The 55,310-nt window shown below is 68.8% G+C and carries 56 protein-coding genes and 1 tRNA gene (1 of these 57 running past the window's edge); 25 read left to right on the top strand and 32 right to left on the bottom strand.

What is annotated here, in order from left to right:
* The 5 genes from E3O50_RS17830 to E3O50_RS17810 form a co-directional block, all read right to left on the bottom strand.
* Window positions 1–919, bottom strand: the start of a protein-coding gene (locus tag E3O50_RS17830; protein ID WP_134558659.1) for an HlyD family efflux transporter periplasmic adaptor subunit. It extends 1,187 nt beyond the left edge of the window; 919 of the gene's 2,106 nt are visible here — the first part of the coding sequence; the start codon lies at window positions 917–919; its stop codon lies off the left edge, out of view.
* Complete coding sequence (locus E3O50_RS17825; protein WP_134448797.1) at window positions 912–1,793, bottom strand: hypothetical protein; 882 nt, start codon at window positions 1,791–1,793, stop codon at window positions 912–914. Before E3O50_RS17825 ends, E3O50_RS17830 begins: the two co-directional genes overlap by 8 nt.
* 103 nt (window positions 1,794–1,896) lie before the next feature.
* Window positions 1,897–3,129 (bottom strand): ABC transporter permease, encoded by a 1,233-nt coding sequence (locus tag E3O50_RS17820; protein WP_134448796.1) that lies wholly within the window; start codon window positions 3,127–3,129, stop codon window positions 1,897–1,899.
* A complete protein-coding gene (locus tag E3O50_RS17815) occupies window positions 3,126–3,920 on the bottom strand; it encodes an ABC transporter ATP-binding protein (protein WP_347233261.1) in 795 nt (264 codons plus the stop codon). The genes E3O50_RS17820 and E3O50_RS17815 overlap by 4 nt, the downstream gene beginning before the upstream one ends.
* Entirely contained in the window at window positions 3,913–5,127 is a 1,215-nt protein-coding gene (locus E3O50_RS17810) for a biotin/lipoyl-binding protein (RefSeq protein WP_134558658.1), read from the bottom strand. Before E3O50_RS17810 ends, E3O50_RS17815 begins: the two co-directional genes overlap by 8 nt.
* Window positions 5,128–5,298: 171 nt before the next feature.
* On the opposite strand from E3O50_RS17810, the gene E3O50_RS17805 reads away from it, so the two are divergent.
* Complete coding sequence (locus tag E3O50_RS17805; protein ID WP_134448794.1) at window positions 5,299–5,787, top strand: YajQ family cyclic di-GMP-binding protein; 489 nt, start codon at window positions 5,299–5,301, stop codon at window positions 5,785–5,787.
* A 123-nt stretch (window positions 5,788–5,910) separates the two neighbouring features.
* Here E3O50_RS17805 and E3O50_RS17800 read toward each other — a convergent pair whose 3' ends face one another.
* The 3 genes from E3O50_RS17800 to ubiE are packed head-to-tail and all read right to left on the bottom strand — an operon-like array spanning window position 5,911 to window position 9,208.
* Entirely contained in the window at window positions 5,911–7,371 is a 1,461-nt protein-coding gene (locus tag E3O50_RS17800; protein WP_134558657.1) for an FAD-dependent oxidoreductase, read from the bottom strand.
* 10 nt (window positions 7,372–7,381) lie between these two features.
* A complete protein-coding gene (locus E3O50_RS17795; RefSeq protein WP_134558656.1) occupies window positions 7,382–8,452 on the bottom strand; it encodes a polyprenyl synthetase family protein in 1,071 nt (356 codons plus the stop codon).
* A 30-nt stretch (window positions 8,453–8,482) separates the two neighbouring features.
* Window positions 8,483–9,208 carry a bifunctional demethylmenaquinone methyltransferase/2-methoxy-6-polyprenyl-1,4-benzoquinol methylase UbiE gene (ubiE, locus tag E3O50_RS17790; RefSeq protein ID WP_166787350.1) on the bottom strand — a complete coding sequence of 242 codons (726 nt, stop codon included), beginning with the start codon at window positions 9,206–9,208 and terminating at the stop codon, window positions 8,483–8,485.
* Between the two features lie 107 nt (window positions 9,209–9,315).
* On the opposite strand from ubiE, the gene E3O50_RS17785 reads away from it, so the two are divergent.
* Window positions 9,316–10,548, top strand: a complete 1,233-nt coding sequence (locus E3O50_RS17785; RefSeq protein ID WP_241975297.1) for an isochorismate synthase — start codon at window positions 9,316–9,318, stop codon at window positions 10,546–10,548.
* Window positions 10,549–10,686: 138 nt separating this feature from the next.
* Here E3O50_RS17785 and E3O50_RS17780 read toward each other — a convergent pair whose 3' ends face one another.
* The 3 genes from E3O50_RS17780 to E3O50_RS17770 all read right to left on the bottom strand — a co-directional run bounded on the left by E3O50_RS17780 (window position 10,687) and on the right by E3O50_RS17770 (window position 14,046).
* Entirely contained in the window at window positions 10,687–11,562 is an 876-nt protein-coding gene (locus E3O50_RS17780; RefSeq protein ID WP_134448791.1) for a polyphosphate kinase 2 family protein, read from the bottom strand.
* A 77-nt stretch (window positions 11,563–11,639) separates the two neighbouring features.
* A complete protein-coding gene (locus E3O50_RS17775; RefSeq protein WP_134558655.1) occupies window positions 11,640–13,535 on the bottom strand; it encodes a thiamine pyrophosphate-binding protein in 1,896 nt (631 codons plus the stop codon).
* Window positions 13,528–14,046, bottom strand: coding sequence for a PLDc N-terminal domain-containing protein (locus tag E3O50_RS17770; protein WP_134558654.1), 519 nt, complete (start codon window positions 14,044–14,046; stop codon window positions 13,528–13,530). The genes E3O50_RS17775 and E3O50_RS17770 overlap by 8 nt, the downstream gene beginning before the upstream one ends.
* Window positions 14,047–14,136: 90 nt before the next feature.
* On the opposite strand from E3O50_RS17770, the gene E3O50_RS17765 reads away from it, so the two are divergent.
* On the top strand, window positions 14,137–14,541 hold the full coding sequence (locus tag E3O50_RS17765; RefSeq protein WP_134448788.1) for a DUF4229 domain-containing protein: 405 nt from the start codon (window positions 14,137–14,139) through the stop codon (window positions 14,539–14,541).
* On the opposite strand, the gene E3O50_RS17760 is transcribed toward E3O50_RS17765, so the two are convergent.
* The 3 genes from E3O50_RS17760 to E3O50_RS17750 form a co-directional block, all read right to left on the bottom strand.
* Window positions 14,515–15,564: a 1,4-dihydroxy-2-naphthoate polyprenyltransferase gene (locus E3O50_RS17760; protein ID WP_134558653.1), complete on the bottom strand. Its 1,050-nt coding sequence runs from the start codon at window positions 15,562–15,564 to the stop codon at window positions 14,515–14,517. The genes E3O50_RS17765 and E3O50_RS17760 overlap by 27 nt on opposite strands.
* Before the next feature lie 158 nt (window positions 15,565–15,722).
* Window positions 15,723–16,973 carry an AMP-binding protein gene (locus E3O50_RS17755; RefSeq protein WP_134558676.1) on the bottom strand — a complete coding sequence of 417 codons (1,251 nt, stop codon included), beginning with the start codon at window positions 16,971–16,973 and terminating at the stop codon, window positions 15,723–15,725.
* 16 nt (window positions 16,974–16,989) lie between these two features.
* A complete protein-coding gene (locus E3O50_RS17750) occupies window positions 16,990–17,901 on the bottom strand; it encodes a 1,4-dihydroxy-2-naphthoyl-CoA synthase (protein ID WP_134558652.1) in 912 nt (303 codons plus the stop codon).
* Between the two features lie 379 nt (window positions 17,902–18,280).
* On the opposite strand from E3O50_RS17750, the gene E3O50_RS17745 reads away from it, so the two are divergent.
* The 4 genes from E3O50_RS17745 to E3O50_RS17730 all read left to right on the top strand — a co-directional run bounded on the left by E3O50_RS17745 (window position 18,281) and on the right by E3O50_RS17730 (window position 21,266).
* Window positions 18,281–19,318 carry a sigma-70 family RNA polymerase sigma factor gene (locus tag E3O50_RS17745; RefSeq protein WP_241975296.1) on the top strand — a complete coding sequence of 346 codons (1,038 nt, stop codon included), beginning with the start codon at window positions 18,281–18,283 and terminating at the stop codon, window positions 19,316–19,318.
* 194 nt (window positions 19,319–19,512) lie between these two features.
* Window positions 19,513–19,845, top strand: coding sequence for an ATP-dependent DNA ligase (locus E3O50_RS17740; protein WP_134448786.1), 333 nt, complete (start codon window positions 19,513–19,515; stop codon window positions 19,843–19,845).
* A complete protein-coding gene (locus E3O50_RS17735; protein ID WP_134448785.1) occupies window positions 19,842–20,105 on the top strand; it encodes a hypothetical protein in 264 nt (87 codons plus the stop codon). The genes E3O50_RS17740 and E3O50_RS17735 overlap by 4 nt, the downstream gene beginning before the upstream one ends.
* Window positions 20,106–20,252: 147 nt before the next feature.
* The gene (locus E3O50_RS17730) at window positions 20,253–21,266 is read left to right on the top strand and encodes an o-succinylbenzoate synthase (RefSeq protein ID WP_134448784.1); all 1,014 of its coding nucleotides are present in this window, start codon (window positions 20,253–20,255) and stop codon (window positions 21,264–21,266) included.
* A 21-nt stretch (window positions 21,267–21,287) separates the two neighbouring features.
* Here E3O50_RS17730 and ccsB read toward each other — a convergent pair whose 3' ends face one another.
* From ccsB to E3O50_RS17705, 5 genes are read right to left on the bottom strand one after another with little or no spacing between them, the layout of a single operon-like run.
* The gene (ccsB, locus tag E3O50_RS17725) at window positions 21,288–22,319 is read right to left on the bottom strand and encodes a c-type cytochrome biogenesis protein CcsB (protein ID WP_134558675.1); all 1,032 of its coding nucleotides are present in this window, start codon (window positions 22,317–22,319) and stop codon (window positions 21,288–21,290) included.
* A 51-nt stretch (window positions 22,320–22,370) separates the two neighbouring features.
* Window positions 22,371–24,062: a cytochrome c biogenesis protein ResB gene (locus E3O50_RS17720; RefSeq protein ID WP_134448783.1), complete on the bottom strand. Its 1,692-nt coding sequence runs from the start codon at window positions 24,060–24,062 to the stop codon at window positions 22,371–22,373.
* Window positions 24,046–24,807: a cytochrome c biogenesis protein CcdA gene (locus tag E3O50_RS17715; protein WP_134448782.1), complete on the bottom strand. Its 762-nt coding sequence runs from the start codon at window positions 24,805–24,807 to the stop codon at window positions 24,046–24,048. Before E3O50_RS17715 ends, E3O50_RS17720 begins: the two co-directional genes overlap by 17 nt.
* Window positions 24,804–25,445: a TlpA disulfide reductase family protein gene (locus E3O50_RS17710; protein ID WP_241975295.1), complete on the bottom strand. Its 642-nt coding sequence runs from the start codon at window positions 25,443–25,445 to the stop codon at window positions 24,804–24,806. Before E3O50_RS17710 ends, E3O50_RS17715 begins: the two co-directional genes overlap by 4 nt.
* The gene (locus E3O50_RS17705) at window positions 25,442–26,086 is read right to left on the bottom strand and encodes a histidine phosphatase family protein (protein ID WP_134448781.1); all 645 of its coding nucleotides are present in this window, start codon (window positions 26,084–26,086) and stop codon (window positions 25,442–25,444) included. Before E3O50_RS17705 ends, E3O50_RS17710 begins: the two co-directional genes overlap by 4 nt.
* Before the next feature lie 64 nt (window positions 26,087–26,150).
* On the opposite strand from E3O50_RS17705, the gene aspS reads away from it, so the two are divergent.
* Window positions 26,151–27,479, top strand: a complete 1,329-nt coding sequence (gene aspS, locus E3O50_RS17700) for an aspartate--tRNA(Asn) ligase (RefSeq protein ID WP_198413453.1) — start codon at window positions 26,151–26,153, stop codon at window positions 27,477–27,479.
* Between the two features lie 121 nt (window positions 27,480–27,600).
* Here the strand turns inward: aspS and E3O50_RS17695 are convergent, their stop codons facing one another.
* Together E3O50_RS17695 and E3O50_RS17690 are read right to left on the bottom strand one after the other, a co-directional pair.
* Entirely contained in the window at window positions 27,601–27,897 is a 297-nt protein-coding gene (locus tag E3O50_RS17695; protein WP_134448780.1) for a Dabb family protein, read from the bottom strand.
* The gene (locus tag E3O50_RS17690) at window positions 27,894–28,163 is read right to left on the bottom strand and encodes a glutaredoxin family protein (RefSeq protein ID WP_134448779.1); all 270 of its coding nucleotides are present in this window, start codon (window positions 28,161–28,163) and stop codon (window positions 27,894–27,896) included. The genes E3O50_RS17695 and E3O50_RS17690 overlap by 4 nt, the downstream gene beginning before the upstream one ends.
* Window positions 28,164–28,216: 53 nt before the next feature.
* Here E3O50_RS17690 and E3O50_RS17685 point away from each other — a divergent pair, with 53 nt between their 5' ends.
* Complete coding sequence (locus E3O50_RS17685) at window positions 28,217–28,954, top strand: HAD family hydrolase (protein WP_134448778.1); 738 nt, start codon at window positions 28,217–28,219, stop codon at window positions 28,952–28,954.
* A 46-nt stretch (window positions 28,955–29,000) separates the two neighbouring features.
* On the opposite strand, the gene E3O50_RS17680 is transcribed toward E3O50_RS17685, so the two are convergent.
* From E3O50_RS17680 to proC, 3 genes are all read right to left on the bottom strand, one after another.
* The gene (locus E3O50_RS17680; protein WP_003792170.1) at window positions 29,001–29,099 is read right to left on the bottom strand and encodes an AURKAIP1/COX24 domain-containing protein; all 99 of its coding nucleotides are present in this window, start codon (window positions 29,097–29,099) and stop codon (window positions 29,001–29,003) included.
* A 123-nt stretch (window positions 29,100–29,222) separates the two neighbouring features.
* Window positions 29,223–29,669, bottom strand: a complete 447-nt coding sequence (locus E3O50_RS17675) for a metalloregulator ArsR/SmtB family transcription factor (protein ID WP_134558651.1) — start codon at window positions 29,667–29,669, stop codon at window positions 29,223–29,225.
* A 68-nt stretch (window positions 29,670–29,737) separates the two neighbouring features.
* Window positions 29,738–30,607 (bottom strand): pyrroline-5-carboxylate reductase, encoded by an 870-nt coding sequence (gene proC, locus E3O50_RS17670; RefSeq protein WP_134558650.1) that lies wholly within the window; start codon window positions 30,605–30,607, stop codon window positions 29,738–29,740.
* A gap of 58 nt (window positions 30,608–30,665) precedes the next feature.
* On the opposite strand from proC, the gene E3O50_RS17665 reads away from it, so the two are divergent.
* Both E3O50_RS17665 and E3O50_RS17660 read left to right on the top strand, forming a co-directional pair.
* Window positions 30,666–31,628 (top strand): cation diffusion facilitator family transporter, encoded by a 963-nt coding sequence (locus tag E3O50_RS17665; protein ID WP_134558649.1) that lies wholly within the window; start codon window positions 30,666–30,668, stop codon window positions 31,626–31,628.
* Window positions 31,625–32,374 (top strand): glutamine amidotransferase, encoded by a 750-nt coding sequence (locus E3O50_RS17660; RefSeq protein ID WP_134448774.1) that lies wholly within the window; start codon window positions 31,625–31,627, stop codon window positions 32,372–32,374. The genes E3O50_RS17665 and E3O50_RS17660 overlap by 4 nt, the downstream gene beginning before the upstream one ends.
* Here E3O50_RS17660 and tadA read toward each other — a convergent pair.
* Window positions 32,343–32,822: a tRNA adenosine(34) deaminase TadA gene (gene tadA / locus E3O50_RS17655; RefSeq protein WP_206750881.1), complete on the bottom strand. Its 480-nt coding sequence runs from the start codon at window positions 32,820–32,822 to the stop codon at window positions 32,343–32,345. The genes E3O50_RS17660 and tadA overlap by 32 nt on opposite strands.
* Window positions 32,823–32,855: 33 nt before the next feature.
* On the opposite strand from tadA, the gene upp reads away from it, so the two are divergent.
* From upp to E3O50_RS17630, 6 genes are all read left to right on the top strand, one after another.
* On the top strand, window positions 32,856–33,488 hold the full coding sequence (gene upp / locus E3O50_RS17650; RefSeq protein WP_134448773.1) for a uracil phosphoribosyltransferase: 633 nt from the start codon (window positions 32,856–32,858) through the stop codon (window positions 33,486–33,488).
* A gap of 567 nt (window positions 33,489–34,055) precedes the next feature.
* Window positions 34,056–34,757 carry a winged helix-turn-helix domain-containing protein gene (locus E3O50_RS17645; protein ID WP_134558648.1) on the top strand — a complete coding sequence of 234 codons (702 nt, stop codon included), beginning with the start codon at window positions 34,056–34,058 and terminating at the stop codon, window positions 34,755–34,757.
* 307 nt (window positions 34,758–35,064) lie between these two features.
* A complete protein-coding gene (locus E3O50_RS17640; RefSeq protein ID WP_241975294.1) occupies window positions 35,065–35,532 on the top strand; it encodes a MarR family transcriptional regulator in 468 nt (155 codons plus the stop codon).
* Between the two features lie 45 nt (window positions 35,533–35,577).
* Window positions 35,578–35,769 carry a DUF1918 domain-containing protein gene (locus tag E3O50_RS17635; RefSeq protein WP_134558673.1) on the top strand — a complete coding sequence of 64 codons (192 nt, stop codon included), beginning with the start codon at window positions 35,578–35,580 and terminating at the stop codon, window positions 35,767–35,769.
* 171 nt (window positions 35,770–35,940) lie between these two features.
* Window positions 35,941–36,111, top strand: a complete 171-nt coding sequence (locus E3O50_RS19260; RefSeq protein ID WP_166788304.1) for a hypothetical protein — start codon at window positions 35,941–35,943, stop codon at window positions 36,109–36,111.
* A 109-nt stretch (window positions 36,112–36,220) separates the two neighbouring features.
* Window positions 36,221–37,171 (top strand): DNA-3-methyladenine glycosylase, encoded by a 951-nt coding sequence (locus tag E3O50_RS17630; protein ID WP_134558647.1) that lies wholly within the window; start codon window positions 36,221–36,223, stop codon window positions 37,169–37,171.
* Here E3O50_RS17630 and E3O50_RS17625 read toward each other — a convergent pair.
* Complete coding sequence (locus E3O50_RS17625; RefSeq protein ID WP_134558646.1) at window positions 37,115–37,531, bottom strand: PLD nuclease N-terminal domain-containing protein; 417 nt, start codon at window positions 37,529–37,531, stop codon at window positions 37,115–37,117. The two genes, E3O50_RS17630 and E3O50_RS17625, sit on opposite strands and share 57 nt — an antisense overlap.
* Window positions 37,532–37,759: 228 nt before the next feature.
* On the opposite strand from E3O50_RS17625, the gene E3O50_RS17620 reads away from it, so the two are divergent.
* The 3 genes from E3O50_RS17620 to E3O50_RS17610 all read left to right on the top strand — a co-directional run bounded on the left by E3O50_RS17620 (window position 37,760) and on the right by E3O50_RS17610 (window position 42,282).
* Complete coding sequence (locus E3O50_RS17620; RefSeq protein ID WP_241975293.1) at window positions 37,760–38,158, top strand: ATP-dependent DNA ligase; 399 nt, start codon at window positions 37,760–37,762, stop codon at window positions 38,156–38,158.
* Between the two features lie 64 nt (window positions 38,159–38,222).
* Window positions 38,223–41,015, top strand: coding sequence for a cation-transporting P-type ATPase (locus E3O50_RS17615; RefSeq protein ID WP_134558645.1), 2,793 nt, complete (start codon window positions 38,223–38,225; stop codon window positions 41,013–41,015).
* A gap of 160 nt (window positions 41,016–41,175) precedes the next feature.
* A complete protein-coding gene (locus E3O50_RS17610) occupies window positions 41,176–42,282 on the top strand; it encodes a DNA alkylation repair protein (protein ID WP_134558644.1) in 1,107 nt (368 codons plus the stop codon).
* Here the strand turns inward: E3O50_RS17610 and E3O50_RS17605 are convergent.
* Window positions 42,260–42,919, bottom strand: coding sequence for a class I SAM-dependent methyltransferase (locus E3O50_RS17605; protein ID WP_134558643.1), 660 nt, complete (start codon window positions 42,917–42,919; stop codon window positions 42,260–42,262). The genes E3O50_RS17610 and E3O50_RS17605 overlap by 23 nt on opposite strands.
* Window positions 42,920–42,997: 78 nt before the next feature.
* Here E3O50_RS17605 and E3O50_RS17600 point away from each other — a divergent pair, with 78 nt between their 5' ends.
* The gene (locus tag E3O50_RS17600) at window positions 42,998–43,603 is read left to right on the top strand and encodes an XRE family transcriptional regulator (RefSeq protein WP_174774595.1); all 606 of its coding nucleotides are present in this window, start codon (window positions 42,998–43,000) and stop codon (window positions 43,601–43,603) included.
* 85 nt (window positions 43,604–43,688) lie between these two features.
* Here E3O50_RS17600 and E3O50_RS17595 read toward each other — a convergent pair.
* A tRNA-Arg gene (locus E3O50_RS17595) sits at window positions 43,689–43,761 on the bottom strand.
* A 101-nt stretch (window positions 43,762–43,862) separates the two neighbouring features.
* Window positions 43,863–45,248, bottom strand: coding sequence for an MFS transporter (locus tag E3O50_RS17590; RefSeq protein ID WP_134558641.1), 1,386 nt, complete (start codon window positions 45,246–45,248; stop codon window positions 43,863–43,865).
* Window positions 45,249–45,332: 84 nt separating this feature from the next.
* On the opposite strand from E3O50_RS17590, the gene E3O50_RS17585 reads away from it, so the two are divergent.
* The 4 genes from E3O50_RS17585 (at window position 45,333) to E3O50_RS17570 (ending at window position 51,506) form a co-directional block, all read left to right on the top strand.
* A complete protein-coding gene (locus E3O50_RS17585; protein ID WP_134558640.1) occupies window positions 45,333–46,067 on the top strand; it encodes an NAD(P)H-dependent oxidoreductase in 735 nt (244 codons plus the stop codon).
* Window positions 46,068–46,176: 109 nt separating this feature from the next.
* Window positions 46,177–47,796: a carboxylesterase/lipase family protein gene (locus tag E3O50_RS17580; RefSeq protein ID WP_134558639.1), complete on the top strand. Its 1,620-nt coding sequence runs from the start codon at window positions 46,177–46,179 to the stop codon at window positions 47,794–47,796.
* A gap of 174 nt (window positions 47,797–47,970) precedes the next feature.
* Window positions 47,971–49,755 carry an APC family permease gene (locus E3O50_RS17575; protein WP_134448762.1) on the top strand — a complete coding sequence of 595 codons (1,785 nt, stop codon included), beginning with the start codon at window positions 47,971–47,973 and terminating at the stop codon, window positions 49,753–49,755.
* Window positions 49,756–49,865: 110 nt separating this feature from the next.
* Window positions 49,866–51,506 carry an HNH endonuclease signature motif containing protein gene (locus tag E3O50_RS17570; RefSeq protein ID WP_134564585.1) on the top strand — a complete coding sequence of 547 codons (1,641 nt, stop codon included), beginning with the start codon at window positions 49,866–49,868 and terminating at the stop codon, window positions 51,504–51,506.
* Between the two features lie 127 nt (window positions 51,507–51,633).
* On the opposite strand, the gene E3O50_RS17565 is transcribed toward E3O50_RS17570, so the two are convergent.
* From E3O50_RS17565 to E3O50_RS17555, 3 genes are all read right to left on the bottom strand, one after another.
* A complete protein-coding gene (locus E3O50_RS17565) occupies window positions 51,634–52,167 on the bottom strand; it encodes a hypothetical protein (RefSeq protein ID WP_134558636.1) in 534 nt (177 codons plus the stop codon).
* Between the two features lie 11 nt (window positions 52,168–52,178).
* Entirely contained in the window at window positions 52,179–53,711 is a 1,533-nt protein-coding gene (locus tag E3O50_RS17560; protein ID WP_134558635.1) for an alkaline phosphatase, read from the bottom strand.
* A gap of 158 nt (window positions 53,712–53,869) precedes the next feature.
* On the bottom strand, window positions 53,870–55,310 hold a 1,441-nt coding region (locus E3O50_RS17555), incomplete at its 5' end, for a response regulator (protein ID WP_134558634.1).

Below are 55,310 nucleotides of genomic sequence, written 5' to 3'. Positions count from 1 at the left end.
GGGTCGGGGTCGGGGTCGGGGTCGGGGTCGGCGTGGCGGTGGCGGTGGGCGAGGCATCCGTCGTGGCGGTGATCGTGTCGGTCGCGCTCGTGTCGGTCGTCGCGGCGTCGTCGAGTGCCGCGTCGATGAACGGCTTGCAGGTCTCGTCGGTCGAGGCCATGGTCGCGTCGCTCGCGGCGAGCGCGGTCTGGGCATCGGTGTATTTCGCGAGGAGCGCCGCCTGGGCTGCGGTGACCGCGGTCACGGCCGCCGTCACGGCCGCGTTCGAAACGGTCGGGGTCGAGCCGGTCGACGCTCCCGTCGTTCCCGAGCTCGTGTCAGTGGTGCCCCCGGACACTGAAGCCGCCGACGAGGACCCGGTCGCGACGGCCGTAGACGACGTCGACGACGTCGCGGTGGTCGCGGTTGTCGCGGTGGCGGTCTGGGAGTCGAGGTCGTCGGTGAGGGTCTGCTCGGCTGCGGTGACGGTCTCCTCCGCCTTCGTGACCGCGGCGGCCAGATCCGTGGCGTCGAGGGTCGCGAGGGTCTGACCGGCGGTCACGGTGGCCCCGACCGCGACGTCGACCGTCGCGACGGTCCCGCCGACGGAGAAGGCGGCATCCTTCCTGGTGGTCGGTGCGACGGTCCCGGTGACGGCGAGCGACTGGCTCACCGTTCCCGTTGCGGCGACGACGGTGCGGAAGTTGCCGCTGTCCGTGCGGTTCATCGCGTAGACGACCCCGCCGCCCGAGGCGCAGAGCACGGCGGTGACCGCGCCGAGGGCGATCAGGCGCCGGCGGCGCTTCACGACGGCCTTCGCCGATCGGGCCGTCCTGACGGATTTCGCGGTCGCAGGCGAAGCCCCGGCTGCGGCCGCTGCGGCTGCCGCGGCCTCCGCGCGGGCCGCCTTGCGGGAGGCGCCGAAGGGAGTCCTACTCATTGGAGGTGCTCCCGCTCGGACGGGTTCCGCCGCCGAAGCCCGACCGCGAGACGCAGCCGTCCGCGGTGGCGGTCGAGATCTTCAGGGCGGTCGCGGCGAAGCCGCCGCTCGTGTCCGAGGCGCCGGTCGCCACGGCGCACGCGCCGACGACGAGGGCGCTCGAGTCGGAGGCGACCGTGTTGAGGTACGTGGTCGTGGACGCGACGGTGACCGCGGTCGAGGTCGTGTCCGTGCCTCCCATGCCAACGGCGTCGATGGTGATCGAGTCGGCGGTGACCGCGGTCACGAGTCCGCTGACCGGGAAACCTCCTGTCATCCCGCCCGGGGCGCCGGTGGCGCCGTCGGTCGGCATGTCCGTCGGCATGTCAGTCGGCATATCGGTCGGTGCGGTCCCATCGGGGGCACCGCTCGGCATGGTGCCGTCGGCCCCGCCCGTTCCGCCCGCGCCGACACCGCGGTTGCCCGTCGTGCAGGCTCCATCCACCGCGTCGGTCACGGTCACGCTCGTCGCGGCGGTGGCCACCGTCGTACCGCTCGCCGCGGTGAAGCCGGAGACGGAGACGCAACGGCCGACGGAGACATCCGTCAGGGCGCCCGTCACGGTCGCAGTGATCGTCGTCGCGGCCGTGTACGACACGGCGGTCTGGGTGCTGGAATCCTGAACCTGCAGGATGCCGGCGGCAACGGAGGCGATGGTGCCGGTGATGCCCCCGTCTCCCTGCCCCCCAGCCGAGGCCGCCGGGGCTGACGAGGCGGCCGGGACCGCGGCCGTGCTCGCCCCCGCGGCGCAGCCGGTCAGGAGGAGCACTCCGCCGAGGGCGAGAAGAACTCCGAAGTTGGTGGCGAAACGGGTGGTCGGTCGAGTGCGGGTCATGAGGTCTCCAATGGACGTGGAACGGTGGCTGAAGCGGATGCCCGGGGCGGGTTCTGCCTGCCGGGCGAGTCGTGAGGGGCGTGGGTTCGGTTGACGCGCATGGCTACTCGCTCCTGAGCGCATCGATCGGCGCGAGCTTGGCCGCCCGGGTGGCGGGGTAGACCCCGAAGACGATGCCGATGGCGATCGCCACGCCGATGGACAGCCCGACCGCGAGCGGGGACACCACGATCGAGCTTCCGATCACCGCGGGCAGGGTCAGGGCGGCAACGACGCCGATCACGGCACCGAGGATTCCGCCGGACAGCCCGAGGATGGCGGCCTCGATCAGGAACTGGCGCCGGATCGCCCACGGTGGGGCGCCGAGCGCCTTGCGGAGGCCGATCTCCCTGGTGCGCTCGGAAACCGAGACGAGCATGATGTTCATCACCCCGATGCCGCCGACGAGGAGCGACAGCCCGGCGACGCCGGTGAGGAGGATCGTCAGGGTCTGGTAGACCGCTGTCGCGGTGCTGACCAGGGCGTCCTGGCTGCTGATGGTGAAGTCGGCGTCGTCCGTCGAGGAGATCGAGTGCAGGTTGAGCAGGAGCGCGTCGGCCTCCTGGTACGCGGCGGACAGTTGCGTGTCCGAGGCGGCCTGCAGGTAGATCGTCGACACCGCATTGCTCGAGGTGCCGCCGACGAGGGCGGTGGCCGCCGTGCTGAACGGCACGATGGCCACGTCGTCGAGGTTGCTCGAGGAATCCGAGCCCGCCGTGGCGAGCACGCCGACCACCTGGAAGGTCTTGTCGCTGATCACGACGGACTGGCCGACCACGTTCTGGGTGCCGAAGAGTTCGTCGGCGGTCTCCGAGCCGAGCACGACGACCGCTGCGGAGGCATCCGCCTGGGCCTGGGTGAAGAAGGAGCCGCGGGCGAGGGTGCGCTGCCGCACCGAGGTCCACGCGGTCGTGGTTCCCGTGACCGTCGTCGTCCAGTTGGTGTCATTGGCCGTCAGCGAGAGCGAGGTGGTGCTCTCCGGGGCGACCCCGGAGATGTCGGGGGCGTTCACGGTGGAGCTGAGGGCCTCGGCGTCCTTGATCGTGAGTGTCGCGCTCGTGCCGAAGCCGCCGCGGGTTCCCGTTGTGCTCGTGCTGCTGCCGGGGGCGACGATGAGCAGGTTGCTGCCGAGGGAGCTGATCTGGGCGCTGACGTCGAGCTGGGTGCCGAGGCCGAGGCCGACGGTCAGGATGACCGCGGCGATGCCGATCAGGATCCCGAGGATCGTGAGCATCGAACGCAGGGCGTGGGAGTAGACGGCGCTCCAGCTGGTGCGGAAACTCTCCATCCAGGTCATGCCGCATTCACCTCGTCCCTGATGATGGCGCCGTCCTTGACCCAGACGATGCGGCGGGCGCGCTGGGCGACCTCGAGTTCGTGGGTGATCAGGACGATCGTGCGGCCGAGGGCGTTGAGTTCGTCGAACAGGGTGAGCACGTCGCGGGTCGACACCGAGTCGAGGTTTCCGGTCGGTTCGTCGGCGAGGATCATGGTCGGTTCCCCGACGAGGGCCCTGGCGACGGCGACGCGCTGCTGCTGGCCGCCGCTCATCTCTCCAGGCTTGTTGTCGAGGCGGTCGCCGAGGCCGACGCGTTCGAGGGCGCGGCTCGCGCGCTTCCTGCGTTCCTCGCGCGGGACGTGCCCGTAGACGAGCGGAAGTTCGACGTTGCGCCAGGCCGGGAGCGAGGACAGCAGGTTGAAGCCCTGGAAGACGAAGCCGATCTGCTGGTTGCGCACGCTCGCGAGTTCGATCTCGTCGAGCTCCTCGACGTCGGTGCCGCCGAGGCGGTACTGGCCGCGGGTGAAGGTGTCGAGGCAGCCGAGGATGTTCATGATGGTGGATTTCCCGGAGCCGGACGGCCCCATGATGGCGACGTACTCGCCCTCGTGGATGGCGAGGTTGATCCCTTTCAGTGCTTCGAATTCGATGGTGCCGGACCTGTAGGTCTTTCCGGCGTCGATGAGCTCGATGACGGGGCCTGCGGCATCCGCTTCGAGCACCCACGGGTGGGCGGGCAGGGCTGCGGACGGTACCGCCGCCTGGGGCGCGGGCAGGGGGGCGAACGGGTTCGCGAGCGGCTCAACCACCGTTCGACCCGTTTCCCTGGGTCATTCCACCGGAGGGCGGGCCGCCGGACGGGAATCCGCCGCTGCCGCCGCTCTGCCGGTCGGTTGTCGAGCCGCTGTTGCCGGAGCCAGGGGTGAATGTCACGACCACGACTTCGTCGCCCTCTGCGATCCCGGTGAGGATCTCGGTGACGTTGCCGACGGTCTCGCCGACGGTGACGGTCGTCGCAACCGCGGTGCCGGAGGCGTCGAGGGTCTTCACCGTGGAGACGCCCTCCGCGGTCGTGACCGCGGCGCTCGGGACGGTGAGCACGTTGGTGCGACGCTCGTAGACGATTTTGGCCGTGACGGCGACGCCGTCGTAGAGGCCGTCGGGGTCGCCGGTGACGGCGACGACGACGGGGTAGGTGACCGCTCCGGAGGTCGTCGACGGCAGGATGCCGACGGACTGCACGGTTCCGAAGAACGCGGTGCCGTCGTCGAGGGAGAGTTCGACCTGGTCGTTGACCGCGACGTTCGCGATGTCCGACTCGCCGATGGCGAGGGAGAGCGACCACGAGTCTGTTCCGACGATACTGAAGTCGGCCGTGCTCGTAGAGGTCGAGGCGGTCGAGGCGGTCGTGGCTCCCCCGGCCCCAGAACTGCCCGAGCTGCCCGAGGAGATCACGTCGCCGACGGCGACGTTGACCGCGGTGACGAGGCCGGCGGCGGGGGCGGTGAGGGTCGCACCGGCGACTGCGGCCTGCGCGGTCACGACGGCGGCCTCGTCGACGGCGACGGATGCCGTCTGGGCCGCGATCTGAGCGACGGCAGCGGCGGTTCCGTCGCTGTCGCTCACGCTCGTGGTGAGTTTCGCCTTCGCGGTCGCGAGCGTCGCCTGCGCTTCGAGAACGGCGGCGTCGAGGCTGAGCGTGTCGACGGTTGCGAGCACCTGGCCAGCGGTCACGGTGGTCCCCGCGACGACCGGCACGGCCGTGACGGTACCGGACACGGCGAAGCTGACCGAGTCGTTCACGGTCGGGGTCGCGGTGCCGTCGCTGTCGACGGTCTTCTGCATGGTCGTCAGGCTCGCTGCGGTGGTGATGGGAGCGGCGACCGTGGACTTGGTGTTCGCCGGAACGGCGAATCCGAACCAGTAGATGCTGCCGCCCGCGAGGGCGAGCACGATGACGCCGGCAACCACCCAGGTTCGTGGGCGGATGTGCGTGAGAAACTGTGGCCGTTTCATGGTCTCCTCGATAGCTCGTGCGCGGCTTCTGACTGCCGCGTCGGCAACGGTACGCAGCAGGGCTATGGCCGCGGCCTCCAGCGGCTATCAGTTCCCGATGAGCCCGGCATGCCCGGTGCGTGAGCCGGTGTGCGGATGCCGGGCGAAGCATCCGCCGATAACATTGCTGTCATGGCAGACTCAACGTTCGACATCGTCAGCAAGGTCGACCCGATGGAGGTCGACAACGCCCTCAACCAGGCCCACAAGGAAGTCGCGCAGCGCTACGACTTCAAGAACGTCGGCGCCTCGATCGAGATGAGCGGCGAGAAGGTGCTCATGAAGGCGAACTCGGAGGAGCGTGTCAAGGCGATCCTCGAAGTCTTCGAGTCCAAGCTCATCAAGCGCGGCATCTCGCTGCGCAGCCTCGACGCGGGCGACCCGTACGCCTCCGGCAAGGAATTCCGGATCGAGGCCTCGATGAAGGCCGGCATCGACCAGGAGAACGCGAAGAAGATCGGCAAGATCATTCGCGACGAGGGCCCCAAGGGCGTCAAGAGCCAGATCCAGGGAGATGAGCTGCGCGTGAGCTCGAAGAGCCGCGACGACCTGCAGGCCACGATGGCGCTGCTCAAGGGCAAGGACCTCGACGTCGCCCTGCAGTTCGTCAACTTCCGGTAGGCATCGGGGCATCCTTGTGACGCCGTTCCACGATATGGCGCTGATGAGCCCGGACACCACCGCAGCGGACGTCGACGCCCACCTCGCCGTGTTCGGCGAGGTGGGCAGCGAACTGCTCGGGTTCTAGGCCGAGGCGGTCACTGCTGCTGGCGCGACGGCGCGGGAGATGGCGACCATCTCGTCGCGGGGCACGACCTTGATCCGCACCCGGCCCTCGGCCGCGCCGAGCGCCTGCTCGTGCTGGTCGAGGCGGTGCCAGCCGTCGAGGTTCGTGTACTCGACGCCGCGTTCCTCGAGGAGCGCGACGACGCTCTCCTCCGACGGGGATTCGGGCCGCCACCAGTTGCCGAGATCGTTGATCAGGTGCCGCACGGTCTCCATCGCGTCGGACTTGGTGTGCCCGATCAGGCCGACAGGCCCGCGCTTGATCCACCCGGTCGCGTACACGCCGTAGAGCTGCTGGTTGGCGCTGCCCGCACCGGACGACGGGTCGCCCTTGGAGAGCACCTGCCCCTCGCGGTTCGGGATCACGCCGTGCTTCTTGTCGAACGGCACCCCGGGCAGCGGCGAGCCGAAGTACCCGACCGCGCGGTACACGGCCTGCACCGGCAGCTCGCGGATCTCCCCCGTGCCCACGACGCCGCCCTGGCCGTCCGGCGCTGTGCGTTCGTAGCGGATGCCGCCGACCCGGCCGGTGCCGTCGTCGACCAGTTCGAGGGGCTTGGCGAAGAAGTGCAGGTGCAGCCGGCGGCTCGCGCCCGCCTGCGGGTCCTCGGCGAGCTTGTGGGCGCGTTCGCGCCATTTGCCGAGCACCTTGTCGATCACGAAGACCTGCTTGTTGCTCGCAACGGCGGCGCGCGCGGCGTCGTCATAGTCGAAGTCCTCGTCGTAGACGACGATGTCGACGTCGGGCAGTTCGCCGAGCTCACGCAGTTCGAGGGGCGTGAACTTCACGGATGTCGGTCCGCGACGCCCGAAGATGTGCACGTCGGTCACGGGTGAGGCCTTGAGCCCGTCGTAGACGTTCGCCGGGATCTCGGTGGGCAGCAGGTCGTCCGCGTGCTTCGCGAGGATCCGAGCCACGTCGAGGGCCACGTTTCCGTTGCCGATCACGGCGACCTGCTTCGCTTCGAGCGGCCAGGTGCGCGGGTAGTCGGGGTGGCCGTCGAACCAGCTCACGAACTTGGCGGCGCCGTAGGAGCCGACGAGGTCGATGCCGGGGATCCTGAGGTCGGCGTCGCGCACGGCGCCGGTCGCGAAGATGACCGCGTTGTAGTGCTTCCTGAGGTCGTCGAGCGTGATGTCGACCCCGAAGCGCACGTTTCCGAAGATGCGGATGTCGCCGCGGTCGAGCACGTCGCGCAGGGCGGTGATGATGCCCTTGATGCGGGGGTGGTCCGGCGCGACCCCGTAGCGTACGAGCCCGTACGGCGCGGGGAGGTGGTCGAACAGGTCGATCGAGACCTCGAAGTTGCGTTCCGCCTTGAGCAGGATATCCGCGGCGTAGATGCCGGCCGGCCCTGCCCCGACGATCGCCAGGCGCAGCTTCGCGGGTTGCTGGTCGGTGGGGCGCTTCTCGGTCATGACGACCTTTCTAACTTGAACGCTCGACGATCGTGTCGGCGAATCGGGTCAGCGCCTTCTTGACGGACCCGTCGGGCAGGGGAGCGAGGGAAGCAACGGCGTCGTGTGCCCAGCCGTGGGCCTCTGAGAGGGTCTGCGCGGTCACCTCGTGGTCGCGCAGCGCGGCAATCGCGGAGTCGGCCGCCTCTGAGCGGGTGCCCTGGCTGCTCATGACGTCCCGCTCGAGCCGCTCGAGCAGGGCCGCGGATGCCGGCTCGTCGGCGGCGCGCTCGCGGAGCCTGAGCAGGGGCAGGGTGGCGACCCCGGCACGCAGGTCGGTGCCTGGCACCTTCCCGGTCGCCTCGGGCTGCGGGGACAGGTCGAGCACGTCGTCGATGAGCTGGAACGCGACGCCGATCTTCTCGCCGAAGCTCACGAGGGGCTGTTCGAATTCGTCGGGCGCATCCGAGAAGATGATGCCGGCCTGGGCCGCTGCCGCGATGAGCGAACCGGTCTTGTCCGCGAGTACCGAGATGTAGTGCTCGATCGGGTCGTCGCCCGCGTGCGGGCCGACGGTCTCGTGCAGCTGCCCCATGACGAGGCGTTCGAAGGTGTCGGCCTGCAGGCGGATGGCCCGCTCGCCGAGCTTGGCCATCAGCTGGCTCGCCCTGGCGAACAGCAGGTCGCCGGTGAGGATCGCGACCGAGTTTCCCCAGACCGTCTGGGCGCTCGGGACGCCGCGGCGCTGGCCGGAGTCGTCCATGACGTCGTCGTGGTAGAGCGAGGCGAGGTGGGTGATCTCGATCGCCGTCGACGCGGTCACGACGTCGGTGATCCCACCGCTGCCGAGGTGGGCGGTGAGGAGGGCAAGCATCGGGCGAACCCGCTTGCCGCCGGCTTCGAGGAGGTACCGGGTGGTGACGCTTGCGATCTCGTCTGCGAAGACGATCTCGGCGAAGAGGCTCGCCTCGACCCGCTCGAGACCGGCGTCGATTCCGGCGGCAAGGCCCCGGTCATCCGCTGTCGAGAAGATTCGATCGCTGAGGCCGATCTGGCTCGTCACGGAGGAGCCGCGCCGGAACAGGGGAAGACTCGGTTTCACTCTGACAGCCTATCCATTGGGTGGGGAGTTTCAGTCGGCGGGGACTGCCGCGGGGGCGGCCTTGACGCCGCGGTGCAGCGCCACGATTCCGAGGGTGAGGTTCTTGTAGGCGACGGACTCGTACCCGGCTTCGCGGAGCCATCCGCTCAGCACGGGCTGGGTCGGCCAGGCGGCGATCGATTCGCCGAGATAGTCGTACGCCTCGGCGTTCGAGGAGGCGAGCTTGACGACCCGGGGCATCACCTGGTTGAGGTAGGCGAAATAGGCGCTGCGGATGACCGGGTTCGGCGGGGTGGAGAACTCGCAGATGACGACCCTGCCGCCGGGCTTGGTGACGCGGAAGAACTCGGCGAGCGCCTTGCGCGGTTCCACGACGTTGCGGAGGCCGAAGGAGATCGTGACGGCGTCGAATTCGTTGTCGGCGAAGGGAAGCGCCGTGGCGTCGGCCTGGACGAACTCGACGAGCGGGTTGCCCGCTTGGCGTTCGCGGCCGACCGCGATCATGCCGGCGGAGAAATCGGCGGCGACGACGTGGGCGCCGGTGTGGGTCAGCGCGACGCTCGAGGTGCCGGTGCCCGCGGCGATGTCGAGGATGCGCTCGCCGGCCTGGGGGTTGACGGCGCGGGTCGCCTGGAGCCGCCACAGGGCGGCGTTTCCGACCGAGAGCACCGCGTTCGTGCGGTCGTAATGCGTCGACACCTGATCGAACATGGCAGCGACCTGCTCCGGCTGCTTACTGAGGTCTGCTCTGTTCACTCCAACAGTCTAGGTTGCCGTTCCCCGGTGATCCTGCGAAGCCGGTGATAGGGGCAGTCTGGAGTCCGGGAGGCCGGTCGTCGTGGCGGCTGGCATAGGCTGGGCAAGTGAATGTGCAGGCCCTAACGGTTGAAACCACTCCCATTGCCGACATTCGACAACTGGTCCTTCTCCTCGACGCCCAGAAGCCGCTGCTCTGGATGCGCCGCAACCAGGGCCTCGCCGGCCTCGGCTCAGCGCTGCGGCTCGAATTCTCGGGCCCGACCCGCATGACGGATGCCGCGAGTGCGTGGCGGGACGTCGTCGCCGCTGCGACGGTGACCGATCCCCTCGCGCGAACGGGCACCGGCCTGCTGGCGTTCGGAACGTTCGCCTTCGACGACGAATCCGCCGAGACGAGCGTGCTGCTCGTTCCGGAGGTCATCGTCGGACGTGAGGACGGTCTCTGCTGGGTCACCCGGATCTGGCCGACCGGAGGCACCCCTCCGGAAATTCCGGTGGCGCTGCATCCGCTGGGCACGGAGTACCGGATCTCGCTGCTCTCGGGCACGCTGCGGCCCGAGGCATACAAGGCAGCCGTCGATGAGGCGGTCGTGCGTCTCTCGGCCGGCGAGGTGAACAAGGTCGTGCTCGCCCGCGACCTCCGCGGCCACCTTCCGGCGAAGTCGGACCTCCGCCGCACGATCAGCGAACTCGCCCTCGGCTACCCGGACTGCTGGACCTACGCCGTCGACGGACTCGTCGGGTCGAGCCCCGAAACCCTGATCCGCGCCGACCACGGCGAGGTCAACGCCCGGGTGCTCGCCGGGACCGTCTCGCGCGGCGCCGACGCCGCGGCGGACCTCGAGGCCGCCGCCGCGCTCGCGACGAGCGCGAAGGACGGCGACGAACACGCCTTCGCGGTGCAGAGCGTGCTCGCCTCGCTGCGCCCGCATACCTCGCACCTGCTCACGAGCGAGCTGCCGTTCACGGTCAAGCTCCCGAACCTCTGGCACCTCGCGACGGATGTCGAGGGAACCCTCTCCGACGGATCGACCTCCCTCGACCTCATCGCCGCCATGCACCCGACGGCCGCGGTCGCGGGAACGCCGACGCAGGCAGCGCTTGCGCTCATCCGCGAACTCGAGCCCTTCGACCGCGGCCGGTATGCCGGGCCGGTCGGCTGGGTCGGAGCCGACGGCGACGGCGAATGGGCGATCGCGCTGCGCTGCGCCCAGGTCACTCCCGGCGGCGACGTCACGGCATACGCCGGCTGCGGCATCGTGCTCGGTTCAGAGCCCGACCGCGAGCTCGCCGAGACCCGGATGAAGTTCCGCCCCATCGTCGAGGCCTTCGGCTAACTCCCCCTCCTCCTCCGCTGCGCTCTGCGCTCAGCGCCGTGAACCGCGAGAGCACACTTATGGCCCTAAAGACGGCTCCATAAGGGCCGATTTCGTGCTCTCGCGGGATGAACGGGAGGAGTGGGCGGATGGGGCGGGTCAGGTGGCTGCGAGGCGCGCCTTTTCGGCGTCGACGTCGAAGGCGGCGGGCGGCCAGTCGAGGTCCAGACGCTCGAGGGCATCGATCAGCAGGTGCTGCACGGCGAGGCGCGCGTACCACTTCTTGCCCGCGGGAACGACGAACCACGGCGCGTCGGGGGTCGAGGTGCGTTCGAGGGCGAGCTGGTATGCCGTCTGGTAGTCGGCCCAGCGCATCCGCTCGTCGACGTCGCCAGGGTTGTACTTCCAGTGCTTGTCCGGGCGTTCGAGGCGCTCGAGCAGCCGCTCTTTCTGGTCTGCCGAGCTGATCTGCAGCATGACCTTGACGATCGTGGTTCCGTCGTCGACGAGATCCTGCTCGAACTGGCGGATCTGCCCGTACCTGGCCTCGATCTCTTCGGCGGGGGCGAGCTCGTGGACGCGGGCGATCAGCACATCCTCGTAGTGCGAGCGGTCGAAGACCCCGATCAGGCCGGGCCCAGGCACGCGGCTCCGCACCCGCCAGAGGAAGTCGTGCGCGCGTTCTTCCGCTGTCGGTGCCTTGAACGCGGTGAGGCGCACACCCTGCGGGTCGACGGACCCGACGACGTGCCGCACGATGCCGCCCTTCCCTGCGGTGTCCATGGCCTGCAGCACGAGGAGCACCTTGCGGCCACCGCCGTCGTCTGCGGAAGCCCGGCTATTGGCGTAGAGCTTCTCCTGAAGCGAATCGAGCAGACCCACGCCCGAGGCGAGCGCCTTGTCGGCGTTCTTCTTCACGACCCCGTCGAAGCCGGGCGTCGCGTCGGGGTCGACGGAGGCGAGCCGGAATCCGGGGCCGACGCGGAGCGTCTCGATCGGGTCTGAATCCCAAAACTTTTGGTTGAGTCCGCTCATGATGATGCACCCTTCGTCGAAAACCGCAGGAAGACTGAGACTGTGCAGCCGGGCCCGCGTAAGGCTATGGAGAAAACCTAGCGCGTAAGCGGCACCTCGAGCAGGCTCGGTCCGAGCGGCGGCGCGGTGAGCGCCCGCTCGAGCTCGCTGCGGGTCGCCGCCCGGTCGTATTCCCAGCCGTATGCTGCGGCGAGCGCGGAGAGGTCGACGCCCTGCGGTGTGTAGAGCACCCTGCTGATCAAGTCGTCGGGGGCGGATGCCGCGACCTCGAGCCCGTCGAAAATGGTTCCGCCACCGTCGTTGCCGACGATGACCTGCAGCCGCGCCCGCGCCTCGCCCGGGACCAGGAGCATCGATCCCGCGTCGTGCAACAGGGCGAGGTCGCCGAGGAGCAGCCGGGTCGTGCCGGTCGAGCGCGGTTCGCTGCCGTGCTGGAACGCCTGGCTCGCGAGCGCGATACCCGTCGCGGTCGCGATCGTGCCGTCGATGCCCGCGAGGCCCCGGTTCGAGTGCACGGAGATCTTCTTGCCCGGCACCCGCCGGTCCGCCTCGCGGATCAACCGGGACGCGCCGAGCACCAGCCGGTCGTGCGGCCAGGAGGCCCGCCAGACGGCGTCGACGAGCATGCTCCGGGTGACGGGAGCGCGGAGGGCTGCGAATTCGGCGCGCGTCATCCCGTGGGCGCCGAAGGGGACATCCGCGTCTTCGGTCGCCGCGTCGAGAACGCGCCGGCTCGACATCACCCAGCTGCCGAGCCAGGCCCGGCCGTCGCGGGTTTCCGCCTCGGACGAAGCGGATGCGCCGACACGCGCCGTGCGGGCGAACGTGCGCACCCGGTGCCCAGGGTTGTACCACTCGGCGCCGGTCGGGGCCACGACGATCGTCTCGACGTCGTCCCGCTGGATGAGGGCCGGGACTTCCCGGCTCAGCGACGGATGTCCGAACACGATCACGCGCTCGACCCTGCCGCCGAAGTCCTCGGCCTGCAGCAGCTCACGGTATGCGGCCACGAGATTCGGCCCGAAGCGGGCGTTGCTCGACACCTCCGCGAGCAGTGGCCAGCCTCCGGCCCGGGCGAACTCCTCTGCAGCACTCCCCGCGCCTGTGCCGGCGACCACGACGGTGCGCAGCCCCCCGTCGACGACGAGTGCGGCCTGGTCACCCGTCACCACGTCACCGCTCACCGCGAAAGCGGGTGAGCCGTCGGTCTGGCCGTGGCTCAGCGGCGGCTCAGTCGTCGTCGCGGCCGGGTCGGCGGAGCGCTCAAGGGTCACGGGGGCGGAGAGGGGCTCCCGGAAGGCGAGGTTGAGCTGCACGGGACCGGGGTCGAGCGAGCGGCCTCCGGTGGCGGCATCCATCGACCGGGCGGCGAGTTCGGCAGCGCGGACAGCGTCGGAAGAACGGCCCGCACCGTCGGCACGGGACTCGGTGGCATCGCCGGCATGGCCGGCCGGGGCACCGGCAGCAGCAATCGCAGCAGCACCGGGGGCCGGTACGTCGAGGCAGAGCCGGGTCGCGACGCCGAAGAGCCCGGTCTGCACGGTCGTCTGGTTCGAGCGGATGCCGCGGAGTTCGACGGGGCGATCGGCCGTCAGCACGATGAGGGGCACCCCGGAGTGATGGGCCTCGAGCACCGCGGGGTGCAGGTTGGCGACGGCGGTGCCGGACGTGCAGATCACGAGGGCGGGCACGCCGGTCTCGACCGCGAGGCCGAGCGCGAGGAAACCGGCGCCGCGTTCGTCGATGCGCACGTGCAGGCGGACCAGGCCGAGGCGTTCGAGTTCCGCGGCGACCAGGGCGAGCGCCTGCGAGCGGGAACCGGGGCTCACGACGATGTCGCGGATGCCGAGGCTCACGAACGCGCCGAGGAGGGCGACGCTGAAATCGGTCGCGGGGCTGCCGGTGGCCGCCGGACTGGTGAAGGGCAGGCCTTCACCCACGGCCGCGGTGTCGGTCAGGATCGGGTCAGGCATCCCGGCGGCCAGGCAGTTCGCCCTCGCCTGGGTCGGTCGTCTTCTTCGGCTCCGCTGCGGCAGGACCCTTCGCCGGGCCCGTGGACGGGCCGGTCGACGGACCGGCATTCCCGGCCGCCTGTCCCTTGCCGGAACCGGAATTCTGACTCTTGCCCGGTCGCTCGGGCTTATCGGACGGATCCGGCTTGTCGAGGTCGGCGAGCTCCTGCTCCATCTGGCGGATCCGCTCCTCCTGGAGCCGGTCCCGGCCGAGGCTCTTCAGGAAGTCGGGATCGTCATCGGGGGCCAGCTGCCGCGATGCGCCGCGACCGGGCGCCGAACTCTGGTTGCTGCCGCGGCCGATGAACAGCCACAGCAGGGCGCCGACGACGGGGACCAGAACGATCACGAAAACCCAGACCCAGCGCGGCAAACCGCGGATCCGGCCGCGATCGAAGGTGACACACTCGACGAGCGCATAGACGGTCACGAGAATGACCGCAATTCCTACGACAAGCCACACCTTTACCATCCGCTCATTCTACGGCGAACACCCGAGAGATCGGTGAGTACGCAGAGGTCGGCAAAACTAACGATCGGAACCACAATCTATGCTGAAAGTATGAAAGCTGTCCCGTCCTGGCTGAGCTACTCGGTCTACCGCATCCTCATGTTCGCAGTCCCCCTCGCGGTGCTTCTGATGCTCTCGATCGTCTGGTGGGTCTCCGCCATCGTCGCGGCCCTGATCGGGCTCTGCCTGTCGTACATCTTCCTGCGGAAGCCCAGGGAGCAGGTCGCCCTCGACCTGTACACTGCCCGGCACCCCACCGCTGAGGTCGTACATCCCGACGCGGAGTCGGAGGACGCGGCGATCGACCGTGCCGCCGACGCCGCTGCTTCTGCCGCGGTCGCCTCTGCCGAGGCAGCGGATGCCGCCGGCCGGGCGACGACGCGGGCCGCGGCATCCGCTGCGCCCGTCACGACCGCTGGGTCAGCGGCGTCAGAACGCGAAGGCAGCGCCCAGTAGCAGGCCGTACAGGAGCGCGCTGAAGCTCGTGAGCTTGAGCGCCAGGATGAGCTCGGCCGCGGTCTTCGCGGTGACGGTGATCAGGCACGCCGGAAGGGCGAGCAGGAGCACGAAGAGCACGAACCACGCGAGCGGATAGAACAGCGCGAAGAAGGCCGCGATCAGGAACGGCACGAGCAGCAGCACGCAGAAGACGATGCGGCCGGGCAGGTTGCCGATCAGCACCGCGAGGGTGCGCTTGCCGGACGCCTTGTCCGGGACGATGTCACGCAGGTTGTTGACCATCAGCACGGCGCAGGCGATGAGCCCGATCGCGACCCCGCCGAGCCAGCTCTCAAGGTTCACCGTTCCGACCTGCACGAAGGTCGTGCCCGCGGTTGCGACGAGTCCGAAGAACACGAACACGAACAGCTCGCCGAGGCCGAAGTAGCCGTAGGGACGCTTGCCGCCGGTGTAGAACCAGGCTGCGACGATCGCGGCGGCGCCGACGAGCAGCAGCCACCACTGGCCGCTCAGGATCACGAGCACGAGACCCGCGAACGCGGCGAGCCCGAAGAACGCGAGCGCGACGGTGAGCACGGACCGCGGCCTCGCCGCTCCTCCGCCGGTCAGCCTGGCCGGGCCGACGCGGTAGGCGTCGGTGCCGCGGATGCCGTCGGAGTAATCGTTCGCGTAGTTCACGCCGATCTGCAGGCAGAGTGCCACGATGAGCGCGAGCAGGGCGCGGACCGGGTGGAAGACGCCCGGGTCGCTCGCGACGATGGCCGCGCCGGTGCCGAGGGCGACCGGGGCGATCGCGAGGGGAAGGGTGCGAAGGCGCGCGCCGGAGATCCAGTCGCCGGCCGTCGCCGGGCCGGAGCGGCCGTGCGCCTCTGCGCCGTTCCGCTTCGCCGGGTTTCCGGATCGACCGGAGTTGGCGGGCTTGCCCGCTGCCTTCCCGGCTGGCTTACCCGCCTGTTTTCCGGACGACTGTCCGGCGGACGCCGGTGCCCCGAGGGTCTCCGAAGGATTCAATCGCTGCATTTTGGGCCTGACCGGCCGCGCTCCCTGTGCCACGTTTTCATGTTACCGGGCACTTGATAAGAGGATGCCGCGAGTCGGCACCCTCGCGCGACGCGCGCAGATCAACGCCCGTGGCCAGCGCATGCGCCCGCGGCTCAGCCCACGGCCAGTGACCGCGGCTAGGCCCGCACGGGGCCGGCGTCGGCGATGCGCTGCAGGGCGAGCCGGTCGGGCTTGCCTGAGACGAGCAGGGGGATCTCGGCGACCACAAGCAGGCGATCGGGCCGGGCCGCCTTGCCCAGGGCGGATGCGACGGCGTCCTTCACGACTGCGAGTCGGGCCGTCGCCGTGTCTGCCTCCGTCTCCGGCGAGCTGAACGGCGTTGCGGTCGGCGACGTGCGCGAGGCCTCGCCCCGCGACCGGGCCGGCACCGCGGAGTGCGACCCCGGGACCGCGACGACGGGCACCTGGCCCCACCGGGCATCCGCCACCCCCACGATCACCGCGTCGGCGAAACCGGGCAGGGCGCGCACCACGCGTTCGACGGCGTCGAGGGAGACCTTCTCTCCGCCCGAGATGATCACGTTGTCCGCGCGGCCGAGCACGCGCACGAGGCCGGTCACGGCGTCGACCTCGCCGAGGTCGCCGGTGCGGTACCAGCGCACGCCGTGGTCTTCGGTGAAGCGGTCGTGGGTGCGGAGCGGGTCGTCCAGGTACCCGTCGGCGAGCACGGAGCCGGACATCTCGAGCTCGCCGTCGACGACGCGCACAACCGTGTCGCCGATCGGGCGACCGTTGTAACAGCATCCGCCGGCCGTTTCAGAGGAGCCGTATGTGCGCACGACCGCGATGCCGAGCGAGGCGGCGCGCTCGATCAGGGCAGGGGGCATGGCCTGGCCGCCGACCAGGATCGCCGTGAAGCGGCGCAGGAGTGTGAGCATTTCCGCGGCCCCGCCCTGGTCGTCAGCGTCGACCGCGTCGAGGAGGCGGGCGAGCTGCACCGGCACAAGGGAGGTGTAGCGCAGCGGCGCGGTCAGCCGGGTCGCCGCTTCGAAGAAGGCGGCCGGGTCGAAGTGACCGGGTGCCAGCGCGATCGGCGTGGTCCCCGCCTCGAGCGAGCGGACGAGCACCTGGACGCCCGCGACGTAGTGGGCGGGCAGGGCGAGCAGCCACTGGCCGGGCCCGCCGAGCGCCGCACTCGACGCCGCGGCGCTCGCCAGGAGGGCTGGCGCGCCGAGCAGCACCCGCTTGGGCACGCCTGTCGAACCGCTCGTCTCGATGACGACGGCCGTGCCGTCCGGAACGGTCACGGGCACGGGCACGGGCACGGGCACGGGCACGGGCAGCAGGGCGTCCCCGCGCCCGGAGAGGGCCTCGCGGAGCAGGTCGAGGAGGTCGAGCGGCCGGTCGACGGAGACGACCCGGAGCATCCGTGTCACGGCGGGACTAGAACTGCCAGTCGTACGGACCCCAGTCGGGGTCGCGTTTCTCGAGGAACGCGTCGCGGCCCTCGACGGCCTCGTCCGTGCCATAGGCGAGCCGCGTCGCTTCGCCCGCGAAGACCTGCTGCCCGACGAGTCCGTCATCGACGGCGTTGAAGGCGAACTTGAGCATGCGGATGGCGGTGGGCGACTTGGTCAGGATCGTGCGAGCCCAGTCGATGGCTTCGTTTTCGAGATCGGCGTGCGGGACGACCGCGTTGATCGCGCCCATCTCGAGGGCGCGCTGGGCGGAGTACTCGCGGGCGAGGAAGAAGACCTCGCGCGCGGCTTTCTGCCCGACCTGGCGGGCGAAGTATGCGCTGCCGTAACCGGCGTCGAAGGAGCCGACGTTGGCATCCGTCTGCTTGAACTTGGCGTGCTCTGCGCTCGCGATACTGAGGTCGCAGACCACGTGCAGGGAGTGCCCGCCCCCGGCCGCCCAGCCGGGGATGACGGCGATGACGACCTTCGGCATGAAGCGGATCAGGCGCTGGATCTCGAGGATGTGCAGTCGGCCGCTGCGGGCCTTGTCGATGCCGCTGGCAGTCTCGCCTTCCGCGTACTTGTAGCCGTCGCGGCCACGGATGCGCTGGTCCCCGCCCGAGCAGAACGCCCAGCCGCCGTCCCTCGGGCTCGGGCCGTTTCCGGTGAGGAGGACGACGCCGATGCGCGGGTTCATCCGGGCGTCTTCGAGGGTGGCCTGCAGCTCGTCGACGGTGTGCGGCCGGAACGCGTTGCGCACCTCCGGGCGGTTGAACGCGACGCGCGCGATCTGCCCGGTGAGGTCGTGGTGGTACGTCACGTCGGTGAGGGACTCGAAGCCCGGGACGAGTTTCCACTGGCTCGGGTCGAAGATTTCAGACACCTGTTCGATCATGCTGCAAGCCTACGCGGCGGACCCCGCGCGCGGACCCGAGGGGTGCCGGCTGGACAGCGCGCGGATGGGCGCGCTCTCACACATACTCAGGCCTGAAAAACCAAACGACACGCCGGTGAAAATGAGAAATACCCCTTTTGTGGTGGCAAAGTCAACCCCCTTGAGCGCCTCATTTTCACCATGTGTACTTGTGGTCTCAGTGAGACCCGGAGGTAGTCATGAACGACCTAGACACACAGTCAAAAGCCCCGATCGACCTGCCACTCCACAACGACGTGGCAACCCGAACCCACAGCACCATCAGCGCCGTCAGCATCCGCATGACCCCGGCAGAAAACACCAGAAAACACCAGAACGCCATCGGAACGGCGGTGCGACCGTGACCGTCACGATGAACACGTCGGCACCGGCCCACGACCACTTCGATTCTCCCGACTCCTACCGCGCCCCGCTCCCCTCGATCAACCCGGCCGGCTCATCCCAGCGTTCGGCCGGCAGTACGGCAGCGTCCCGCTACAGCAGGGCATCCACGGATGCCTTCGGCGACTACCTGCGTCGCATCGGCAAGGGCCCCCTCCTGAGCGCCGAGGATGAGGTCAACCTCGCCCGGCGGATCGAGGTCGGCCTGTTCGCCGCAGAGAAGCTCGCGCACGGGGTCGACGACCACGAGCTTTCCCGGGAACTCGCCTGGCTCGCCCACGACGGCGGCCGGGCGAAGAACCACTTCATCGAAGCCAACCTCCGCCTCGTCGTCAGCATCGCCAAGCACTACTCCGGCCGCGGGGTGCCGATCATGGACCTCGTCCAGGACGGCAACATCGGCCTCGTCCGAGCGGTCGAGAAGTACGACTTCATGACCGGATACAAGTTCTCCACCTACGCGACCTGGTGGATCCGCCAGGCGATTCACCGCGGAATGGCCGACAAGTCCCGGATGATCCGCATCCCCGTGCACACCGCGGAGAAGCTCAACAAGATCAAGCGCATCCGCCGTGACCTCACGAGCACCCTCGACCGCGACCCCTCGCTCAAGGAGCTCTCCGAGGCGGCGCAGATCCCCATCCGCGACGTCTCGCGGCTGCTGCAGTACGACAATGAGCCGATTTCCCTGCATTCCCCGGTCGGTGACGGCGTCGGAGACATCTCGGAGCTCATCATCGACGACGACCTGCCGCAGCCGGACGAGTATGCGACGGTCACGCTGCGTGCCGCGGACATCTGCTTCTACCTCGACGCGCTGCCGCCGCGGGAGCGGTCGATCCTGAAGGCCCGATTCGGGCTCGACGGCGACGAACCGCGCACCCTCGACCAGATCGCCGTCATCCAGGGCGTCACGCGGGAGCGGGTCCGCCAGATCGAGAAGCGCGCGCTGGCCCTCCTGCACGTGCCCCGGCTCGAACGGTACCTGCGCGATTAGATGCCCGCAGGCCTGGTCCGTCGATGACCGGTTGTGCGGGTGCGTGAGCACCCGCACAACCCGGTTCCGGCGTGACCGAACTTTTCCACGGCACTGAACTTTTCCACGGCTCTCCGGGGGACCCCCCGAACTGAGCATTGGCAACGTCTCATTTTTGTAGCAATAATTCCTTATGACGCGCCAACGAGGGAATCATGGGAAAGCTCACCTATAACTCGACGGTGACGGCCGACTTTGATGATCGCATCCTGGCGCACATCCAGGTGGTCATCGGAGCCAAGCTGCGCCGGGGAGAGTGCTTCTACTTCACGTGGAGGGACGACCCGTCCGGAGGCGACGGTCGCAGCACGATCTGGCTGCATCCGGCCATCCCGCTCGCCTTCAAATACTTCGGCGGTCGCTCGCCGAGCCTCAATCGCGACTGGGTGGAGGCGCTCATGCTGACCGCCAACTCCTCTGGCGGTTTGCAGCTCGTCCCCGAACCGCACCGGCCGGCATCCGTGCTCGCGACGAAGGATGAACCATGATTCGCATCGACATCGTCTATGGCGGTCAGCAGTACTCCCTGGGCGGCCGGTCCGCAGAGTCGCTCCGGAATGAGATCAACGCGGCCGTCACGTCCGGGCAGCCGTACTGGCTTCCGGTCAACAGCGGCGGCGGCCGCTTCGAGGACGCCTATCTCCTGATCGCGCCCGGCATCGCGTTCGCGGTTATCGACGTCAAACCCACCAACGGGGACGACCTCGACCTCGAGGTCGACGGCGCCTTCAACCACGACTCCCTCTAGCCGCCCGCACGGTCCGCTCCGCCGCGCGCCCACTGCGCCGTTCCGCGCCCGGCAGGCCTGGCGCGGAACGGCGCTTCTGGCGCGCACGCCCCGACGCGTGCGGCGGCACGGTCGCCCGCACCCGCGCCCGGCTGGCAGACTGGAAGCATGCTTCCCCCACTCGCAGAGTTGCTCGGAACGGCCCGCATTGTCGCGTTGCCGCTCATCACCCGATTCCGCGGAATCGACACCCGCGAGGCACTCCTCCTCGAAGGACCGGAGGGCTGGACGGAGTTCGCGCCGTTCGCCGAGTACGACGACGCAGAGTCCGTCGCCTGGCTGCGCGCCGCGATCGACTTCGGCTGGACCCCGACGCCCGCCCTCCTGCGCGAGAGCATCCCGGTCAATGCGACCGTCCCCGCAATCGACGCGGAACTCGTGGCGGATGTCCTCGCCCGCTTTCCGGGGTGCCGCACGGCCAAGGTGAAGGTGGCCGCCCCCGGGCAGACCCTCGCAGAAGACGTCGCCCGCGTGCGCGCCGTGCGCCGGGTGCTGGGACCGGAGGGGCGCATCCGTGTGGACGCGAACGGCCTCTGGAACCTCGACGAAGCCGAACACGCCCTGAACGCCCTCGGCGAGTTCGACCTCGAGTACGTCGAACAGCCGTGCGCGAGCATCGAGGAACTCGCCGAGATCCGCCGTCGCTCCGCCGACTACCTCGGCATCCCCGTCGCCGCCGACGAGAGCGTGCGCCGCGCCGAGGACCCGCTGCTCGTGGCGACCACGGGCTCTGCCGACATCCTCGTGATCAAGGCGGCACCGCTCGGCGGGATTCACGTCGCACTCGACCTCGTTGCGCTGGCCGGCCTGCCCGTCGTGGTCTCGAGTGCCCTCGACACCTCGGTCGGCATCGCGATGGGCGCGCACCTCGCCGCCGCGATCCCCGGCCTCGAGTTCGACTGCGGCCTCGGCACCGCCTCGCTGCTCGCCGCCGATGTCACCCACGACCCACTGCTGCCGGTCGACGGCCGGATCCCGGTTCGCCGCGTCGTGCCCGACGCCGACCTGCTCGACCGCTACGCGGCATCCGCCGAGCGCAGCGCCTGGTGGCTCGCCCGCCTCAGCCGCTGCTACGCCCTGCTCGCCGCCGAACCCGCCATCACGGACGCCATCACGGACTGAGCCGCCCTGGCGGATGCCGGGTTAGAGGCCCGAGTATGCGTGCAGTCCCTTGAAGAAGACGTTCACGACGCCGAAGTTGAACATCACGGCGCTGAAACCGACGATCGCGAGCCACGCGGAGCGGGAACCGCGCCAGCCCCTGGTTGCACGGGCGTGGATGTAGCCGGCGTAGATGGTCCAGATGATGAAGGTCCAGACCTCCTTGGTGTCCCAGCCCCAATAACGGCCCCAGGCCTTCTCCGCCCAGATCGAACCGGCCATCAGGGTGAACGTCCAGAGGATGAAGCCGATGATGTGAACCCGGTACGCCAGGTTCTCGAGCGTCGCTGCCGAGGGCAGCGTCGCGAGGAAGCGGAGGCGCACCCGGCCGGCGGTCGTGACGAGCGCCTCCCGCCGGAACTGCAGCAGTTGCACCACGGAGAGCGCGAAGCCGAGCGCGAAGAACCCGGTTCCGAGCGAGGCGACGAAGACGTGGATCACGAGCCATGCCGACTGGAGCGCCGGCGGCAGCGGGGCGACCTCGACATAGAAGCGCAGCGCCGCGATGCCGAGCAGCACGAGCACCATGCCGGTCACGAAGGTGCCGAGGAAGCGCAGGTCCGCGCGGGTGAGCACGATCAGGAACACGGTCACGATGAGCAGGGTGCCCGTCATCGCGAACTCGTACATGTTGGCCCACGGCACCCGCCCGGCGGCGAAGCCGCGCAGCACGTCGGCCATCAAGTGGATCGCCCAGGCCAGCACGGTGAGCGAGACGCCGATCCGCAGGCTCTTCGAGCGGCCGTACGGGGTGGCGGCGTCGTTGGCGATGCGGGCGCTGATCCGGTTGACGATCGTTCCGGCGGATGCCGCGGCACCGGCCTTGCCGGCAGGCTTCCCCGGATCGAGGGTCGCGTCCCTGCCCGCCGGTTGCGCCCCATTAGCCGCGCCGACGCCGACCGGTACGGAGGCGAGCGCCGCGAGGCCCGTCGCCTCGTCCGCCGTCTTGACGGCCGCGGAGCGCTTGGCGAGGTCGAAGGCGAAGGAAATGAAGGCGAGCGCATAGACGGCCATCGCCGAGTACAGGCTCAGGATCGAGAGCTCGTTGAGATTCACGTGGTCAGCCTAATTCTGTTCGGTTGCCGGGACGGCTGATGTGGAGGATACCAGCAGTCGCCCGTGGCGGTCTGCGATGTCGGTCACGGCCGCTTCGAGGGCCGGGTCCTCGCCGCGGGCGAGTCCCGCGTACTCGAGGGTCAGCGATCCGTCTTCGCTCTCGATCGCCTTGACCCAGACTCGCCGCCGCGGCACGAACAGGCTCGTGAGCAGCCCGAGCAGGGCGAGGATCGCGAAGGACAGCACCCAGACCTGCGTCGGGTCGTGGTGGATGTCGAAGGACGCGAACCGCAGCACCGAGCCGGAGAAATCGTTCGCGGCGGCGCCGGGGTGCGCGTCGTTGAACGTGACGGAGCCGAGTCCGTTCGGCAGCTGCTGGGTCTCCCCCGGCTTGAGTTCGAGCGACTTCACGCCGGTCTTGCCACCGGTGAGCCGCGTCATCTTGTCGGTGTTGAGCGAGTAGACGGATGTCGGCACTCCCGCGTTCAACCCGAGGTCGCCAGAGTAGATATTCAGGGTGAGCATCGGGTATTCGAGGTCCGGGTACGACGAGTAGAAGGCGCCCGTCGAACTGGCGGCCTGCGTCGGGTAGAAGAAGCCGATCATGCCGAGCTGTTCGCTGAGGCCGTCCGGCACCTTGATCACGCCGAGCGAGGTGAGGTTCGCGTCCTGCGGCAGGAACGGCACCGCGTCGGTGAAGACGACGACCCCGTTGGGGTCCTTGACGGTGATCGAGGGCGCGTAGCCGTTGCCGAGCAGGTACACATCGGTGCCGCCGGTGCGCATCGGGGCGTTCACCTTGACGACGCCGGTCTGGAGGGCCTCGCCGCGGCGGGTGACGCTGACGGCAGCGGAGTAGTCGATCGCCTGGCCGTACGCCTTGAGGTTCTGGGTCTCGTAGGTGACGCTGAAGTCGTCGAGGGTGAGCTTGTACGGCTCGAGGCTCGAGTCGCTGAAGAACCGCCCCGGGCTGAACGAGTCGTAGGCGAGCAGGGTGTTCACGAAGGTCTGGCCCTCGACGAGCACCCGTTGGCCGCTGAACCCGAAGCCGCTGCCGAAGCCGACCGTGATCAGGATGCCGACGAGCGCGAAGTGGAACACGAGGTTTCCGGTCTCGCGCAGGTAGCCGCGCTCGGCCGACGCCGAGAATTCCCGCCCGCCGCGTGCCGGCGCGCTGTCGAACAGGGCGACGCGGTAGCCGCTCTTCTTCAGGAGCGAGCGGGCGGAGTCGACCGCCGCTGCGGCATCCGTGCCGGCAGGAGCCGTGCGTTCGGTGAAGCCGGCGAGCCGCATGAGCCGCGCTGGCGTGCGCGGCGGCTGGGCCCGGAGCGCCTGGAAGTGGTGCTTCGTGCGCGGGATCACGCAGCCGATCAGCGAGATGAACAGGAGGAGGTAGATCGCCGAGAACCAGGCGGAGGAGTAGACGTCGAAGGCCTGGATCTTGTCGAGCACGGGAGCCAGGTCGGGGTTGTCCGCGAAGTACTGGGTGACACCGTTCGGGTCTGAGCTGCGCTGCGGAACGAGCGAACCGGGCACGGCGGCGATCGCCAGCAGGAGCAGCAGGAACAGGGCGGTGCGCATGTTGGTGAGCTGGCGCCAGAACCAGCGCAGCCAGCCGACGAGGCCGAGCCTGGGCTGGATGACATCGTCGGACGCCGGGGCCGGCGCTGGGGAATCGTAGTGGTCAGATGGCCGGGACATAACTGCCGATCACTCCTTGCAGGTCGAGGAGCCAGGCATTCCAGACGCCGGTCACCATGAGGACGCCGATGACGACGAGGAGCACGCCCCCGAACAGATTGATCGCGCGGACGTGCCGTTTCAGGAACGACACTGCCCCTGTCGCCCAGTTGAGGCCGAGCGCGATGAGAAGGAACGGGATGCCGAGTCCGAGCGCATAGAACAGCGCGAGCAGGCCGCCCTGCCACGGGGAGCCCGTGGTGAGGCTGAGCGAGTTGATCGCCGTGAGCGTCGGACCGGTGCACGGGGTCCAGCCGACGGCGAAGACCGCGCCGAGCACGGGGGCGCCCGCAAGTCCCGCGCGCGGGCGCCAGCTCGTCTTGACCGTGCGCTGCAGGGCCGCGAACTGGCCGACGAAGACGAGCCCCAGCAGGATCACGACAACGCCGGCGATCCGGGTGACGAGGTCACGGTACTGGTTGAGCCAGAAGCCTGCCGCGCCGAAGACGACCCCGGTCAGCACGAAGACGAGGGTGAAGCCGAGCACGAAGAGCCCGACGCCGGCCAGGAGCCGGTTCCGGCCCCGCCGGTCGCCGCGACCGGCGGTCGACCGGCCGTCGGTGAATCCGCCGATGTATGCGAGGTAGCCGGGCACGAGCGGCAGGATGCACGGGGACGCGAAGGAGACGAGCCCCGCGAGTACCGCGATGGGAATCGCAAACAGGAGCTGGCCGCTGAAGACGATTTCGCCGAAGGGATTGTTCACGCCGCGGGGACCTCGGCGATCGCGTCGCGCACAATGGTCTCGAGGATCGAGGGTGTCGACAGGGCGCCGAGGATGCGCGCGGCGACCCGGCCGCTCTTGTCGAGCACGAGGGTGGTCGGCACCGCGTTCGGCGGGATGCTGCCGCTGAAGGCGAGCTGCATGGCCCCGCCGTCGACATCCATGATCGAGGGATAGGTGATGCCGTAGCTCTGGTTGAACGCGATCGCGTTCGCGGCCTGGTCGCGCACGTTCACGCCGAGCCATTCGGCTCCTTTGCCGGAGAACTCGGCGTTGAGCTTCTGGAGGTCAGGGGCCTCGACCCGGCACGGCGCACAACTCGCGTACCAGAAGTTGACCACGAGCACTTTTCCGGCGTAGTCGGTGTTCGACACGGTGGCGCCGGTCTCATCGACGCCGCTCCAGGTCACGGCGGCCCCGCGGTCGGCGGCCGGGATCTCCGTGACGCTGCCGTCGCCGGCGATGAAACCCTTGTTGCTTCCGGCGCGGTACTGGTCGGCGAGGGGGTCTGTCGAACAGCCGGTGAGGACGAGCGCGAGCGCGAGCAGCCCCGTCAGGCCGGCCAGGCCGGCAGCACGGCGCCGACGCGGGTGCGTTCCGTTCGCGGGACCGGCCTTCACACCGCTCCTACATCCGTGGCCCCGGCCTGCAGAGCGGCCGCCGGGTTCGCGTAGCTGATCTCCACGAGTCCCTCGCCCCGCCAGGACAGCGTGGTGATGCTCGACAGGGCGCAGCGTCGGCCGCGCGGGTCGTGCGGGAGCCGCTCGCCGGCGAGGGCGCGGTGCACCATCCAGATCGGCAGCTGGTGGCTGACAAGCACGACGTCGCCGTCGGTCACGGAGTTGTACGCCTCGTCGATGGCCGCGAGCATCCGTGCCGAGATCACCCGGTACGGTTCGCCCCAGCTCGGTCGCAGCGGGTTGAGCATGGCCGGCCAGTTGCGCGGGTCGCGCAGGGCGCCGTGCTCGCCCGACATCCGCTTGCCCTCGAATCTGTTGGTCGGCTCGATGATGCGCTCGTCGATCTCGACGGGCAGGCCGAAGGCCGCGGCGATGGGCGCCGCGGACTCGCGGGTGCGCTGCAAAGGGGAGGCGATGACCCGGCGCACCGGCCGGCCGCGTTCGACGAGGTCGACGGCAGCGGCGGTCGCCATGGCGGCGCCGAGGTCGGAAAGCCGGAATTCGGGCAGCCTGCCGTACAGCACGCGCTCAGGATTGAACACTTCACCGTGACGGACGAGATGGATCTGGCTGGCTACCACCCGCTCATTCTACGGAGGAGGTGCCCATGAATTAGCCGAGAGCCGGTGCCGCTAAACTTATCCGGTGACTTCGCGCGTATTGATCAAGAACCTGGCCGCCCTCTCTAACGGAACCGTGACGGTCTCGGGGTGGGTCGATACGGTCCGCGACCAGAAGAAGGTGCAGTTCGTCGTGCTGCGCGACGAGTCGGGTGCCGTGCAGCTCGTGAACCCCCGCACGACGGATGCTGACGGTGCCGTCGTCGCCGACGAGCCGGCCTCCACGATCTCCACGCTCGCCCAGGGCAGCTTCATCACCGTGACCGGTGAGCTCAAGCACGACGAACGGGTCAAGCTCGGCGGGATCGAGATCAAGCTCGCGACGCTTACGGTCGTCACCGCCGCCATCCCCGAGACGCCGATCGCCGCAGACTCAAGCCTCGACAAGCGCCTCGACTGGCGCTTCCTCGACCTGCGCCAGCCGAAGCAGAACCTGATCTTCCGCATCCAGACCACGTTCGAGCACGCACTCCGCACGTACTGGATCGAACACGACTTCATCGAGTTGCACACCCCGAAGCTGATGGCGAGCGCGAGCGAGTCCCGCGCCGAACTCTTCGAGGTCGAGTACTTCGACACCAAGGCCTACCTCGCGCAGAGCCCGCAGTTCTTCAAGCAGATGGCCCAGTCGGCCGGCTTCGGCAAGGTCTTCGAGGTCGGACCGGCGTTCCGCGCCGACCCGTCGTTCACGAGCCGTCACGCGACGGAGTTCACGAGCGTCGACGCGGAGATCAGCTGGATCGACAGCCACGAAGACGTCATGCAGCTGCACGAGGAACTCCTCGTCGCCGGCTTCACGGCCGTCAAGGCCAAGCACGGCGAAGAAGTCCTGGCCCTGTTCGGCGTCGAGGTGACGGTTCCCACCCAGCCCTTCCCGCGCATCCCCCTCGCCGAGGCCAAGGAGATCGTCAAGGGTCGCGGCTACGAGGTGCCGCGCGACGACGACGACATGGACCCGGAGGGCGAGCGCCAGATCGCCGCGTACGTGCTGGAGACCTACGGCCACGAGTTCGTGTTCCTGACCGACTACGCCGCGAGCATCCGCCCGTTCTACCACATGCGTCCGGAGAACGACCAGACCATCACCAACAGCTACGACCTGATCTTCAACGGCACCGAGATCTCGACCGGCGCGCAGCGTGAGCACCGCATCGACGTGCTCACCGCCCAGGCGATCGAGAAGGGCCTCGACCCGGAAGAGCTCGGCGGTTACCTCGACTTCTTCCGTTACGGCGTTCCCAGCCACGGCGGCTTCGGCATGGGCCTCGCCCGGGTGCTGATGCTGATGCTGCACCAGGCCAGCATCCGCGAGGTCACCTACCTGTTCCGCGGCCCGACCCGTCTCGAGCCGTAGGCCGCCGGGGTCCAAGCGGCACAACGAAACGCAGGAGCTCCGGCGCCCTGAGGCTCACACCGCCTCAGCAGCCCGGAGCTCCTGCGTTTCGGCGTTTCCGGCCGGCTCAGAACCGCACGGGTCAGAACTGGACGTCGACGGCTGCCTTCTCGGCGGCGACGGAGCGGATGAACGCCGCGGCGGCCTCGTGGGCCGGGTGCACCTGGTAGCGGGCGAGCGCGTCGAGGTCCTCATAGTCCGCGATCAGCACGACGTCCCAGTTGGGGTTCCCGACGACATCCGTGCCGACCTGCAGGGTGCGGATCTCTGGGACGACGCCGACGAGGGCCTCGAGGCGCTCGACGATGGCGGCCGCATCGGCCGCACGTGCGGCGGGCTCGGTCGCGGCGAGCCGCCACGACACCACGTGCCGGATCATTTCACGGCCAGAAGGGCCGTGCGGAGGCGGTCGGGATCGATCCGCCAGTAGTTGTGCACCGTGCCGTTGATCATCAGCACGGGGATGTCCTCCAGATACAGGTCGCTCAGGGCCGCGTCGTCGAGGATCGAACGCTCCTCGATGGCCATCTCGGGCGCTCCCGGCGTGCCGTCCAGGGTCCTGACGACACCCGTGACGAGCTCACGCGCATCGTCGCACAGGTGACATCCGGGTTTCCCGATCAGGGTGAGCAGTGCAGTAGCCATGCACCCAGCCTAAGCCGGGCACGGCATGGTGACCCAACTAGACTCCAAGGGAGATGTTCCAAGCCACTCCCCCGCGCGCCATCGCGTTCTTCGATGTCGACAACACCCTGATGCGAGGGGCCAGCCTCTATCATCTCGGCGTCGCCGCGTGGCGGGGCGGGATCATCACCCGCAGGGACATCACCTCCTTCGGCTGGAAGCAGGCCCGGTTCCTCGCGGTCGGCGAGAACCGCGATCACCTCTCCACGGTGCTGCTGCGTGCCCTCGAGGTCGCCGTGGGATTCGAACAGGCCGAGCTCATCCGCTTGAGTGAGGAGATCTTCGACACGAAGCTCACCCGCCGGCTCTGGCCGGAGACGGTCGCGGTGGCCAGACGGCACCTCGAGAACAGCCACGAGGTCTGGCTGCTCACCGCGAGCGTTCAGGAGGTCGCCGACGTCATCGCCGAGCGCCTCGGCTTCACGGGCGCGCTCGGAACCGTGCTCGAGGCGGACGACGGCATCTTCACGGGTCGGCTGACCGCCGGGGTCTGTCACGGCGCCCTGAAGTCCGAGGCGGCACGGGCACGCGCCGCGGCGAGCGGCGTCGACCTCGCCGACTGCTGGGCGTACTCGGACTCCCACAACGACATTCCGCTGCTCGACCTCGTCGGCCACCCGGTGGTGGTCAACCCGGACGCTGCGCTCGCGCGGTATGCGGCGGCGCGCGACTGGCCCGTGATGCGGATGAAGCGCGCGAGCATCCGCCGGGCGGCACGCGCGAACCGGGTCCGCACAAGCAAAAAGCGCTAGGCCCGGAAGGACCTAACGCTCACGCTTGGGGACGGGCTAAGCCGTCCTACTTCTTATTGCGACGCTGATGGCGGGTCTTACGAAGCAGCTTGCGGTGCTTCTTCTTCGCCATACGCTTGCGTCGCTTCTTAATTACAGAACCCACACGGACCTCACAAGATTTGATTTCGCCGCGAGATTCGCGACAGACACGAAAGTGCCAGTCTAGCGGATAAGCGCGACGCTCGACGCTCGGTCGGCGGTTGCCGGTCGAGTACTGCTGGTTGTTCTATTCGTTCTTCCGCCATTTGCGCGGTTTAACGTCTTTGACCGCATGCGCGACCTGGAATGAGGTATCGGCGAAGACCTTGCCGATCGCGGTCGCGAACGCCCGCTGTTCTTCCTTGAGGCCCTCGGCCTCTTCGGCTTCCTCCTCCGTTGCGGCATCAAAATCGACGCTCAGGAATGGGATCAGCCAGTCTTCGATCTCCTCCAGGGGGGCATAGTCGAGATGGTAATAACGGTGCTGCCCTGCTTCACGTACGCCGACGAGTCCCGCCTCGCGCAACACCTTGAGGTGCTTGGAGACCGTCGGCTGGCTGAGGCCGAGTTGCACGACGATGTCAGACACGCTGAGCTCGCCGCCGACCGCCCCGGACTGGTTGTATCGCTCGAGGAGAATGCGTAATATTTCGCGTCGAGTCGAGTCCGCCACCACGCCGAAGATGTCTGCCATACCTTTAGGCTAGTCATTCCCACGAAGGGATACTACGGAAGGGCCCGCAACGGCTGTCCGGGACAGGGTCAGTCGGTGGGGGCGGCGAGTTCGCGCGCCCGGGCGAGTGCGGCATCCGTCGCCCGGTCGAAGAGCTCCTTGAGGCCGCCCTTCTCGAGTTCCCAGACCGCGCGCTCGGTGGTGCCGTGCGGGCTCGTGACCTGGCGGCGCAGTTCGCCCGGCGACAGCGGGCTTGCTGCGAGGAGGGTGCTCGCACCGAGGAAGGTGCCGTTGACGAGGATCGCGGCCTCCTCCGCCGTGAAGCCCTTGTCGATGGCGGTGCGGGTGAACTCCTCGATCAGGTAGAACACGTATGCCGGGCCGGAGCCGCTGATCGTGCTCAGGGCGTCGAGCTTGTCCTCCGGGACGACGAGCACCGAACCGACGGTGCCGAACAGGGCCCTGGCCAGGTCGAGGTCGGCCGCCGTGGAACGGCTGCCTGCGCTCAGGCCGGTCACGGCCTTGCCGACGAGGGCAGGGGTGTTGGGCATTGATCGGATCACGGCGACGGATGCCGGCAGCAGCGCCTCGAATGTGGCGATCGTCACGCCGGCCGCGACGCTCACCACGAGGGTGCCCGGCGCGAGGGACGACGCGATCTCGCGGAGCAGGTCTGGCACCATCGCCGGCTTCACGGCGACGACGACGATGCGCGCCCCGGTGACCGCTGTGCGGTTGGCGTCCGGATCGAGCGCGGTCGCCCAGGCGGTGACCCCGGGCAGGTCGTGCAGCTCTGCCGCCTTCTCCGCGGTGCGGTTGGTGGCCCGGATGCCGCCCTCGACCGTCACGGCGGGGGTCAGCAGCCCGGTCAGGACGGCGCGCGCCATCGATCCGGCTCCGAGGAACGCGATGGTGGGCAGGACGGTGGGGGGCACCGCGGTGGCGGCAGTCTCGGTCATGCAGCCAGTCTACTTTTCGGGGCGTTTCGCAGCGTCGGGGGCCTCCTAGAATTGCTGCATGAGCGCATCTTCGGGGAACAAGGCCATCATCGCTGCACTCGGTGCGAACCTGGGCATCGCCGCGACAAAACTCATCGCCTGGGCGTTCTCCGGTTCGTCCTCGATGCTCGCGGAGGGCGTGCACTCCCTCGCAGACTCCGGCAACCAGCTCCTGTTGCTGCTCGGAGCCCGTAAGTCGCGGAAGGACGCCGACACGGAGCATCCGTTCGGCTACGGGCGCGAACGCTACGTCTACGCCTTCGTCGTCTCGATCATCCTGTTCTCCATCGGCGGCGTCTTCTCGCTCTATGAAGGGGTGCAGAAGCTGCAGGACCCGCACCACCTCGACGTGCCGTGGCTGCCGATCCTCGTGCTGCTCGTGGCGATGGGCCTCGAGTCGTTCTCCCTGCGCACCGCGATCAAGGAGTCGAACCACACCAGGGGCGGGGAGACCTGGGTGCAGTTCATCCGCCACGCCAAGGCCCCCGAGCTGCCCGTCGTACTGCTCGAAGACGTCGCGGCGCTCAGCGGCCTCGTGCTCGCATTCCTCGGCGTCGGCCTGACCATCGTCACCGGCGACCCGATGTGGGATGCGATCGGGACCATCTGCATCGGTGTGCTCCTCGTGCTCGTCGCGATCGTGCTCGGCATCGAGACGAAGAGCCTCCTCGTCGGCGAGGGCGCCCGACCCACCGACACGGCGACGATCCAGCGCGCGATCCTGAACGGCCCGGAGACACAGCGCATCATCCACATGAAGACGCTCTACCTCGGGCCGGACGAACTGCTCGTGGCCGCGAAGCTCGCGTTCGACGCCGAGCTGCGCTTCTCGGATGTCGCGGCGTCGATCGACGTGATCGAGGAACGCGTGCGGGCGGCGATGCCGAGCGCCCGCGCGATCTATCTCGAGCCCGACGTGTTCCACGACCCGAACCAGCACGGCCCGCTCACCGACACCATCATCATCCGGGGCCGGGAATGAGCGCAGTGCCTGCCGCGCCGGCGACGGATGCCGCACCGGTCGCTGGGACGCGGACGGCACTCGTGCTGCGCCACGACGCCACCATCCATCTCGGCAACCTCGAGCCCGTGCTCCACGAGCACGGCTATTCCGTGACCTACGTCGAGATCCTCAGCGACGACCTCAGCACGATCGACCCCACCTCCGCCGACCTCGTCGTCGTGCTCGGCGGGGAGATGGGCGCGTATGAGATCGACCGGTTCCCGGCGCTCGCCAGGGAGATCACGATCCTGCAGGACCGGCTCGCCGCCGAGCGCCCGGTGTTCGGCGTGTGCCTCGGCGCGCAGCTGATGGCCAACGCGCTCGGCGCCAGGGTCTACCCCGGGCCGACCAACGAAATCGGCTTCCGCACGGTCGAACCGACGAGCCTCGGCGCCACAGGGCCGCTCCGCCACGTGGCCGGCGTCCCGGTGTTGCAGTGGCACAGCGACACCTTCGACCTTCCGGAGGGCGTGACACGCCTGGCCGGTTCGCCGCAGTACGGCAACGAGGCGTTCGGTATCGGCGACTGGGCGCTCGCGGTGCAGTTCCACCCCGAAGTGACACCGGCCATGCACGAGGTCTGGCTGCGCGCTTCCGCCGCGGAGGTCACCGCGGCCGGCCTCGACCCGGAAACGCTGCGCGCCGAGCGCGACCTCTACGCCGGGACGATGCAGGATGCGTCCCGCGCGCTGTTCAGCGAATGGCTCGACGGGCTGGATCGCTGAAGAACTCCCGGAGGAGGGCGCCGCACTCCTCGGCGTCGACCTCCGCGTAGACCTCGGCACGATGGTTGAGCCTGCGGTCGCGCAGCACGTCGTACACGGAGCCCGCTGCTCCCGCCTTCTCGTCCCAGGCGCCGAAGACGACGACCGGGATCCGCGCGGCCAGGATCGCGCCGGCGCACATCACGCAGGGCTCGAGCGTGACCACCAGAGTGCAGCCGGTGAGGTGCCAGTCGCCGAGAGCGGCGGCCGCGGCCCGGATGGCGACGATCTCGGCGTGACCGGTCGGGTCCTGCCGTGCCTCCCTGTCATTGCGGCCGTGGCCGACGACGACACCGGAGGCATCGATCACGACCGCGCCGACCGGGACGTCACCCGTCTCGAGGGCCGCGCGGGCCTCCCGGAGGGCAAGCCGCATCCATTCGCGGTGCTCGCGAGCCTGCTCGCCCATCCGGATACCTCCCCCAGCTAGTAGATTGAGCCTATGCGAGTCCATGTAGCCGACCATCCGCTCATCACCCATAAACTGACGGTTCTGCGGGACAAACGCACCTCCTCACCGCTCTTCCGCTCCCTCGTGGAGGAGCTGATGACGCTCCTCGCCTACGAGGGAACCCGCGGGGTGCGGGTCGAAGACATTACCGTCGAAACCCCGGTCGGGCTGGCCCACGGGGTGCAGATCAGCGACCCGAAGCCGCTCGTCGTGCCGATCCTGCGCGCCGGCCTCGGCATGCTCGAGGGCATGGTCAAGCTGCTGCCGACCGCAGAGGTCGGCTTCCTCGGAATGGCCCGCAACGAGGAAACCCTCCAGCCGACCACGTACGCCGAGCGCCTGCCCGACGACCTCTCCGACCGCCAGTGCTTCGTGCTCGACCCGATGCTCGCCACCGGAGGCTCGCTGATCGCGGCCATCAAGTTCCTCTTCGACCGCGGCGCCGTCGACGTCACCGCCATCTGCATCCTGGCGGCGCCAGAGGGTCTCGCCGCCGTCGAGGCGGCGTTCCCCGGTCGTGAGGTGTCGATCATTCTCGGCGCCGTCGACGAACGCCTCAACGAGCTCGGCTACATCGTTCCCGGACTCGGCGACGCCGGCGACCGTCTGTACGGACTCGTCTAGGGCACAGTCCACCCGTTCCGCCGGTTGCGACCACGCCGGCGGAACACGCAGGTCCTGCGACACACGGGCGTCGCAGCGCAGTACTTTCACGAATCTTTGATGAAGTGCCTTTCCATCGAGGAACATGTGATGAAGTGCCCATCGAGCACGGATCCTCCCGTTCGACCCGACCGGGGCGAACGTGATGCAGCAGGTTTCCTGGCTTCCTGCGTCACAAAGTTGACACACGCCGTAACAGTGGGCTTTACTCACAGTTATGACAACCCCTCACCGCCCCCTGACCTCCCTCGAGGCCCTTGGGAATGCCGGCATGATGATGCCCGGCAAGCGCGCCGAGTGTTGCCGAATGTGCCGCTGAATCGCGACATCATCGCCGAGTTCCCCTCTCGCCTCCGAACCCCGCGCAGTAGCACCCCGTGCCTCTGCACTGAGCGGTTCTGAGTCAGTCGGTTGAACTCCCGGAGCCTTTCGTACGCTCCGCACCCGGTCGCAACGGCCATTGTCGAACCCACAACCGCGCAGAACGCCGGGTTCACCCCAGCATCATCATTCCCAAGGACTCCTGCCATGTCGCTCGCACACATTGACACCGCCCGCTCCATCCACAACGCCCGCCCGGCACTCGCCCTTGCGCCTGCCCCCGCTGCTCTCCGCATCCGCGCCGTGCCGGAGGGCACAGAGGCCCGCGGCTTCGTCCTCTACGTCGGCATCGACGAGGCCAAGGCCGCCGCGGCCGGCACCTCGCTGCACCGCATCGTCGAGGCGCTCAAGGCCCTCACCGAGGAACTCGCCCCGAACGCGGAAACCCACGCCGCCGTGGCGCTCGCGCCGGCAGGTGCCGGCGGTCGCGACGTGGACGTCGTGCGCCTCGCCCTCCAGGACCCCGCCGCCCTGGCCCGCCACCGCACGGTGGCCGACCCGGACCGCGCCGCCGGCGGCGTCGTCGTGGACATCTCCCGCAAGCGCGTGGTGCTCGACAACGAGACCGCGGCGCTGACCTACAAGGAATTCGAACTCCTGCAGTACCTCGTGCTGCGTGAGGGCCGCACCATCGAGCGTGCCGAACTCATCGAAAAGCTCTGGGACGCCGCGGATGAGGACGACGCACCCAACGAGCGCACCATCGACGTGCACGTGCGACGCCTGCGCGCCAAGCTCGGCCGTTACGAAGACATCGTGCGCACGGTGCGTGGCGTCGGCTACCGCTTCGACCGTCACGCGGATGTCTCCATCCGCCAGTCGACGACGCCGAGCCCCGACATCTTCTAGGCCTTCTCCCCGGCCGTGCGCGATGCGCGACGAGCGGCGGGTTCATGACGCGGACGGGCCGTTAACGTGATTGAGGGCCGGTCGTAGAGGCTTAACGACCGACCCTCTTCCCTTGCACCAAGAGTGTCCTGCAATCACATTTCGCGTCTTCCGCCACAGCAAACGGTTGACGCACAACGAATATATAACGAACCGGTAACGGAAAGCTAGCTGTGCGGCTGTATTCTTTCTGCGAATTCGCCAAGAGGCGTGCAGCGAGGGTTGGCGTAGATTCTCTAGTCTGGGAAGACACGACTGAGGAGGACCGGTGACGGATCGAGCGGCCGCAGTATCCGCCTGGGAGTCGCTCTTCCGCGCGCAGGTGGCGATCATGCGCAGCCTCGCGAGCGATTTCCCGTCCCGCGAGATCTCCTTCAACGAGTACGACGTGCTCTTCAACCTCTCGAGGGAGCCGGACCGGCGCATCCGCTTGCGTGACCTGAACCAGCACGTGCTGCTCACCCAGCCGAGCGTGAGTCGCCTGATCGATCGCCTGGCCTCGCGCGGGTATATCCGCAAACTCACCGACCCGAACGACGGGCGCGGCGCGATCGTCGAGCTGACGGATGCCGGGTACGCGTTGTTCCGCAGTGTCGCAGTCGACCACATGGGGTCGATCTCGGCCCGCTTCGGCGATGCCCTCTCCAACGAAGAGCTCGAGCAGCTCACATCCCTGTGCGACCGGCTCCGGATCGGGCCGGCGGGTTGCCCGCCGCCGGAGGACCTGCCCTGTTGAGAACCGCCGCCCCGGCGTAGCGTGAGCCGCAGGAGGTTCGTGACCATGCACGCAATCATCGGCGACAGGATCATCATTCGCGGCCGGACGGTCGAGACACCGGACAAGCACGGGGAGATCATCGAGGTCCGCGGGCCAGACGGCGAACCGCCGTACCTCGTCCGCTTCGGCGAGGGCCACCAGAGCGTCGTCTACCCGGGCGCGGACTTCGTCGTCGAGCGCTCCGACACGGACTGAGACCGCTGAGAACCGTCGGCCGGCGCGCCTGCACCCGGGACGCGGCATACGTTTCGGTTTGGATACATACTTCGTCACATCCGTCTAGGGGGTACCACGGCCGGTTTCGAGAGCTACCGTTGAAGTACACGTTACAAACCGTGGCGGGTAAGAGGATTAGGGGACCCAACCATGCTGATCACGTGTCCGTTCTGTCATTCGCCGGCGCAGCTCACGCCGAACGCCGCGCACGCGAAGCAGGTCACCCTGCCGCTCTACGTGCTCAAGTGCTCGGGCTGCGAACGCACGAGTGTGCGGATCGAGCCGATTCGCAAGCAGCACCTCACGGTCGGGGCGCACTGACCCGGCACCGGGTGTTCGAAGGAACAGGGTCCGGGGTTCGGAGCGCACCCGAAGCGCAGTGAGCCTCCGGGAACGCCCCTGTGTCGTACGCAGTCCCTAGGCTGTCAGGGTGGGCACAGCGACGGGACCTGACAACGCACCGGGGGCGGCGGACTGCTCGAGCCGGTGGAAGCCCGCCCATCCGACGGATGTCGGGCTCACTCTCTCCCGCTTGCGCCGGGGCCGGACAGACCCCACCTTCCAGGTGAGCCTGGACGGTGCCGTGTGGCGCACGACGCTCACCCGATCGGGACCCGCGACCCTGCGCCTGACCCAGTCCGGCCTGACCGAGCTTCGCTGCGAGGCGTGGGGCGAGGGCGCGAGGGAGGCCGTCGAGGGCGCACCGGAGCTTCTCGGGGAGCGCGACGATCCCTCGGGGTTCGAGGCGCAGCATCCGCTCGTGCGGGATGCGCACCGGCGCTGGCCCGGCCTGCGGATCCCCCGCACCGGGCGGGTCATCGAATCGCTCATTCCCGCGATCCTCGAACAGAAGGTCATCAGCCTGCAGGCGACGGCCTCGTTCCGCACCCTCGTCCGCGCGCACGGGACACCTGCTCCCGGCCCGGCACCTGCCGGAATGCGCGTGCCGCCTTCGGCACGGGCCTGGCAGCTCATTCCCTCGTGGGAGTGGCATCGGGCCGGTGTCGACCCGCAGCGGTCCCGCACGGTGATGGTCTGCCTCGCCGTGACGCGGCAGCTGGAAGCGGCGAGCGACCTGTCGGCGGCCGAGGCGAGCGCGCGGCTGCGGGCGGTGCCGGGGATCGGCGAGTGGACGGCGGCGGAAGTCGCCCAGCGGGCGTTCGGCGACGCCGATGCGCTCTCGGTCGGGGACTACCACCTCGCCGGGGCGATCGGCCATACCCTGTTCGACGCGGACTTCGACGACGCGCTCATGGTCTCCGCGATGCGCATCTGGCAGCCGCATCGCTACCGGGTCGTCCGCCTGCTGGAGGCCTCGGGGAGCCTAGGCAAGCCCCGGCACGGGCCCCGGCTCGCCTTCGTCGACCACAGGGGTCACTGAGGCGGACTCGGACTGTGTCGGTGCGGGCGTTGGACTCGCGTCGGGCTCCGCGGGCGCCAAAGGCGCCGCGGGCACGGTGACCGCTGCCGGCACTGGTCCTGCCGAGGGTGCTTTCCGCCTGCCGCAGACGAAGTAGGCGATCGGCCCGATGAAGTTCAGTCCGATGATGGCGGCCCACAGGAGCTTGGGTCCGTTGACGAGTGCGGCGGGCCGCTTCACAAGGTCTGCCCATGCTGTCGCGGCGAGTGCCAGCTGCACCGACCCGGCGACGAGGACCCCGGTCTGCTCCCGGGGGCTGAGGTCGCTCCAGGCCCGTTTCCGTGCCGATCGCTTCGCGATGTTCTTCCTGGCCTGTGTCATGAGATTCTCCCCGTTGGCACCCTCTGCGGCAGCCGACGAGCACAGCGTACGCCCGGTCCACCGGCCCCGCCCTCACGCGCTGCCACGCCGTCTTTCCCCTGATCCGAAGGTTGCCTAGAAGCTCGCTTAATTGGTTGTAGTGACGAATTCTCACGCGTATAACTGGGCAATATGCTTCGAGGCGACATCGATGGCGCTGGGCCTCAGGCCGATCCGGAATGGCGCGCCATGGGATATCTGATGTACAAGGGGATGATCGTCGATTTCGACGATCGGATTCTCGCTCACCTGCAGATCGTGATCGTGCAGAAGCTCCGCAGGGGCGAGAGCTTCCTGCTCTCCTGGCCCGATGTCGGGAAATCCGGCGGTCACAGTTCGGCGTGGTTGAACCCGTCGATTCCGCTCTACTTCCGGTTCTCCGGCGGCCACGCCCCGAGCATCAACGAGAGATGGCTGCACTGCCTGAGCGAATCGGCGAACAGTTCTGCCGGTCTGGTCGTGACCGGGGAGGAGGACTCCCTTGTCGCCGCAGATCCGCGGCAGGCTTCCCTTCCCCGCCGACGCGGGGAGGGATACCTCGTGCACGCGGCCCCGCTGGTGCAGGAGACCACCGCCCGCGGAGACTGAGCGCGGACGCCCCGGCCGGTGGGCGCCGGCATCCGCCGCCCGGGCCGAAGCGTAGCCTTGGTCCATGAGCTTGCCGCAGCTCCACCCTGCCGATTCTGCTGACCCCGCCGCGTCGATCTATCGGGAAACGGCTGATGAGGTGCTCAGCGCATTCGGGAGCTCCCGCTCCGGCCTCACGACCGGCGCCGCGGACGAGCGGCGGATCCGCGCGGGCAGCAATGCGATCGTCACCCTCAGGAAGGAATCCACGCTGAGGCGCTACCTGCGCCAGTTCGCCGACTGGATGATCGTGTTGCTCCTCGCGAGCGCCGCCATCACGGGGTTCCTCGGCGACCTGGGCACCGCCGGCGTCCTCGTCGCACTCGTCGGATTCAACACCCTGATCGGTTTCGTGCAGGAGAACCGCGCGGAGAAGACCATGGAGGCGCTCGAAAGGCTCGTCGACCCGACCACCCAGGTCTATCGGGACGGCGCCCTGACCGAGATCGAATCCCGGGCGCTCGTGCCCGGGGACGTGGTGCGCCTGACCGAAGGCGCCTCAGTACCCGCCGACGTGAGACTGGTCGACACCACCGCCTTCTCCACCAACGACTTCGCCCTGACCGGGGAGAGCGACCCGACCCGGAAGTACGCGCGGCCGATCCCGCACGAGGTGCCGCTCGCGGACCGGCACAACCTGGCTTTCGCGGGCACGAGCGTCGCCACCGGTGAGGCGCTCGGACTCGTCACCGCGACGGGGATGCACACCGAGCTCGGCCGAATCGCCCGGCTCAGCCAGTCGGCTCCGCAGACCCGCAGCCCACTTCAGGTGGAGACGGGCAAGATCGCGAAGTACGTCAGCTATGGCGTCGCCGTGGTGTCTCTCGTCGTGCTGGTCATCGCCGTGCAGTCCGAGCTTCCGCTCCGCGAGGCGATGCTCTTCGCCGTCGGATTCGCCTGCGCCCTCATCCCGCAGGGGCTGCCCGCCGAAGTCAACACTGCGCTCGCCGCCGCGGCCGGCACCCTCGCCCGGCAGAACGCCCTGGTCAAGAAGCTCAGCTCCGTCGAGACGCTCGGGGCGACGCACGTGATCTGCACCGACAAGACCGGCACGCTCACCAAGAACGAGATGACGGTCAGCGAACTCGTCGTCTGCGGCGCCGACTACCGGGTCACCGGGATCGGCTACGCGCCCGTCGGCGTCTTCGAGCCGGAATCCCGGAGCGACACGGCAACGGCCCGGCTGCGCGCGTTCCTCACCGTCGGGGTGTTCGCGAACAACGCCCGCCTCGTCGCCCCTTCCGGGGACGACGACTGGCGCATCCTCGGCGACCCGACGGAAGGCGCGCTCCTCGTCGCGGCCGGCAAGGCCGGAGTCGACCTCGAGGCCCTGCGCGCCCGCTGCCCCGAGATCGACGAACTGCCGTTCGATTCCACCCGGAAACTGATGACCAGCATCCGCCGGGACCCGGACGGAGTGCTCACCGCATACTCGAAGGGCGCCCCGGAAAGCCTGCTCGCCCGGGCCACCCTGATCGACGACGGCACCGCCGTGCGTTCGCTCACGGACGCCGACCGGGCGGCCCTGCTCGCCCGGCACACCGAGAAGGCGGGCCGCGCACTCCGCAACCTCGTCTTCGCGACGCGGGTGCTCACCGAAGCGGATGCCGCCAGCAGGGACATCCATCTCATCGAACGCGACCTGACCATCCTGGGACTCGTCTCGATGCAGGACCCGATCCGCGCTGCCGTCCCCGCCGCCATGACGACCGTGCTCGCAGCCGGGGTGAAGGTCAACATCGTGACAGGCGACTTCTCCCTCACTGCCGAGGCCATCGCACACCAGGCCGGGCTCTCTGGCGACGACGGGCTGAGCATCGTCACCGGCGCGGAGCTTGCGGCGATGCCCGACGCCGAGGTTCTCCGTCACGCACTCGGCGGCGGCACGGTGTTCAGCAGGGTCGCGCCGGAGGACAAGGTGCGTATCGTCGACCTCGTCAAGGCCTCCGGGCACATCGTCGCCGTCACCGGCGACGGCATCAACGATGCGCCAGCATTGCGGCATGCGAACATCGGGGTCGCGATGGGCGCCTCCGGAACGGATGTGGCCAAGCAGGCCGCCGAGATCGTGCTGCTCGACGACAGCTTCGCAACCCTCGTGAACGCGATCGCCGAGGGACGGACGATCTACCGCAACATCACCAAGGGCGTTCTCAGCTGCCTGACCTCGAACATCGCCGAGTTCGTGGTCAACACCGCGAGCCTGGCCCTGGCCTCCCTGTTCGGCGTGCCCCTCGCCCTGAACGTGTTGCAGATCCTCGCTATCGACCTGCTCGGGGAGATCTTCCCGATCGCGGCGCTCGGCAAGGACCCCGCCGAAGGGGAGACGATGAAGGACCCGCCCCGGGATTCCCGCGCCCGGATCCTGAACGGACGGTCGATCGTCGACGTGCTCTGGTGCGGTGCCCTGATGGGCATCTTCGCCATCACGAACTACCTGCTGTTCTACGACCGGAACGGCATCGACCCGTTCAGCCAGACCGTGCCCGCTCTGCCGCTCGCCCAGGCGATGTCGATCACCTACGTCACGATCATGGTCTGCCAGCTCGTCAGCATCATCCAGCGCCGCAGCGTGCACGGGTTCTTCACGAGGTACCAGTTCAGCAACCCCTCGTTCTGGTATGCAGTCGCCCTCGCTATCACGATCATGCTCGTCATCGTCTACGTGCCGGTGGTCGCGGGCTTCTTCGGCACGAGCGGGCTCGGCGTCCTGGACTGGGCGTTCGTGCTCGGTGCCGCGATCGTGTTCCTCGGGATCCGGGAGGGGGCTGCTGCCCTTCGGCGCCGCGGTGCGAGCGCGGACGCCGGCCGCGCCTGAGACATCCGCTTCTCACCGCGACCGGCACCGCGCCCGCGCTGGTTTCGGCACACCGCGCCCGCCGTTTCGGGCGCGGACGGAAGAAACCGGCGGGGTGTTCGGCGCGACCGCAATCTGGCACGCTGGAGGGGTACACCGCTACACCAGCACCAGGAGCCCCATGCCCTTCGCCGACCAACTCATCGGAGTGCCGACCGCGGTCGCCCTCACCGCGGCGATCCAGGCCGTCACACCGCACACGCCGCTCACCGCGCTGCGCGCAGCCACGGAAGCGCTCGACCCGCTCTCACTGCGGGAGCGAAGCGACCTGTTGCGTGATGCCCTGCTGGCAGACCTGCCGGGCGGCTACGACTCATTCGCCGCGACCATCCGCGCAGCCGCGTCGGGAACCGCGCCGTTCACCGGCTGGCTGATCTGGCCGGTGTCGACCGCGATCGCGGTCAAGGGCATCGAGGCGGGCACGGATGCCGCCTTCGACGACGCCCTGGGCATGCTCGCCGAGCTCACCGGCCGGCTCAGTTCCGAGTTCGCGATCCGGCTACTCCTCGACCACGACCTCGAGCGGGCGCTCCCGGTCGTGCTGGGCTGGACCGCCTCGACCGACGTCGACGTGCGCAGGCTCGCGACCGAGGGCACCCGGCCGTTCCTGCCCTGGGCTCGGCGGGTCCCGGGGATCCTCGCCGAGCCGACCGCGACCCTGCCGATCCTGCACGCGCTCTACCGCGACGATGACGAGGCCGTGCGCCGGTCGGTCGCCAACCATCTCAACGACCTGAGCAGGCAGCAGCCGGAGCTCGCGGTCGCCACGACGGCCGAGTGGCTCGCCGAGCCGGACAGGCACACCGCCCGGCTCGTGCGGCACGCGCTGCGCACCCTCGTGAAGCGAGGCAATCCTGCCGCCCTCGCCCAGCTCGGCTTCCATGCGGCCGATGTGACGGTGGCCGGCCCGGTGCTGGCCGAGACGAAGGTGGCGTTCGGCGGAACGGTCGACTTCACCGCAAGCATCCGCAACAACGCCCGTGTGGCCACCCGGCTGGCCGTCGACTATGTCCTGCACCACCAGAAGGCGAACGGCACCCTCACCGGCAAGACGTTCAAGCTCACGACCCTGACCCTGGAGCCAGGCGAGGTCGTGCTGCTGACCAAGGGGCACTCGCTCCGGGCGATCACCACCCGTCGCTACTACCCCGGAGAGCACGCCGTCGAGTTGCAGGTGAACGGTGTGACCCACGGCCGGACGCCGTTCATCCTGCTGCCGGAGGCCTGACCGGCCGGGTCGCCCTGACCACCACGTCGCGCACGGGGGTCGCGCCGTCGTGGGCGGCGGGCGCCTCCCGCTCACGCGATTCGGCGACCTCGACCTCGAGTTCCGCGCCGTCGATCGCGGCGAGCACGTCGTCGACCCCGAACATCAGCTCGCGGAAGTGCGCCCGGTGCTCGCCTGCATCAGCGTCGGAGACGTCGTGACCGACGATGAGCAGCGTGCCGCCCGGCGCGACGGCCGCCGCGAGGGCCCGGAACAGCACGCTTCGGGCGCTCCCGGGCAGGTGCATGAACTGCGAAGTGACGAGGTCGAATGAGCGGGGCTCCGGCGACCAGGACGTCAGGTCGTGCTGCTCCCAACGGATGCGCGCCGCGGCCGGTCCATCGACGGACTCCGCCCGGGCGCGTGCCTTGGCGAGCGCGTTCGTGGAGATGTCTACACCGGTGACGTGCCACCCGCTCATCGCCAGCCAGAGTGCGTCACCACCTTCCCCGCTGCCGATGTCGAGGGCGCGGCCCGGTGCGAGCGGGGTCACTTCGGCGACGAGCACGGGGTTCGGGTCGCCGCTCCACGCCAGACCGGGGGCGGCGTAACGCTCCTCCCAGTAGTCGCGGCCGAACGGGTGTTCCTCGTGTGTCATGGCAGACCTCCTGCTCCGATGCTCGGGCAGGATCGACGGAATCGCCAAGCCCGTTTGCCGAAGTGGCAAGATCGACCCATGGACGACACTTCCCCCACGACGGAGACGATGCTCGCCGCCGTCGGCCCGCTCCTTCGGGCGCGGCGCAGCGAGCACGGTATGACGCTCGCCGAACTGTCGCGCGCCACGGGCATCTCGGTCAGCACGCTGTCCCGGCTCGAATCCGGGCAACGGCGTCCCGCACTCGAGCTGCTGCTGCCACTGGCGCGGGCCTATGGCGTTCCGCTGGACGAACTGGTCGGGGCGCCGGAGACGGGTGACCCGCGCATCCACCTCCGGCCGACGCGGCACCGCGACCAGACGATCGTGCCGCTGTCCCGCGGCGCGAGCGGCGGGCCGCAGGCGTTCAAACACCTGATCCCCGCAACGGTAGCGGAGCGTGAGCCGGATCCGAGGGTGCACGAGGGATACGAGTGGATCTACGTGCTCCGGGGCCGCCTCCGGCTCGTGCTCGGCACGCACGACCTGGTGCTCCCGGCCGGGGAGGCCGCCGAGTTCGACACCCGCACGCCGCACTGGTTCGGCCGGGTCGGTCCGGGCGACGTCGAGTTCCTCACCCTCTTCGGCCGCCAGGGCGAGCGGATGCACGTGCGCGCAGCTCCACCCGGGCGCCTGGGCGAGTGAGACGCGGCTGGGGGGCTCGGCCGCGGATCCCGCGGACAGCCACAAAAAAGCCCCGCATCTCAGTGAGTGCGGGGCTTTTGTCTTGTGCGCCCGAAGGGATTCGAACCCCCAACCTTCTGATCCGTAGTCAGATGCTCTATCCGTTGAGCTACGAGCGCATGTGTCAGGCGAAATCCTTCGCGAAGACAACTTAGAAACTATAACAGATTTCCCGGCCCCTCCCGTTCGAGGGCAGGTGGGAGAGGCGCGGATGCCGCGCTCAGGCGGGTTCCCCTGCCGCAGGCGCTGCGGCATCCGCCCCGCTCTTCGGGGTGCGGATGCCGAGCCACGACACGAGTGCGCCGGCGAACATGAGCGTGGCGGTGACCAGCAGGACCCGCTGGAACCCGGCGACGCCGAGCTGTTCGCCGGCGATCGTGCCGGCGAAGGCGATCATAATGAGTCCGGCGACCCGGGAGACGGCGTTGTTGATCGCCGAGCCGATTCCGGCCTGCTCAGGATGGATGGAGCCGAGCACGGCGCCCGTCAGGGGTGCCACCGTGATCGAGAGCCCGAGGCCCACGACGGCGATGCCGGGGATCACGGTGCGCCAGACATCCACCGGGGGAACGGCCAGGGTCAGGATCAGGAAGCCGATGCCCGCCACGATCGGACCCAGGGTCATGAAGAGTCGCGGGCCGAACCGGCCGGCGAGCCCGCCGAACAATGTCGAGAAGAACAGCATCATCAGGGTCGCCGGGATGCCCGCGAGTCCCGCGCTCGTCGCCGAGAGGCCGCCGACCTGTTGCAGGTAGACGGCGAAGATGAAGAAACCGAGGCTCAGCGCACCGTAGATGCCGACGGTCGCGAGGTTGCCTGCCCAGAAATTGCGCACCCGGAAGAGGCCGAGGGGCATCATCGGGTGCGGAGCGCGCGCCTCCCACCAGAGGAACGCGGCGAGTGAGAGCAGCCCGAAGACGAGCGGCAGGTACACGATGGGACTGCCCCAGCCGAGCCGACCCTGCTCGATGAGCGCGAAAACGGGACCGCCGAGGCCGACGACGGCGAGGCAGGCCCCGGCGACGTCGATCCGGGCGGCCGGAGCGGTGCGCGCCGGTTCCCGCACTCCGGCGAGCACGATGAGGGTCGCCACGATCGGGAGCACGTTGATCGCGAACACGAGCCGCCAGCTGCTCGTGTCGACCAGGACGCCGCCGAGGATGGGCCCGGCGATGCCCGCGATGCCGGTCCAGCCTGTCCAGACGCCGATCGCCCGGCCCTGGGCAGGACCGGTGAACGTCGAGGTGATGAGCGCGAGGGAGCTCGGAACGAGAAGGGCGGCAGCAGCGCCCTGCAGGATCCGCGCGACGACGAGGGCGGCGCCCCACGGTGCGACGGCGCACGCGAGAGAAGTGATCCCGAACCAGATCAGGCCGACCCGCAGAACGCGCACCCGGCCGAAGGTATCCGAGAGCGAGCCGGCCACGAGGATGAGGGCGCCGAGGGAGAGCAGGTAGCCGTCGACGACCCACTGCTGCAGGGTGAGGCCGCCGCCGAGCTCGCGGGAGATCGCGGGGAGTGCGACGTTGACGATGGACCCGTCGAGGAACGCGACGAAGGAGGAGAGGACGGCGACGATCAGGATGCGGCGTTCGCGAGGAGTCACCCGGCAATCTAACCCCGGATCCCGGACGAAGTGAACCCGCGCCCCGGGGTAGCCGGTGCGCGGAGCGGGTGCAACACTGGCGCCATGACCCCGAGCCGTAATACCCAGGCCTCCTACGACTATTCCGGGCTGCGTGCCCTGTTCATCAATTGCACGCTCAAGCGGAGCCCCGAAGCCAGCAATACCCAGGCGATCATCGACCTGAGCATGAACCTGATGCACGAGCAGGGCGTCTACGCCGAAACGATCCGGGCGATCGACCACGACATCGCGACCGGCGTCTATCCCGACATGACCAAGCACGGCTGGAAGACGGATGCCTGGCCGGCGCTCTTCGACAAGGTGCAGACGGCGGACATCCTCGTGATCGGCGGCCCGATCTGGCTCGGCGACAACAGTTCGGTGACGAAACGCGTGATCGAGCGCCTCTACGCGATGAGCGGAGAGTTCAACGACAAGGGCCAGTACGTCTATTACGGCAAGGTCGGCGGCGCCATCATCACCGGCAACGAGGATGGCGTGAAGCACTGCTCGTCGAACATCCTCTACAGCCTGCAGCACATCGGCTACTCGATCCCGCCGGCCGCGGACGCCGGTTGGATCGGCGAGATCGGGCCGGGTCCGAGTTACCTGGACGCCGGGTCCGGCGGCCCCCTGAACGACTTCACCAACCGCAACACGACCTTCATGACCTGGAACCTGATGCACCTCGCGGCGATCCTGAAGGCCAACGGCGGCTTCCCCGCCTACGGGAACCTCCGCAAGGACTGGGACTCCGGCGAGCGCTTCGGCTTCGAGCCCAACCCCGAGTACCGCTGAACCGAACCCGGTACCCACCAGAACCCACCAGAACCCCGACCCAGACCCAGACCCACCACCCACACGAAGGACCAAGACAACTCCAGAAGATTCCCACGAGGAGGAGCGCATGTCCACAGCAGTGACCCTCGACGATGAACCGCATCCAGGCCCCGGCCCCGGTTTGGGAGCCCCCCTTCGCTCCGTCTCGCTCCCCCGAGGCCGGCTCGACGTCCGCGTCAGCGGCGGGATCGTGCGCGGAGTGCACGAGGACGGGATACTGGCCTGGCGCGGCATCCCGTATGCGGCGCCACCGGTCGGCGACGGGCGTTTCCGGGCGCCGCGTCCTGTGGAATCGTGGGCAGGCATCCGTGACGCCTCGAGGTTCGGGAAGATCGCCTCACAACCGCACCGCGGGCAGTTTCGGGCCCACGGGCCGCGCAGCGCCTCAGGGGAAGATTGCCTGACGATCAATGTCATGCGCCCGGCCGCGGGGCACCCGCGCCGGCTCGGCCTGCCGGTGATGGTGTTCATCCACGGCGGAGGGTACAGCGTGGGGTCCTCCCAGGACTTCACCGGCCGCGGCGAGCGCTTCGTGCGCAGCGGCCGCGTCGTCTACGTGAGCTTCAACTACCGCCTGGGGGCGCTCGGCTACATCGACTTCACCAGATTCTCGACGCCGGACCACCCCTTTGAGAGCAACCTCGGGTTGCGCGACCAGGTCGCCGCCCTGCGCTGGGTGCGGGACAACATCCGCGCCTTCGGCGGGAACCCGAACAACGTCACCGTGTTCGGGGAATCGGCGGGAGGGAACGCCGTCATCACACTGATGGCGACGCCGGCGGCCGAGGGGCTCTTCGCGCGCGCGATCGCCCAGAGCTCGCCGTCCAACGCCGCGTTCTCGCGGGAACTCACGGATGCCTGGGCCGGGGAGGTCGTCGAGGAGTTGCGGACGCTCACGGAAGCCGACGCCGGAGCGGTCGGCCTGGCCCCGGACGAGCTGCTCGCCATGGCACCCGCCGACGTGATCTCCCAGGCTGTCATCGCGGTGCAGACCCGGACCCCGGACTCGAACCCGGGCACCTTCTGCCTCGTGCCCGTCGTCGACGGCGACTTCCTGCCGGAACGCCCGGTCGATGCCTTCCGCGCCGGCCGCGAACACCGGGTCCCGCTCATCATCGGCTCCAACGAGCGGGAAGGCACCCTCTTCCGCGGCAGGGTCGACATCCTGCCGCATTCGGCTCCCCGGATCAGCGCCATCTTCGACCAGGCACCGGAGAGCTCACACGAGGCGATGCGCGCGGTGTACGCGGGGTTGTCACCGCTGCGCGGCTCGGTCGATTTCGGCAGCGACTTCGTGTTCTGGTACCCGAGCCTGCAGCTCGGGGAGCTGCACTCCAGGGTCGCGCCGGTGTACGTCTACCGCTTCGACCTCGCGCCGCGCCTGATGCACATGCTCGGATTCGGCGCGACCCACGGAATCGAGCTTTTCGCCCTGTTCGACCAGACCGACCTGCCGGTCGCCCGGATCATGAGCGTGCTCGGCGGTCGCGAGCTCTTCATCAACGCGGGCGAGCGGATGCGCCGGAACTGGCTGCACTTCGCGCTCACCGGCCGTCCTGACGCCGACTGGCCCCGCTTCACCGAGGAGGACCGCCTGACCCTGATCATCGATGCGGAGGACCGCGTCGAGTCGGATCCCCGCGGGGACCGTCGGGCAGTGTGGCAGGAATTCCTGCTCGACTGGTGATCGCGGGTCCCTCCCTCGGCCCAGAAACATGCGAAACCGGAACATTGGGCAGGTGCGGGCCGCGGGAAACAGGGGTAGAACGGTGTCAATCACGATCGCTCACCGCTGAGGGACCGCGTTCGTCCTGTTCCGCCCTGTTGCCGACCCCGGTCGGCCCTCACGTGGGGAGTACCGATGACCGATAGCGCTTCGTCCCAAGCCGGCGAGAAACGTTCCGACCAGGTCGACAGCAAGGGGCTGAAAGGCGGGGCGCTCGGCCTGCTGTCGAGCGTCGTCGTCGGAATGGCGTCAACGGCCCCCGCGTACAGCCTCGCCGCGAGCCTCGGCTTCATCGTCGCGAGCGGCGGAGCCCTTCTCGCCGGCGTCAAGGCGCCGGGTATCGTGCTGCTCGCCTTCATCCCGATGTACCTCATCGCGGTCGCATACCAGGAACTCAACAAGGCGGAGCCGGACTGCGGAACGACCTTCACCTGGGCCACCCGTGCGTTCGGCCCGATCACCGGCTGGCTCGGTGGCTGGGGCATCATCGCCGCAGACGTCATCGTGATGGCCAACCTCGCACAGGTGGCCGGTTCCTACTCATTCACCTTCATGGGCGACCTCGGACTGACGGGTGTCGCCGACCTCGCGAACGACCAGTTCTGGTCGACGGTCGCCGGTGTGCTCTGGATCGTGATCATGACCTGGATCTGCTACCGCGGTATCGAACTCTCCGCCCGCATCCAGTACGTGCTCCTGGGCATCGAGGTTGTCGTGCTGATCATGTTCGCCGTCTTCGCGCTCATCCGCGTGTACACGGGGAGCGCGGAAAGCTACTCGCTGACCCCGACGCTCGACTGGTTCAACCCGTTCACGCTCGACTTCGGCAGCGTGATCGCCCCGGCCGTGCTGACCGCCGTGTTCATCTACTGGGGCTGGGACACAGCCGTCTCCGTCAACGAGGAGACGGCCGACCCGAGCAAGACCCCTGGCCGGGCCGCCATCATCAGCACCCTGCTCCTGCTCGGCACCTATGCCCTCGTGACCGTCGCGGCGGTCGCCTTCGCGGGCGTCGGCACCGACGGTGTGGGACTCGGCAACGACGCGAACTCGGCGGACGTCTTCGCCGCGATCGGGCCGGCGCTGTTCGGTGACAGCACCCTCGGCAACCTCGCGATGCTCCTCCTCTCGGCCTCGATCCTCACCTCGGCCTCCGCGTCGACGCAGACCACGATCCTGCCCACCGCCCGCACGGCCCTGTCGATGGGTGTCTATCGCGCCCTGCCCGCACGCTTCGCAAAGATCCACCCGCGGTACCTCACCCCGACCTGGGCCACCCTCGCCATGGGCGGCATTTCGATCGGGTTCTACCTGCTCTTCACCCTGATCAGTGTCCAGCTGCTCGGGGCGCTGATCGGTTCCGTCGGCCTGATGATCGCCTTCTACTACGGGCTCACCGGTTTCGCGTGCGTCTGGTATTACCGCAGGTCGATGTGGTCGTCGTTCCGGAACGTGATCATGCGGGGCCTCTTCCCACTGCTCGGCGGCCTGATGCTGACCGCGGCCTTCGTCTACGGGCTGCAGCAGTACGCCACGGTCGACTGGCTCACCGACGATAACGGGGACAACGTCACGATCTTCGGCATCGGCGCCGTCGCCGTCGTCGGGATCGGCGCACTGGTGCTCGGTGTGGTCGTGATGCTGGTCTGGTGGGCGGTCAACCCGAATTTCTTCCGCGGCCGCACCCTGCCGCGCCAGTCCGACGACCTCGTGCTCGCCACAACCGAAGCGGAGTCGATTCCTCGATTCGGACTGCCGGACTCCAAGCTGATGCCGACGATGATCGCGCCGGACCTGTCGAACCTTCCGCCCGGCCAGACCGCCGTCAACGCCGAGACCGGCGAGGAAGTCAGCACGCCCGGCGACCTCCCCCCTGCCGACGCGAAACGGCATCCGCGCGCCGAGGCCGACGACGAGTAGCCGGCGGGTGATCGAGCGACCCTGTCCTCACCAGATACCTGATCAGAGTTAGTTTCCACAAACCTGAGCCATGCTCAGAGAGTGTCGGTGGTTGGTCGTAGCGTGGGGGCATGATCAACCTTCCCGAGTCACCCGCTTCACCCGATCAGCCGCATGGCGAACGGGTGCAGGGCGGTGTTCTCGGCGGGTTGCGGTCGATGGCGGATGTCGTCACCGGCCTGGGCGGTTCGTCTGCAGCTGTCGACACGCTCAGCGATGAAGCGGTGCTCGAGGGGCACATGTTGATCGCGGGAGCCCGGCGGGCCTTGGACACCCAGGCGGCGTGGTTCGCCGCAACCCTGGCCCGGCGGTCCCGGCCCGAACTCGGCGGGAAGGGCCTCGCGGCCCGGCAAGGCTTCCGGACTCCGGAAGACCTGCTGCAGAGCATCTCCGGATCGAGCAGAGGGGACGCTGCCAAGCTCTTCGCGGTCGGCCGGTTGCTCTCTGAGACCGACGCCGCCGAGAAGGCAGCCCGGGAAGCTGCCGAGGCCCTGAGGCTGCTCGACGAGATCCCGCCCCTCGACGGCGCCGCCCCGGACCTGCCGCCGCTCGAACTGCCGGTTCCGCCGGCCGCCGTGCCGCCCTGGCACGCCCCGATCGGCCGGGCCCTGCGCGAGGGCTGGCTGAGCGTCGAGAAGGCAGACTCGCTCCGGAAAGGGCTCGGCGACCTGGACCGGGCGATCACCCCGGAGAAACTCGCCACTGCCCTGGCCCGGCTCCTCGCCGAGGCGCGCACGGTGAACGCTGACCAGCTGTTCAAGCGCGCCCGGCGGGTGCGGGACGTGCTCGATGAGGCCGGCATCGCCGCCCGCGAGAAAGCCGCCTACGACGACCGGTCCCTGCGGTTCTGGCGACTCCACACGGGGCAGGTGCGCATGGTCGGCCTGTTCGCCCCCGAAGACGGCGAGTACCTGATGAGTACCTACGACGCCATCACCAGTCCCCGCCGGGGCGGGGTGCGCTTCGTGGACAAGGAGCAGGCCGCGTGGGCGAAGCGGGTGCAGGACGACCCGCGCAGCACCGAACAGCTCACCGCGGACGCGTTCCTGGCCCTGATGAAACTCGGCGTGAAAGCCGACCCGAAACGCATCGCCGGCGGTCGCAGCCCCGCCGTCCGCATGGTCACCATCCGCCCCACCAGCGCCACACCCGCCGGTTTCGCGCCCAGGGGAACCACACCCACCGATGCCGCGCCGACCGAGGCCCCGTCACCCACAGCCGACGCTGCGGCGAACCCCGAAACCGCGGCACCCGCGCTCCAGCCGGGGGTGATCGAGGGGACCGCGGTGACGGTCTCGGCCGAGACGGTGGAACGGAACCGGTGCGACAGCGGGCTCCTCGATGTCACCTTCGACGACCACGGCAGCGGCGTCGACCTCGGCCGGGAGCAACGCACCTTCAGCCCCTCCCAAAGGGTGGCCCTCGCCATTCGCGACGGCGGCTGCATGTGGCCCGGCTGCGACCGACCACCCTCCTGGACCGAAACCCACCACATCCAACACTGGAAAGACGACACCGGCGAGACCAACCTCGACGACGGAATCCTGCTCTGCCGGGCCGACCACCTCAGGCTCCACAACGAACACTGGCACATCACCCGCGACGACACCTGCCAGTACTGGCTCACCCCACCACCCGGACTCGACCCCGACCAGAAACCCATCCCCCTCACCAGCAAGAACGCGATCCTCCGCGACGATGACTGGGTCTGATCCCAATGGGGCTCGCGTGAGGTCGCGATGCTCGCACCAGGAATGGTGCAGCGCGGGTGCTTCATGACGGGGAACAGGCCGGCCTGCGAACGCACACGGGGAACAGGCCGGCCCGCGACTCACCGGGTCATTCGTTGACGAGGACCGGGACCCCGATCGACACGGCCACGGCCCGGCCGGACACATCCCCGGGTACCGCGATTGTGAACTCCTGACGTTCTATCGGCGGCTCGGTGTGGGTGGTGTCCTCGCTCAGGTGGTGGACGAAACGACCACTGCCGACCAGGACACCATCGGCGTCATAGAACCCGGCCAGCACCTCGAGGTCGAGCACGTCGCTCACGTCGCTCGTCACACGTACGGCACCCGATACCGCACCCCCGTCGAAGGCGAGGTCCTCGAGCACGAACCGGTCGTCGAAGGGACCGGCCGCCGCAACGATCGTCCCCGGGCTCGGGTGCACCAGATTCAGGCTCTCAAGCTCAGGGTTCCCGGTCGACGGTGTCAGTCCTGCAAAGGTCGCCTGAGGAGTGAACTGCGTCGCGGCGGCCGTTTGCGCGTCACTGTGGGCGCCGGTTGCCGCCGCATACACGGCAACGCCGACGACCGCACAGATGGCGACGGCACTCAGCGCCGCGGCGATTCCGGATCTGGTCTTCATGCGAGGTCCGACTACACCACTCGGAGCGCGCGCCCGACTATCCCGAAGAGCGCCGTGTTATCGATCGTGCCCTGGAGCTGATCCGACCCGGGCCCCGTGGCGAACACCGGGACATCCGCCCCGGTGTGATTGCCGGAGAGATAGGTCAACCAGAGTCCGGCGTCCGGGGAGCCGTCGACGACACCCGCCGCATCCGTCGGGGTCCGGAAGGTCGCCGGTCCGAAGTTCTTCGGGTCTGCGGCGCCGGCACCGTTCACGATGCCCGATGAGCGGGCGGCATCCTTGGAATTGGACGGCCGGGTCGGGGTGGAGTTGTTCGCAGAGTTCCCGCTGTCGACGTTGGCCGGCGGAGTCCCGGCCTCGGCGTTCGTGAAGGTGCCCTTCTCGATGATGTTGAATCCGGCGCACTCGTGGTCCGCGGTCACGATGACGAGGGTGTGTCCGTCTCGCTTGGCAAAGTCCTTGACGATGGCGACCGCGTCATCAAATGCCTTCATCTCGCCGAGGGTCTGCGCGGCGTCGTTGGCGTGTGAGCGCTTGTCGATCAGGGCGCCTTCAATCTGAAGGTAGAACCCCTGGCCTCCCTTTCCGCTCCGGTCGTTCTTGTCCGCGTTGTTCTTGCCCTTCTGCAGCAAGTCAATGGCCTTGCTCGTCATCTCCGACAGGGTCGGTTCCTGCGCCTGGACCGAAGACGGGTTGTCCTGCTTGGTCTTCTCAACGGTCAGGTTGCCCTTGTTGAAGAGTCCGAAGACCTTGGCACCGGAGGCGGCGGCCAGGTCGGCTTTCGTGGCGATCGACTGGCCGGTGATGGAGCCGAGGACCGAGTAGCCCTGCCCCTTGAGCGCCGTCTCGTCAGCGGCATCGAAACGGCTGAGCCCGCCACCCAGGATGACGTCGGCCGTGCCGTTGCGGGCGATCTGGTCGGCGATGGGGGTGACCCGTACGTCGCTCGTCGGGAGGGCTGCCCCCGTGATGGACAGGTCCTGGCAGGCCGCATCGGAGTACACCGGACCCTGGCATCCCCTGGCGAGGGCGTGGCTCATCTGGCCGGCGGGAGTGGCATCCGTGATCTCAGCGGTCGAGACGTTTCCGGTGCGGTAGCCGGCCTTCTTGGCCAGTTCCATCATCGTGGGAACGACCGTACCCTTGGCATCGACGCCGAGGGCCGCGTTGTAAGTCTTGACACCGGACGACCATGCCGTCGCCGCAGAGGCCGAATCGGTCACCGGATTGGGCTTGAAGTCGGTGGCACCCGGCTGGCCGGAGAGCTTCTCGACGGCGTACGTACTGACAAAGCCCTGGGCAGGCAGCGTTTCCATGGCGAGCTTGCCTGCGGCGCCGTAGTAGCGTTCGCGGGCGGCGGTGACGTGGGTGCGACCCATGCCATCGCCCAGGAGGTAGATGACGTTGGTGGCGCGGGCCCTGTCGTTTCCGTCATCGGCTGAGGCCGCTAGAGCGGCACCGCCGAATCCAGTGAGGATGACGCTCGCGACCAGTGCGGTCACAAGGGTGGTCGAGGTGAAAACGGAGGTCTGTCTCTTCATGAGGATTCTCCCAAAACTGTGCGATGGAGCACTCGGAGCGGCAGCTCATGTTGCCACTGCTCACACGGTATGGCGTGCCGGTAACAGTGACGGGTACCCCCGGTGAACAGACTCTGACCGTTGCCCGGTCGACGGTTGATGCTGCCCGGCGAGCAGGGTCACCTCGCGTCGAGCGTGGCCGCGAGGTGGGGAGTGAGCACCGCCGTCACCTCGGCGATGACTGCCTCCAGCCTGGCCAGGTGATCCTCCGTGACCGGTCCACCATGGTTGGCGGATGCTTCGATCTCCCCGCATACGGCGGCGAGCCCGCTTGCCCCGATCGTGGCGCTGCTCCCGCGCAGCCGGTGGGCGATGAACGCGGCCTGCACCAGGTTGCCGCGGTCGAGCTCCGCCCGAAGGGCCGCCAGGTGGCCGCCGCTTTCGTCGAGGACGTGTTGCAGCAGAACGGCCTTGGTCTCGGCGCCCATCTCGTCGAGGTAGCCGAACAACTCGGGATCGAGCACCGGTGCTTTCTCGGCCACCGGCGTCGTGGAGAGGCCTGCCGCGAGGTCCGGCTCCGGACTCGGCACCGGAGTCGGCACTGGCACTGGCACTGGCACTGGCACTGGCACTGGCACTGGCACTGGCACTGGCACCCTACTGGTGAGGGCAAGGGCCTCCGCGAGTTCCTCGACCCGGATCGGTTTGCTGAGGTACTGGTCCATGCCCGCGTCGGCACAGGCCCGGCGCGCTTCCGCCGTAACACTCGCCGTCAGCGCGATGATCATGGGCTGGCGGATACTGTCGCCCAGTACCCGGATCAACCGCGTGGCCTCGAGCCCGTCCACGATCGGCATGTGCACGTCCATCAGGACGACGTCGAAGTCGCCGAGTTGGACCGCCTGAACGGCTTCCAGACCGTTACTGACGGTGTCCACGCGGTGACCGCCCTTGGCGAGCATCAACTGCGCGACCTTCTGGTTGACGAGGTTGTCCTCCGCGAGGAGGATTCGCAATCCGGAAGCTGCGTCCGCACGCGCGGGCACCTCGGAGCCCGCGGCGACCTGGCCGGAAAGCACTTCGATGACGACGCGTTGCAGTTGGGCGCTGCGCACCGGCTTCGTCAGGACCGCCGCGAACGGCGCCTTGCGCGCTTTGCTCAGTGTCGCGCTCATGCTCGTGAGCAGGATCATCGGGGTGTCCTGCCATCCCGGCAGGTCCTGCAGCACCCGGGCGACTGCAGCGCCGTCCATCCCCGGCAGCTGCATGTCGAGGATCGCGATATCGGGAACAGGGCTGTTCCTGGCGTCCGCGATCATCTCATCGGACGTCGCGGTCACGGTACATTTCATCCCCCACCGGGAGAGCTGACCGGACAGGATCCGACGGTTGGCCTCGTTGTCGTCGACCATCAGCGCGCGGAGTCCCGCAAGTGAGATCGTTTCGGTCACGCGGCGCTCCGGCGACGGGCTTTCCCGCCAGGCGATGGTGAATGCGAAGGTGGAGCCGACCCCGACGGTGCTCGTCACCTCGATCCGGCCCCCCATGATCTCGACCAGGGCCTGACTGATCGCCAACCCCAGACCCGAACCGCCATACACCCGCGTCGTGGACGCATCC

The organism is Cryobacterium sp. MDB1-18-1, assembly GCF_004402735.1.
In the GTDB taxonomy this organism is placed as follows: domain Bacteria; phylum Actinomycetota; class Actinomycetes; order Actinomycetales; family Microbacteriaceae; genus Cryobacterium; species Cryobacterium glucosi.
The sequence above is the reverse complement of the archived record's forward strand: the minus strand, read 5'-3'. Positions and strand labels throughout refer to the sequence as shown.

Excerpts from the sequence above, each read along its gene's own strand:
- E3O50_RS17615 (WP_134558645.1), top strand. The coding sequence starts at position 38,223 with ATGAGCTTGCCGCAGCTCCACCCTGCCGATTCTGCTGACCCCGCCGCG.
- E3O50_RS17665 (WP_134558649.1), top strand. The coding sequence starts at position 30,666 with ATGAGCGCATCTTCGGGGAACAAGGCCATCATCGCTGCACTCGGTGCG.
- E3O50_RS17585 (WP_134558640.1), top strand. The coding sequence starts at position 45,333 with ATGACCCCGAGCCGTAATACCCAGGCCTCCTACGACTATTCCGGGCTG.
- E3O50_RS17660 (WP_134448774.1), top strand. The coding sequence starts at position 31,625 with ATGAGCGCAGTGCCTGCCGCGCCGGCGACGGATGCCGCACCGGTCGCT.
- E3O50_RS17760 (WP_134558653.1), bottom strand. The coding sequence starts at position 15,564 with ATGCAGCGATTGAATCCTTCGGAGACCCTCGGGGCACCGGCGTCCGCC.
- E3O50_RS17575 (WP_134448762.1), top strand. The coding sequence starts at position 47,971 with ATGACCGATAGCGCTTCGTCCCAAGCCGGCGAGAAACGTTCCGACCAG.
- E3O50_RS17775 (WP_134558655.1), bottom strand. The coding sequence starts at position 13,535 with ATGCCTGACCCGATCCTGACCGACACCGCGGCCGTGGGTGAAGGCCTG.
- E3O50_RS17600 (WP_174774595.1), top strand. The coding sequence starts at position 42,998 with ATGGACGACACTTCCCCCACGACGGAGACGATGCTCGCCGCCGTCGGC.
- E3O50_RS17620 (WP_241975293.1), top strand. The coding sequence starts at position 37,760 with ATGGGATATCTGATGTACAAGGGGATGATCGTCGATTTCGACGATCGG.
- ccsB (WP_134558675.1), bottom strand. The coding sequence starts at position 22,319 with ATGGCCGTCTATGCGCTCGCCTTCATTTCCTTCGCCTTCGACCTCGCC.
- E3O50_RS17825 (WP_134448797.1), bottom strand. The coding sequence starts at position 1,793 with ATGACCCGCACTCGACCGACCACCCGTTTCGCCACCAACTTCGGAGTT.
- E3O50_RS17730 (WP_134448784.1), top strand. The coding sequence starts at position 20,253 with ATGCTTCCCCCACTCGCAGAGTTGCTCGGAACGGCCCGCATTGTCGCG.
- E3O50_RS17625 (WP_134558646.1), bottom strand. The coding sequence starts at position 37,531 with ATGACACAGGCCAGGAAGAACATCGCGAAGCGATCGGCACGGAAACGG.
- E3O50_RS17805 (WP_134448794.1), top strand. The coding sequence starts at position 5,299 with ATGGCAGACTCAACGTTCGACATCGTCAGCAAGGTCGACCCGATGGAG.
- E3O50_RS17685 (WP_134448778.1), top strand. The coding sequence starts at position 28,217 with ATGTTCCAAGCCACTCCCCCGCGCGCCATCGCGTTCTTCGATGTCGAC.
- E3O50_RS17690 (WP_134448779.1), bottom strand. The coding sequence starts at position 28,163 with ATGGCTACTGCACTGCTCACCCTGATCGGGAAACCCGGATGTCACCTG.
- E3O50_RS17570 (WP_134564585.1), top strand. The coding sequence starts at position 49,866 with ATGATCAACCTTCCCGAGTCACCCGCTTCACCCGATCAGCCGCATGGC.
- E3O50_RS17645 (WP_134558648.1), top strand. The coding sequence starts at position 34,056 with ATGTCGCTCGCACACATTGACACCGCCCGCTCCATCCACAACGCCCGC.
- E3O50_RS17720 (WP_134448783.1), bottom strand. The coding sequence starts at position 24,062 with ATGTCCCGGCCATCTGACCACTACGATTCCCCAGCGCCGGCCCCGGCG.
- tadA (WP_206750881.1), bottom strand. The coding sequence starts at position 32,822 with ATGGGCGAGCAGGCTCGCGAGCACCGCGAATGGATGCGGCTTGCCCTC.
- E3O50_RS17810 (WP_134558658.1), bottom strand. The coding sequence starts at position 5,127 with ATGAAACGGCCACAGTTTCTCACGCACATCCGCCCACGAACCTGGGTG.
- E3O50_RS17740 (WP_134448786.1), top strand. The coding sequence starts at position 19,513 with ATGGGAAAGCTCACCTATAACTCGACGGTGACGGCCGACTTTGATGAT.
- E3O50_RS17675 (WP_134558651.1), bottom strand. The coding sequence starts at position 29,669 with ATGGCAGACATCTTCGGCGTGGTGGCGGACTCGACTCGACGCGAAATA.
- E3O50_RS17780 (WP_134448791.1), bottom strand. The coding sequence starts at position 11,562 with ATGAGCGGACTCAACCAAAAGTTTTGGGATTCAGACCCGATCGAGACG.
- proC (WP_134558650.1), bottom strand. The coding sequence starts at position 30,607 with ATGACCGAGACTGCCGCCACCGCGGTGCCCCCCACCGTCCTGCCCACC.
- E3O50_RS17800 (WP_134558657.1), bottom strand. The coding sequence starts at position 7,371 with ATGACCGAGAAGCGCCCCACCGACCAGCAACCCGCGAAGCTGCGCCTG.
- upp (WP_134448773.1), top strand. The coding sequence starts at position 32,856 with ATGCGAGTCCATGTAGCCGACCATCCGCTCATCACCCATAAACTGACG.
- E3O50_RS17580 (WP_134558639.1), top strand. The coding sequence starts at position 46,177 with ATGTCCACAGCAGTGACCCTCGACGATGAACCGCATCCAGGCCCCGGC.
- E3O50_RS19260 (WP_166788304.1), top strand. The coding sequence starts at position 35,941 with ATGCTGATCACGTGTCCGTTCTGTCATTCGCCGGCGCAGCTCACGCCG.
- E3O50_RS17695 (WP_134448780.1), bottom strand. The coding sequence starts at position 27,897 with ATGATCCGGCACGTGGTGTCGTGGCGGCTCGCCGCGACCGAGCCCGCC.
- E3O50_RS17820 (WP_134448796.1), bottom strand. The coding sequence starts at position 3,129 with ATGACCTGGATGGAGAGTTTCCGCACCAGCTGGAGCGCCGTCTACTCC.
- E3O50_RS17565 (WP_134558636.1), bottom strand. The coding sequence starts at position 52,167 with ATGAAGACCAGATCCGGAATCGCCGCGGCGCTGAGTGCCGTCGCCATC.
- E3O50_RS17770 (WP_134558654.1), bottom strand. The coding sequence starts at position 14,046 with ATGGTAAAGGTGTGGCTTGTCGTAGGAATTGCGGTCATTCTCGTGACC.
- E3O50_RS17750 (WP_134558652.1), bottom strand. The coding sequence starts at position 17,901 with ATGATCGAACAGGTGTCTGAAATCTTCGACCCGAGCCAGTGGAAACTC.
- E3O50_RS17635 (WP_134558673.1), top strand. The coding sequence starts at position 35,578 with ATGCACGCAATCATCGGCGACAGGATCATCATTCGCGGCCGGACGGTC.
- E3O50_RS17765 (WP_134448788.1), top strand. The coding sequence starts at position 14,137 with ATGAAAGCTGTCCCGTCCTGGCTGAGCTACTCGGTCTACCGCATCCTC.
- E3O50_RS17735 (WP_134448785.1), top strand. The coding sequence starts at position 19,842 with ATGATTCGCATCGACATCGTCTATGGCGGTCAGCAGTACTCCCTGGGC.
- E3O50_RS17610 (WP_134558644.1), top strand. The coding sequence starts at position 41,176 with ATGCCCTTCGCCGACCAACTCATCGGAGTGCCGACCGCGGTCGCCCTC.
- E3O50_RS17560 (WP_134558635.1), bottom strand. The coding sequence starts at position 53,711 with ATGAAGAGACAGACCTCCGTTTTCACCTCGACCACCCTTGTGACCGCA.
- E3O50_RS17605 (WP_134558643.1), bottom strand. The coding sequence starts at position 42,919 with ATGACACACGAGGAACACCCGTTCGGCCGCGACTACTGGGAGGAGCGT.
- E3O50_RS17755 (WP_134558676.1), bottom strand. The coding sequence starts at position 16,973 with ATGCTCCGGGTCGTCTCCGTCGACCGGCCGCTCGACCTCCTCGACCTG.